Below are 57,671 nucleotides of genomic sequence, written 5' to 3' on the forward strand. Positions count from 1 at the left end.
CGCCACCACCAGCGAGACCCCCGCCGCTGTCTCGCCACCCTCGGCCTCACAATCGGACATCACGATCGATAACACGAGAACGCCGGAGCCCTGGGGATGACCGGAGGGCATAGGTATCGAAGACGATGGCCTCGGCGTTCATTTCGAGATACTCACGGCGGCCATGTACCGCCAGTTTTTTGATCTTTCGGATGTGACCCCCGACGTTCTCTCGGTACTGGTCCCTTGCCTTGAGAAGCTCTGCTCGCTTGGGCGCGATGGTTTCCCACACGTGCGGTGTGACCAATTCGAGCTCTTGCGCCTCACCGAGGGCGGTATCGACGGCTTTAACGAGTCCCTTAAGTGTGGACCACTGCTCGTGGTACATGGTCGTGAGTACCTGGCTCGTCAGCGCGATATTGGTCTTGACGAGGCCTGCGACCTCGCTCAGCTGCAACTGAAGGGCGACCATGGCCAGCGCCGGCCCGACGGCGGCCATCCTCTCCGCCGTGCTGACCTTAGTCAATGGGATGAAGCGGGCTTGATGAAAAAGCTTGCCGTTGAGGAATACTGCCCCGATGTTCGCGCCATCCTTGACGGCAAGCGTTCCGCCGGCGTTCAGTATGGCCCGCGTCGCGTCGGTAATCCGATAGATCCCGTCCACGCTGGCGAAGGCGTTTGCGAGGTTGCCGCCCAGGTTCGCCGCGTTTCCGGTCGAGGCGAGGAGCATCGTGATCTTCTCGCGGTCGGTGACCGGCAGGAGTCTAGAGTCGATCGGCTCAAGCTTGAGGTCGCGCTTGAGCTTTTCCGGGACGTCACCGAAGGCGAAAGCAACCCCTGGTAGCACCTCCGCCAAGACCGTCGATACCGCTGTTGATTCGTTGTCCGAGTCGGGTGTTGATTCGTCCACATCCGGTGAGATAGCGGTATCGCTCTGGCCGTTCTCATCAGGCTCGGAGTCATCCATCGAACCCGAAGTGTCCTGCATGCGTTTCTCCTTATGGGGGGGCGTCGGGGGTACCGGTGTTCGCTCGTGGATGACGACGGCACAGCGTGCCGTCCCTCTCGTGTCGTTCGGGCTAATTGGGCAGCTGGTGTACGTGGCACCGCCCCTCAGGTAGTTCCTTAGCAGCACTGCGGATGACGTGCTCGTGGTGCGTGAAGACGATGACCTGGAACCGGTCCGCCATGCCGTCCAGGACTCGTAGCGCCGCCTCGGTTCGCGGTTCGTCGAACGTCATGAAGATGTCGTCGACGGCGATGGGGAGGGCGTTGCCGACTGTGGCATGGCGCTCGAGAGTGGCCAGGCGCAGCGCCAGGTATAGCTGGTCGCGCGTGCCCTCACTCAGGGCGGTGGGTGCCAGCAGCTTTCCCGTGGACGACTTGGCGCGGATGCTCGGGCGCTCCTCGTCGGACAGTTCGAGCCCGGTGTAGCGGCCGAGGCTCAGACGGGTGAACATCTCGGAGGCCTGCGCCAGGACGGGTTCCTGGTCGCTGCTCCGGTACTCCTCTATGCAGGCCAGGATGGCGATCCTCGCGGCTTCCAGGCGCAGGAACTCTTCGGCGCCCTCGGCGAGTTCGGCACAGATCTGGGCGATGTCGGCCTCGGCGCGGGCGGCCTCGCCACCCCCGTTGAGACCGTCGAGCACCTGCCGTCGCGCCAGACGTTGTTCGAGCCAGGTGGCTTTGGCGTCCCCCAGTCCCTCGATATCACGGTCGAGTTCGGTGAGCTCGTCGGCGAGTTCCTCAGCGGACGTCTTGGCCGCCTGCTCGCGAAGGACGATCAACGCCTGCCCCGCCGGAAGCGTCCGCCGGATGTTCGCGAGAGCGGTGGATTTCTCTCTCAGGGCGGCGGCGCGCTGGACGGCCGCCTCCAGTTCGGCGATCGAGGAGAGGTCGAGGCGTGCGGAGAAGTCCTGCAAGCGGCTTTCCAGCCCGCTCAGTCCAGCCTCCGCGTCGCTCACCCGCTTGACGAGGTCGGCCTTTTGCTTGAGCAGGTTCGTGCGTTGCTTCGCGCCGTCCCGCTGCTCCTCCAGATCCTGCGCCAGCAGCTCGATGGCTTGGCGCCAGCCGGCGACGGCTGTCGGCACACTCCGGCCACAGGCACTGAGCGTGTTCTCCAGCAGCTGCCCGAACTCGGAGATCCGCTGCTCGCCTTGGAGGAGTTTCTGCTCCATCGCCTCCGCAGCATCGACGTCCGTCGCCACGTGGGACAGGCTTTCCAGGTCCGTGAGAGCGGTGTCGAAGTCGCGGTCGGTGGCGAGGCCTGCGCTGCTCAGGAACCGCTGCCATTGCCCATCGTGAACGGCCACGGCATTCTCGGCTGCGGCCTTCACCGATTCCGCTTCCTCGAGGTCGGTGTCCGCGTTGGCCAGGTCGCGCTGTTTGGCTTCTCTATCTCGGGCGATCTGCTGGTGTTCGTCAAGGCGTTCACGTGCCATCTCGACGATCTCGGCGAATATCGCGGAGGCCTGGGCTGTACCCACGGCGACCGGTGCGTCCTCATCGAGGCGCAGCAGGTGCTGGAGCCTGCCCGTGTGGGCGTCGAGGCGTTCGCGCTGGCCTTCGAGCTCGATGCGGACATCCTGGAGTTCTTGCGCGTCGACCTGGAGCCGGCCGAAGGCGTCCAGGACCTTGGTCGCCCCTTCGACATCGGGCGCAGGAGCCGGATACCCCTCCCACAGCGACTCCCAGCGCCGCTGGTCCAGCTCCTGTTCGGCGAGCACGTCCTCCACGGCCGTCTGATGGGCGGGTACCGCCGCTTCCAGGTCGGTGATCTCGCGCGAAAGCTCAGCCCGCTTGTTGACGCTCTCCGCATGCCGCAACATCATGTCGGCGGTGTCGTCGGCCCGCCGGACGGCCTCGCTGAGCGAATCCATGATGCTCGGATCGTCGCGGAACCGCGCGATGAGATCGTCACGCTCGACTCGGCGCGCTTGAAGCTCGTCGTGTGTCGGCGGCGCGTCATCGGTCACGAGCCGCTCGAGGTCGCGCCGGCACTTCGCCAGTTGCCGTTGCACGTCGTCGAGTTCTCTGGCGCGATCATCGAACCGCTGCTTGAGGTCGCGGAAGGCCTGCACGGCTCCGGTGACCTGCTCGTGGTCGGGGAGCCGGAGCTCCAGGACGTCGGCGGGGGCGATCTCGGGCAGTTCGAGCCGGTTCCGCGCCTGGCGGAACCGGCGGTCCAGCTTCTTCTCGTCGGCCTCCGTGTCGGCGAGCTTCCCTGGCAGGTCCGCGGGGATCGACGCGTACGCGTTCCGCAACTGCGAGGCATCCTCGCCCGCTGGGAGGGTGCTCAGCTCCTTACCGAGTCGCTCGTGCTTGTCGCGGCATCGCTTCACCGTGTCGTGCGCGTGATCGAGGTCATCGCGGAACGTCCGGCCCTGGTCCCGGAGCTCCCGTCCCTTCCTACGCAGAGCGTCCGGAATCCGGTAGAGCCCTTCGTCGGCCAGAGTCGCATGCGGGTGAACGTCACGCAGCCGCGACTCGGCTTGGTCCCGCTTGTCTGCGATCTCATCGGACGCCGAGTTCTGCCGATCCAGCTCGTCGACGATCGCCGTGATGCCCTTGGTCAACTGGTCGATCTCGGCGGCATGCGGGAGGAGCGAGTCGTCCTGCACCGTTTCAGAGAGTTGCCGCTCGGTTCCCTTGAGGAGGTCGGCGTTCGTCGAGTGCACGGCCTTGTGCTCGCTTCGCCGTTGGAGCAGTTCCGGGAGCTGAGCGCGGATATCGTCGGGGGCCACGGGCCCTTGGGCACTGATCTCCTCGATCTGTTCTTCGAGATCACGGCACTGATCCAGCGCGGGCAGGTTCTGCTGGAGTCGATGCTTGGCATCCCGCAACCGCTGCGCGGCCCGCCACTCGGCCTCGGTCTCGGCGAGGCGTCGCTCCGCCTCGGCGGCGGACTGTTCGGCCTCCCGGTACTGCTCGGGGCGGAGGGTCGCCTCGCGGGACCTCTGCCAGAGACCCTTCAGCCGGTCCAGCGCAGCATTGATCGCGGGCTTCTTTCCCTGCTTCAGGAACAGCTCGCGCTGGCGGAGCTCGATCTTGTCCAGGACGACGTTGAGGCGCATCCCAGACCGTGCGGCGGCGAGCAGTTGGGCCATGTCGCCCTGGCCGGAGGCGAGCAGTTCCCCGCCCTTGCGGAGTTCGGCGCTGTTGAGGGCGAACTCGGTGGTGAAGGTCTTGCGGTCGACACCGCCGAGGAAGGGGGCGAGCGCGTCTTCGCTGAGCGGGTTGCCGTCACCGTCCACGAGGTCGTCCTTGCGCTTCTTCCGGCGGACGATCTCCAAGGCCACCCCGTCGGCCGCTGAGAGCCGGGCACCGAGCCGTGTCCGGTTCCCGTGCAGGAAGGCGTAGCGGGAGTTGTGGTGAATGCCGTACAACAGCTGATCGAAAGCGCTGAGCGCCGTGGACTTGCCGGCTTCGTTGGGGCCGTAGACCAGATGGACGCCGGCCCTGCCCAGACCGTCCAGGCTGTGGCCGTTGAAGGCGCCGTAGGCGATCAGGTCGAGACGTTCTATGCGCATTCCGGTCACCGCGCTTCCTGCAGCAGGGACTCCACGAGTTGGTAAGCCTCGTCGGCCAGATTCCCGACCCACTCCGGGTCGTTCGGGGCGATGCCCTCCGGGCCTCGGATCTGGGCCGGGATCCTTCCGATGAGCGGGTGGCTCGAGAGCCTGGCCATCAGACCGTCTGGATCAGCGCCGAGCGCGGAGAGGGTGCGGCGAAGGTCGGTCAGGATCCCGGAGGTGCCCTCGGTCGAGTCGCCGCTGTCTTCACCGGACGTGTGGATCTTGATCTTCTCCAGCCACAGGTTCGGGTGGTGGCCGGCCGCCGCCCGGAGTTCGTTGAGGATCCTTTCGTGGTCACGCCACAGCGCGGCGTGCGCCGACGTCGCACCGGTGAGGGTCACCCGGACGGCGGTCAGCCGTTCCTCCGGGATCTCCTGGAAGCGCTGCTCGACGAGGCTGAGTACCTGGTCGATGTCGTCGCGGCCCGTGACGTCGACGTCGAGACTCTCCCAGCGGGCGGTGTCCAGGTCATGGTGCTCGACCGATTCGACCCGGAGGTCGGTGTCCACGGTGACGACGATGCAGCCCTTCGGTCCCGTCTCACGGGCGTGCCGTCCCTGGATGTTGCCGGGGTAGACGATCCACGGTTCCCGGCTGACGATCTGCTGGGTGTGGACGTGACCGAGCGCCCAATAGTCGTAGTCCCGCGCCTGGAGGTCCGCAACGGTGCAGGGCGCGTATCGCTTGTGGTCGGAGTAGCCGCCCTCGAGACCGGTGTGCAGCAAGCCGACGTTGAACAGGCCACCGTCACGCGCTGGATATCCGGCGGCCAGGTTGTCGCTCAAGTCCCATCGGGCGAAGCCTTGGCCGTGAACTGCAAGCCCCGCCTGTTCGTTCCGGACGGTCTCGGGCTTCCCCGTCGCGAAGACGTGCACATTGTCGGGGAGCTTGAGCGTGCGCATCGTGCGGTTCTGCGCGTCGTGATTGCCGGAGACCATGTAGACGGGGATGCCGGCCTGCCCGAGGAGTGCCATCTGCCGACTGAAGTAGAGGCCGGTCTGGTAGTCCTTCCACTCCCCGTCGTACACGTCGCCGGCCAGCAACACGGCGTCCACTGACAGGTCGGTCGCGAGCCGGACGAGGTTGCCGAGGGCTCTCCGAGTCGCCAGCCTCAGGTCGTCCTCCGGAGCTCCTTCGTAGCGGGACAGGCCCCGCAGTGGACTGTCGATGTGAAGATCGGCGGCATGCAGGATCTTCATGCTCTCCCTTTTCAGGTGGGGTCGGCGACCGATGCGGGGATGGCCCTGGAACTCCAGTGACCTGCGAAACGGTAGCCGCGTGTTGCGACTTGTCTGCTTAAAGAGACGAAACAGCGTCATGTGGTGACCGGGTTGGGCCATGAAGCGGCGTCTCGCATCACGAACCGCCTTTTCCTTGGCCCGGTCCTTGATCAGGCGACCTGGGCTCGCGCAGCCTCGGAGAACAGGGGGTTGGTCATCGCGACGACCTTCGGGCGGAAACTCCCCTTGGCGCACACGAGACCGGTCGCCTTCTCGCCGGGCGCAAGGCTCGTGGTGTCGATCTGGCCCTCGTACTCGCCGAGGGCGGAGCTGCTGTCGTGCTTGGTGTTCTTGGTGTCGGTGATGGAGAAGTAGAGCGGGTTGACTTCGAGCTGCTTCTTGGTCTGGTTGGTGACGATGACCTTGACGCAGGACAGGGCGCCGCCGTCGCTCAGGACGCTCTTGCTCGCGCGCGCCCGCTTGGCGGTGAGCTTGATCGGGAAGGCCTTGCCCTTGGACGCGGCGCCGCTCTTGCCCGCCGACTTGCCCGGGTCGGCCGACTGGACGGCGACCGGGTCCTCTTCGAGGTTGCAGCCGGCGGTGAGGACGGCGACCGCAGCGAGGCCAAGGATGATCTTGCGCATGGGGTGCTCCTTTGTGTCCGGGCACGTTCTGCATGGCGCCCTGGGGATGGGATTCGTGATGGAGGGGCGCCGCCGCCCGCTTAGGGGTAGGGCTGGTCAAGCGGACGGCGGCGCGTCTTCGGGGGAGCGGAGGCTGCGGCGGGCCTCCGCATGGGCTGGTCAGCCCTCGGCGACCGCGAGGAGCTCGTAGCACTCCTCGGCGTCGATGACCGTGATGTCGTGACCGGAGTCGCGGAGCCGCTCGGCCTTGGCGAGCTTGCCGGTCTTCTTCGCCCCAGGGGCGAGTTGGTGAGGCTCGATGCCGCCGACCACCAGCAGGTCGACGAACTTGGTGACGTGGGGGACGGTCCAGGCTCCGAAGGCGGCGATCCGTTCGGCGGCCGCCGTCCTCGTCATCCCTGGCAGTGATCCGGTGAAGCAGACGGTGAGTCCGTAGAACGGGTTGTCCGGGTCGGCGTTGGGCTCGGCGTCCGGGTACGGCTCGCGCCGTGAGGCTCCCCGGTACTTGCACCCCCGGCGGACGCCGCCGCGGTAGGAGCCCATCTGGATCCGGTGGACGGCCAGGAGGTCGTCAAGGGTGGCCGTTCCCTGCCGTCTCAGCGCGGCGAGCATCACCTGGGCCGCCGCCCGCGCGTCGTCGTCGGCGTCGTGGTGGTGCGGCAGTTCGATGCCCAGGGCGTCGGCGAGTACCGGGAGCTTGTAGGCGAGCAGGCCGGTCCAGGTCCGCCTTGCGACGACGAGCGTGCAGGCGAACCGGAGGTCCGGGACGCGGAGGCCGCTCGCCTGGCTCGTGTCGGCGAGGACGCCGATGTCGAAGGCCGCGTTGTGCGCCACGAAAGGGGTGCCGCCGGCGAACTGGACGATGTGCTCCAGCGTCTCCGGCCAGCCGGGGGCGTCTCTGACGCGGTCCGCCGTGATGCCGTGGATTCCGACGTTGTAGGCGTCGAAGTGGTCGTGTCCGTGCGGGGGTCTGATCAGCGATGACCACTCCTCGACGATCCGCCCTCCCTTCACCTTGACCAGTCCGACCGAGCACGGGCTTGCCCGCCGGGCGTTCGCCGTCTCGAAGTCGATCGCCACCCAACTCGTCATCCTCGCTCCTAGCGTCCAGCCGTTGAAAGCATGACCATGAGAGCATGACGTGAAAGCACTGTCAAATAGCTTCACGTCATTGGATGGTGTACAGTGGCGATGCTCCCGAAAGCTGACGAGGAAGTTCTGATGGCATCGCAGAGCGAGCAACTGACCGCCGCCGAGATCTCTCGGCTGGCCGGGGTGACGCGGGCGACCGTGAGCAACTGGCGCCGGCGCCACCCCGACTTTCCGCAGCCCAGCGGGGGGACGGAGGCCAGCCCCAGCTACAACCGGGCGCAGATCGAGGCGTGGCTCGACGCGCGAGGCCGCCTTCCCGCGCGCTCGTCCAGGGACGACCTGCGGGCGCACCTGCACGGGCGCCCGCCGCGTGAAGCCGAGGCCGTGGCCCTTTTCACGGCACACCTGGCCGGACTGGACACCAAGAAGCGCGCTGAAGCCGCGGCCCTGGACGACAACGCACTGATCGCGCTGTACGCGGAAGCGCTCTCGTCGACCGGAGCCGGTCAATCGGGCCTTGCGGACGTCCCCGCGCAGCTCCTGCGCTCGGCGGCGAAGGTGGCGCACGAGGAAGGCCCGCTTGCCGTCTTTGACGTCCTCGACGATCAGACCGAAGGACCGGTCGGCATCCGCGGGACGCATCCGACGTCGGAGGCGCTCGCCGACCTGATGGCCGGGCTGGCGACGTCCGAAGGCCAGCGTGTCCGCAGCGTTCTCGACCCGGCCTGCGGGGGCGGGCGCCTCCTCGCCGCGGCCGCGGCCGCCCTCAAGCCCGGCGCGAGCGTGAACGGCCAGGAGTATCGCCCTGTCACAGCGGCCCAAGCGAAGACCCGGCTGGCCGAGACGGCGCCCAAGGCTTCGGTAGACGTCAGGACCGGGGACAGCCTGCGCAACGACGCCTTCCCCGGGCTGCTTGTGGACGCCGTCGTGTGCAACCCGCCCTACGGTGACCGCGACTGGGGGCACGACGAACTCGCGCTCGACACGCGATGGGCCTACGGCGTGCCACCGCGCTCGGAGCCAGAACTCGCCTGGATCCAGCACGCATTGGCGCATCTGGCCGAGGGTGGCCGCGCCGTGCTGCTGCTCCCGCCAGCGACCGCGTCACGGTCGTCCGGCCGCCGCATCCGCTCCGAACTGCTGCGACAGGGGGCACTATGCGGGATCATCGCGCTCCCGCCGGGCCTCGCCGTACCGCACCACATCGGGCTTCACCTGTGGATACTGCGACGCCCCGAAGCCAGCCGCTCCGGCCCGGACCAGGTCCTGCTGATGGATGCCTCCGACGAGGCCGCCACCCCGGAGGAGCCGTCCATCCAAGGCAAGGCACCGGACACGGACAAGCTCCGTAAGACGATCCTCAGCACGTGGGAGGCGTTCATCGCGCCGACCGAGTTCACCGAGATCCCGGGGACCGCCCGTGCCGTGGCGACGATCGACCTCCTGGACGATCTCGTCGATCTCTCACCGGCACGGCACGTCCGCACGGCGCCGATAGTCACTCCCGACGCCGCCCTGCGCGACGTCCTGAAGCTCGCCGAGCGCCTCAAGGCCGACGTGGCCGCGCTGGCCGAGGCGAGCGAGATCGGGCCGCTGGCCTCGGCCGGGGAAGCGAGCCGCACCTGGCGCAGCGCCACGATCGCCGACCTCGCCCGCGGCGGCGCGCTCGCCGTCCACCGGGGAGTGCGGGCCTCCTCAGCCGATATCCCGCCCACCGACCTCGTGGACCGTCCCGTGCTCCGGGCCCGTGACCTGCTCGACGGCACGCGGGCCGGCGGCGACGCACGCGAGACGCCCTTGGCCGACCCGTTCGTCATCCAGGCGGGAGACGTCCTGGTCACCCAGGTCGTCGGCCCCCAGGGCGTCGCGACCCGGGTCGCCGGCGACGACGACGCCGGATGCCTGCTCGGCAACGGCGTATTCCTGCTCCGGCCCGACCCGGCACGTCTCGATCCGTGGTTCCTCGCCGGATTCGCCAGCGCACCCGACAACGTCAGCCAGGCGACGACCGGCAGCTCCACGCACCAACTCGTGGCGTCCCGCCTGCGCGTCCCTTTGCTCCCGCTGAACGAGCAGACCGCTTATGGCCAGGCGTTTCGGAAAGTCCAAGTCCTCAGGAGCAGTGCGCAAAGCGCTGCGACGTGCGCCAACGAGATGGCGGACCTCATAGCCACCACGCTTAGCAGCGGAGCGCTGTTGCCCCATGGAGCCGAGTTGCCGTGAGGGCCAGCGCCACGCCGCTCCGGTGAACCAGACTTGATAGTCCCTACCCAGGCCCGCAACACCATGAAGGGAACCCCTTGAACCCCAGCAAGCACACCGAACTGGTGAACCACGCCTGGTCGGTCGCCGACCTTCTGCGCGGCGACTTCAAGCAGTCGGAGTACGGCAAGGTCATCCTGCCGTTCACCGTGCTCCGCAGGCTGGAGACCGTCCTGGAGCCAACCCGGGCGGCCGTCCAGGAGACGGTGGAGCGGTTCAAGGACAAGGACATGGACACCGACCGGTTCCTCCGCCGCGCCTCGGGCCAGTCCTTCTACAACACCACCGGCTACACCCTCGAGAAGATCGCCAACGACCCGGAGCACGCGGCGACGAACCTCGCCAAGTACATCGCGGGCTTCTCCCCGAACGCGCGGGAAGTGCTGGAGAAGTACGAGTTCGCTCAGCAGATCAAGCGGCTGGACGGCGCGAACCTGCTCTACAAGGTCGTCGGACGCTTCGCCGACCTGGACGTCCGCCCCGAGGACGTGTCCAACCACCAGATGGGCTACTTCTTCGAGGACCTCATCCGGCGATTTTCCGAGCTCTCCAACGAGACGGCTGGTGAGCACTTCACGCCGCGCGAGGTCATCAAGCTGATGGTCAACCTGCTGGTGGCACCGGACGCCGATGCGCTCAGCGTCCCCGGCGTCGTCCGCAAAGTGCTGGACCCGGCCTGCGGCACCGGCGGGATGCTCAGCACGACCCAGGAGTACATCACTTCCCTCAACCCGGACGCGACCGTCGAGGTCTACGGGCAGGAACTCAACCCCGAGTCGTGGGCCATCTGCCGGTCCGACCTGATGATCAAGGGCCAGGACCCGGACCACATCGCGTTCGGCAACTCGTTCAGCGACGACGGCCACCGCACCGCCAAGTTCGACTACCTGCTGGCGAACCCGCCATTCGGCGTCGAGTGGAAGAAGGTCAAGGAGGAGGTCGAGCACGAGCACGAGACGCTCGGCGAGTCCGGACGCTTCGGGGCCGGGCTCCCGCGCATCAACGACGGCTCGTTCCTCTTCCTCCAGCACATGATCTCGAAGATGAAGCCGCGGGAGGCCGACGGCAGCCGCGTCGCGATCGTCTTCAACGGCTCCCCGCTGTTCACCGGCGCCGCCGAGTCCGGCGAGTCCAAGATCCGCCAGTGGATCATCGAGAACGACTGGCTGGAGGCGATCGTCGCCCTGCCCGACCAGCTGTTCTACAACACCGGCATCTCGACGTACTTCTGGATCGTTACCAACCGCAAGCACGAGGACCACGAGGGCAAGGTCATCCTGCTGGACGCCCGGGACTACTGGCAGAAGATGCGCAAGTCACTCGGCGACAAGCGCAAGGAGATCGGCGACGGCCAGGACGGCCGCCCCAACCACATCGCCGAGATCACTCAGCTCTACAGCGACGCCTTGGAGGTCGCCGACGACCCCGAGCATCCGCTGCACGGCAAGGTGAAGGTCTTCCGCAACCAGGACTTCGGCTACCACCGCATCACCGTCGAACGCCCCCTCAAGCTCCGGTTCGAGTTGACCGATGAAACCCTGGCGGCACTTGAGGCGACGAAGCAGGTCCAGAAACTCGGCTACGCGGAAGCTCTCACCAACGCGGTGCGCCCGCTCCTCGGTACCACCTGGCCGACCAAGGCGGACATGCTGAACGCCCTCATGGGCGCGGTGGTAGATGCCGGCCTCCAGTGGCCGCCCGGCGCGCCGTTCGCCAAGGCCGTCCGCGACGCCATCGGCGTCCGCGACCCCGAAGGCGAGACCCAGTACGTGCGCAAGGGCGTCATCGAACCCGACACCGACCTCCGCGACTACGAGAACGTGCCGCTGGACGAGGACGTCGAGGAGTACCTCAAGCGCGAGGTCCTCCCGCACGTCCCCGACGCCTGGATCGACCATCCCAAAACCAAGATCGGCTACGAGATTCCCTTCACCCGTCACTTCTACGTTTACAAACCCCCACGCTCCCTGTCGGAGATCGACGCAGAGCTCAAGACCCTCGAAGCCGAGATCCAGACCCTCCTCACCGAGGTAACCGAATGACACTGAACCGAACTAGGCTCAAATTTCATCTTCGAAGCTCAGATGCGGGAAGCTGGGGTGATGACCCGGCAGGTGAGGGCGGGGTGCAAGTCATTCGCTCAACAGAGATCACTCTGGACGGGAGAGTTAAGGCTAGCGAAGTAGCCCTACGAAGCCTTAGCGCCTCGGAAGCAGAACGCACGAAGCTGACCCCTGGCGACCTACTGGTTGTCCGTTCCAGTGGAAGCGACTCGCACCTTGGAAAGACCGGCTATGTCGACAAAGAATCAGAAGGCCGCTCCTTCTCAAATTTTCTGCAAAGACTACGCTTCAAAGAGACTCTCGACTCACGTTTCGCCTGGCACTTTCTAAACAGCACGGATTGCAAGCAGCAGATCCGACAACTCGGCTCCACGACGACTGGGCTGCAGAATCTTGGCGCCGCACTAATCGGGGAGATCGAAATACCGTCGTTTTCCCCAGAGGAACAACGACACATCAGCGACTTCCTCGATGCCGAGATCGACCGTATCGATCGATTTCAACAGAGTGCGGATAATCAACGAAAGTTGATTGAAGAACGCGCACGGACATGCTTCCACGCTAATGTAGCCCTCGAAGGAGGACCCGAACTTATCCGACTAGATCTAAGTTCCGTCAATTCGCCATGGAAAATTTTGCCGCTAAACCGGCTCCTGACGCAGCTCACCAACGGATACGTTGGACCTACCCGAGATATACTAACAAATCGCGGCATAAAGTACCTTCAATCTCTACACATCAAGGGGGGGCAAATTGACTTCACCCGACGTCCTTACTATGTGACTCCTGAATGGGCATCGGCACGTCCTCGAATCCGATTGCGCCACCACGATGTTCTCATCGTTCAAACAGGCGCCATCGGGGAAGTCGCTATCGTCGAGGATGATTATATCGGCGCAAGCTGCCACGCCCTCCTCATTGCACGCACGTCACCGGAACTGCTATCAGCCAAATACCTGTGGCATACCCTAAGAAGTGGCTGGGGAAATCAGCTTCTTCTGCGCGAGCAGACAGGCGCCCTACACCCGCATTTGGAGGCCGGCAAGGTCCGCTATGTTCGTCTACCGATCCCTCCTATACCAATTCAAGCACGAGTCGTAGCCAGGACCGAGGAGATCACGAGAGACATACGGTCAATAAATCGTGCTCTTCACCAGCGGAGTAGGTTGCTGACGGAGCGGCGGCAGGCGTTGATTACGGCGGCGGTTACGGGGCAGTTCGATGTGTCCACGGCATCCGGTCGTGGGGTTACGGAGTAGGGCATGATTCCGGTGCATGACGAGAAGGCGTTCGGGGACGCCATTGTCGCAGGGATGCTCAAGGGTGGTTGGCTGGAAGGTGATCCGCGCGACTACCGGCCGGAACTCGGGGTGGACACGCGGCAGCTCTTCACGTTCATCGGGGCGACGCAGGGCGACGAGTGGGAACAGCTCGTCATGCTCTACGGAAACAGCACCGAGGCCGCGCAGGCCGGTTTCGCCAAGCGGCTCGACAAGGCGATCAGCGAGGACGGGGTGCTCACCGTCCTGCGCAAGGGCGTGAAGGACCGGGGTGTCCTGATCCGCGTTGCATACTTCAAGCCGAACCTTGTGCTGGACGACTCCGTGCTGGACGAGTACCGGGCCAACCGGCTGACGGTCGTGCGCGAGCTGAAGTACGCGACCAAGCAGGCCGACAAGGGCAACCGGCTCGACCTGACGTTGTTCGTCAACGGGATTCCGGTTGCGACGGCCGAGTTGAAGAACCCGCTGACCGGGCAGGGCGTCGAGAAGGCCAAGGAGCAGTACCGCAGCGACCGTGACCCGAGCGAGCTGATCTTCCGGCAGCGGGTGGTGGCGAACTTCTGCGTCGATCCCGATCTCGTATTCGTGGCGACACAGTTGCGTGGCAGGAAGACTCGGTTCCTGCCGTTTAACACGGGGTCCGAAGGGCCAGGCCAGCCTGGTGGCGCGGGCAATCCGGCGCCGGTCGAGCCGGGGACGTACGCGACCTCGTATCTGTGGACACGCATCTGGGAGCGGAACACCTGGCTGGATATGCTCCAGCGGTTCGTCCATGAGCAGAAGACCAAGAGCGCTGGCGGGCGCACAAGTAAGACGCTGATCTTCCCGCGCTACCAGCAGTGGGACGTGGTGAAGAAGCTGACCGCGCACGCCGCCCGCTACGGGGCCGGTCACAACTACCTGGTGATGGCGTCGGCCGGTTCGGGCAAGTCGAACACCATCGCATGGCTGGCGCACCGGTTGTCGTCGCTGCATACGCCCGTGAACGCGGCGGAACTGGCTCCGGAGGCGGTGGCGAACGGTGTCGAGCCGGGGACACCGGTCTTCGACAAGGTCATCGTCATCACCGACCGGCGGAACCTGGACGCCCAGTTGCGGGAGACGATCGGCGCGTTCGAGCAGACGGCCGGGCTCGTGGTGAAGATCGACGAGAAGATCGGTGCCAAGTCCGAGCAGCTCGCGAAGGCGCTGTCCCAGTCGTCCGGGAAGATCATCACGGTGACGCTGCAGACGTTCCCGGCGTTGAACGACTTCCTGCAGGGCAACCCGACCGAGATCGCCGGTCACCGCTTCGCGATCATCGTGGACGAGGCGCACTCCTCCCAGTCCGGGGACGCGGCGACGGCGGTCAAGGCCGCACTGCGCGACCTGGGCCTGGACGCCGACTCTGACGACGAAGGCGCCACGACGGTCGAAGCCAAGCTGGAGAAGAAGGCCGAGCAGCGGTCGCAGGCGTCCAACCTCTCCTACTTCGCGTTCACGGCCACGCCCAAGAGCAAGACGCTGGAGCTCTTCGGGACGCTGGGCACCGTAGACGGCAAGCCGAAGTACCGGCCGTTCCACACCTACTCGATGAGGCAGGCGATCGAGGAGGGCTTCATCCTCGACCCGTTGCGCAACTACGTCACTTACGACACGTACTGGAAGCTCGTCAACAAGAACCCGGACGATCGCAAGGTCGACCGGTCCAAGGCGAACGCGCTGCTGGCGCGTTACGTGGAGTTGCACCCCTCAAGCGCCCCGCAGTACGCGAAAATCATTGTTGAGGACTTTCGTGCACACACGCAGGGGCGGCTCGGCGGACGCGCCAAGGCCATGGTGGTGACCTCGTCCCGCAGGAGCGCCGTGCAGATGTCGCGCGCGATCAAGCAGCACATCGAGGACATGGGATACGGCATCGGTGTCCTGGTGGCGTTCTCCGGCTCGCTCACCTACGAGAAGGACGAGGTCACCGAGTCCAAGGAGAACGGCGGCCTGCCCGAGAGCGTCCTTCCCAAGGCATTCGCGTACACGCGGGCCGACGACCTCGGCGCGCAGACAGGCGGTCCCGGAAAGCCCGAGTACCGGATCCTCGTCGTCGCCGAGAAGTACCAGACCGGCTTCGACCAGCCGCTGCTGACGACGATGTATGTCAAGAAGAAGCTGGCGGGGATCTCGGCCGTCCAGACGCTGTCCCGGCTCAACCGCACCGCCGACCGCAAGAGCCAGACGGACCTTGCGGTCGTGGACTTCGTCAACGACGCCGAGGAGATCCAGGACGCGTTCCGTCCGTACTACGAGGAGGCAATGACCCTCCCCTCGGACCCGAACCTCCTCTACTCCGCGCAGAGCCGGGTCATGTCGGCGCAGATTCTCGTCGACGCGGAAATGAACGAGTTCGCGCGCGCCCACCTCGAAGCCGAGGAGAAGGCCGGCGGCTCGGTCGCGCGCTGGGAGAAGCTGCACGCCGAGCTGTACCGGCTGCTCCACCCGGCGGTCGAGCGCTTCACCGCGCTGATCGACAGTGAGGACGAGGACGACCACGAGGCTGCCGAGGACTTCCGCGCGAACCTCAACGACTACGTGCGCAAGTACGGGTTCCTCTCGCAGATCGTCCCGTACCGCGACGCCGAACTGGAGCGCCTCCACCTGTACGGGCGGCACCTGCTCAACCGGCTTCCCAGGCGCGCCGACGGCGGTGTCGACATCGGCGAGGTCGACCTCAGTCACATGCGGGTGGAGAAGACCGGCAAGCACGACCTCAGCCTGGCTCCTGAGGGCGCCACGGTGGTGAAGAGCTTCGGGGAGGGTGCCGGTGGTGCCCAGGAGCCGGAGAAGTCGCCGCTGGCCGAGCTGATCGAGAAGTTCAACGCCAAGTTCGGCACGGACTTCACCGAAGAGGACATCATCCAGCCCTTCGAGGAGGCGATGGCCGAGCCGAAGGTGAAGCAGGCCGCGGTCGCCAACAACGATCAGGAGAACTTCGGGGTCGTCTTCGACAAGGTCTTCGAGGAGAAGATGATGGACCACGTCGACACCATCGCCACCCTCGGCGAGAAGTACTTCGGCTCGGACCCCGAATTCAAGTCGTCCCTCAACAGCCGCGCCCGCCGCGCGGCATGGCAACTCCTGCGCGAGCAGGCTGGCGTCGCCTGATCCTTCGCCTGTCCGGCCGTTCCCCGAGCGAATCGGAGGACGGCTGGACAGTCGATCTCTGCCGCCATAACACTGGCCACACCGGACAAAAGCGAATGCATGCGGAGCAAGGATGCCGATCCGAACCATTGCCACCCGCTACGAACTGATCGAGGAGATCGGCTCCGGGGGCATGGGCACGATCTGGCGCGGCTACGACTCGACCCTGGACCGCGAGGTCGCCGTCAAGGCCATCCGCCCCGACATGCTGCTCTCTCCGGAGCGCATCGCCGACCTGGCCGAACGGTTCCGCCGAGAAGCGCGCGTCACCGCACGCATCCAACACCACGGCGTCCCCCAGGTGTACGACGCGGTGCTGGAGGCCGATTCCGCGGATCGCCTCTATCTGGTGATGCAGTACATCGAGGGCAGGAACCTGCGCTCCTACATCGACCCGGACGACCCGCTGCCGATCGCCTGGGCCGCCGCGACGGGCGCGCAGATCGCCACCGTCCTGTCCCACGCGCACGCGATCCCGGTCGTTCATCGCGACCTGAAGCCCGACAACGTCCTGGTGACCGACGACGGCACCGTCAAGGTCCTCGACTTCGGCATCGCCGCGATCCTCCGTCGCGACATCACCAAGATCACGGCCACGGGCACCCCGATGGGGACCAGCCGCTACATGTCCCCCGAACAGGTCAACGCCGCCCAGGTCACCCCGCAGAGCGACCTGTACGCGCTGGGCTGCGTCCTGCACGAACTCTTGTCGGGCGCGCCAGTCTTCATTGGCGACGGCCAGTACGAACTTTGGAAGCAGCACCTCACCGCCACACCCGACCCGCTACGCGAGCTGCGTCCGGACGTACCGCCGGAACTGGAGAAGCTGGTCCTGGATCTGCTCGCTAAGAAGCCCGAGCAGCGGCCGGCCGACGCCTACGCCGTCTACGAGCGCCTTCTCCCGTTCCTGCCGTCCCCCGGCTCACCGGCGGTCGCCGCAAGCGAGCGACTCGGCGAAATGCCTGACCCGACTCTGCTGTACCGGCAGCCCAACGCCCCGCGCCGGCGCACGCGCCGTCAACCACCCGTCTCGGCACCGCCCAGCGTGCCGCAGGCGCCGACCACACCTCCGACCCAGCTCCGGGCCGCCATCGATGACGCGCTCAAACGGTCCACCCAGCTTCTCGGCTACGAGAGGTTCGCGCAGGCGGCCGACGTCGTCGAGGCGGTTATCGATCCGGCAGCCAAGATGCTGGGCTCCGAAAGCCCGGACCTGCTCAAGCTTCGCTTCCACCGCGCGCTGATCCTGTTCCTCGGTGGGGACTCGCGCACGTCCCTTCCCGAGTTTGATGCCCTGGCCGGCGCCTATGCCCGCACTGCCGGGCCGACCAGCGATCGCGCACTGATATCTCGTCGCTACGCCGCCCTCTGCCGCGCCAACCTCGGCCAGACCACCGTCGCGCTCGACCAGTTCCAGCGCCTCCTCGACGACGTTGCCGCCGCCGACAGCCACGCCAGCGAACTCGCGCTCGACATCCGGCACAGCATTGGCATGCTCCTGCTCTCGGCAGGCGACAAGACCGCCGCAGAAAACGTGTTCGAACACCTCTACCAGGACCACCTGGTCATCAACGGCCCCGACGACGAACGCACTCGCGAGATCGCCGAAATCCTCGTCCGCATCCGCCTCCCCACGACCCCATAGCGCTCCGCTCGCGGTCAGGGGAGGTCGCCCCTCCGCTGGTCTTCAGGTGCGGTCGATGACCGCGAAGACGACCTTGCCGACGTTGTCGGCCAGGGCGCGGATGCCCCAGCAGCGGGCGTACTGGTCGACGATGAACAGGCCCCGGCCCGTCTCGCTGGAGGTGTCGGCCGCCAGCATGTGCGGAAGGCTGCAGGCGGCGTCCTGGACCTCCATCCACAGTGCGTCGTCCTCGGTGCGACTCAACCGCAAGATCACATCGTCGCCCGTTGCGGATACCGCGTGCTGGAGGGCGTTGGTGACCAGCTCGCTGGCCACCAAGCACGGGACGAAGTCGTCCATGCCCCATTGGCCAGTGACCAGCCGCACGAACCGCCGCACCTCCGCGACCACCTTGAGGTCCTGCTTCACCACCATCTCGTTCTCCGCCGCGCCCTGCCCCATGACCTCTCCTCACTGTTTGTGACATACAGCTCACATTGAGCCACTTGCCGAGCTAAGATTTGCTTGCAGCCCTGAAGTGGTAGACAGCAGCAGGCACCGGTAGATCACGTCTGCAAATGGCAGAGCACCCGATAGGTAGGAGCAATGCCCCCACGACGCCAGCGGGTTCGAGAGGCCCCCGCTCTCGTCGCTTTCGGACGCCAGATGCGGCGGATGCGCGAGACCAAGGGCATCAAACAGGAGACCCTCGCCCATGTCACCAAGGTGAGCGGTCCACAGGTGAGTCGGATCGAGGCCGGAAAGAAGCGAGCCACGCGACCGTTCGTGGAGATCGTGGACGACTACCTGGAGGCCAGTGGAGCTCTGATCAGTCTGTGGGAGGACCTGAACAAGGATGGTCACCCCGTCCCGATCTGGTTCGATTGGCCGCAAATAGAGGGCGACGCAATCGAGCTGATCTACTACCAGCTATGCGTGATAGCCGGTATGGCGCAGGCCCCGTCCTATGCGGCGGCGATCCTTGACGGCAATGAAGAGGCCGTTGCAGCCCGACTCGAACGACAGAAGATCATCGACAAGGAGAACGCCCCAACGATCACCTTCCTGGTTGATGAACAGGCGCTCTACCGGCAGGTCGGCACGGCCGAGACGATGAGGGAGCAGTTGGAGCACCTACTTGCACTGAGCGAGCGCCCCAACGTGACAGTTCAAGTCGTGCTCAGCAGCGGCGAACACGGCGGAAACGGCAGCAGCTTCGTGATCGCTACGATGGCCGACATGAGCCAGGTAGCCTATGTGGAAACGGCTATACGAGGGCTCACAACTGATGACCCCGCAGACCTGGCAGCGGCATCGCGCGTCCTGGCCGATCTTCGCAACAGGGCGCTTCCAGGCAACATGTCGCGCGACCTCATTAGGAAGGTGGCCGAAGAACGATGGACCTCAACAAGGCCGAGTGGCGGAAGGCAACCCGGAGCCTGAACAACGGCGGTGAGTGCGTTGAACTTGCCGACGTGGCTGGGGCGGCCGGTGCGTCGGTGGTGGCGGTGCGGGACAGCAAGGACCCGGACGGCCCCGTCCTCCTTTTGACCCGCGCGGCCCTGCGGACGGCCGTCCAGTCCGCCGCCGACATGCACTGACCACCCAGCACCGCCCGCGCCGCCCGCGCCGCCCTGGCTACCGCGCAGCGGCGAGTCGTCCCGTCACCCGACCCGGACAGCCCGCCGCACCCCACCGTCCCCACAGGCAAGACCCACGCCCCGTCCGCCTCCCCCCAGAGGCAGCCCCAGCCGAGCGGACACGTCCGCTGGCAAGTCCAGTCGCGCGTCCGACACTGGCCTCATGCCCCTCGAAAACCTCACTTGGCGCAAGGCAAGCCGAACCCACAGCAACGGCGGCGAGTGCGTCGAGCTGGCGAGTGTGCATGGCTGACCTGGTCGTACTCCGTGCAGCGCTCACCCCGGGCGTCCAGGACCGCAGTCGTTCGGGTCGGACCTTCAGCATCGCCTTCCCCTTGCGGCAATGGCGTCCCGCTCGATTATTGAAGAAGATCAGGCCGTGTCCGGGACGGGATGGGGTCGCGTGAGTAGCGGGATGGGCGGCGCATGCCGGTGGTGCGGCGAATGAGGCCCCGCCTGAACATCGCGTTGAACGTCCTGCTCGTGGTCGTGCTCGCCCTTCTGGGCATCCTGACGAACTACGCGACCGGGGGCGAGGACGCGCCGCTACCGCTGGACCTGCTGCGCAAGATCGCCGTTCCAGGGCTCGGGGTACTGATCGTGGCGTTGATCGTCCTGACGGCGATGTCGGCGCGGCTGGAGAATCCGCCGCGGGCGCCGGAGCGCGAGTGGGATCCGGGTCGCACTCCGTATCCGGGGCTGGAGGCGTTCGCCGAGGACGAGGCGGCGGTGTTCTTCGGACGGGACGAGCCGGTGAGCACGTTGCTCCGTCAGCTGTACCAGCGCGATGGCGAGCGGTTCGTGGTCGTTGCCGGGGCTTCGGGGAGCGGCAAGTCCTCGATGGTGCAGGCGGGGTTGATCCCCAGGTTGCGCGGGCGCCGCTGGCTGGTGCAGCCGGTACTGACGCCGGGGTCCGATCCGGTGGCTGCGTTGGTGACGACGTTCGGCAGCGCTCTGGACGCCGAACGGTTGCGAGGGGCGCCGTCCGCGCTTGCCGAGCTGGTCGCACAGGCGCGGCGGCGGTCAGGGCGGCGCGATGCCCGCGTCCTCATCACCGTCGACCAGTTGGAGGAGTTGTTCACACTTGCCGGATCCGACCAGCGGGACCTGTTCCTGTCGGCGCTGTCGGCGGCGTTACGGGCCGATTCCAGGTTGTGGGTGGTGGCGACGGTCCGCATTGAGTTCCTGCGCTCCTTCCTGGAGACCGGCCATGCCGCACTGTTCGCCCGCCCCATAGCGCTCGGCGCATTGACGCGGGCCGAACTCGCGACGGTGGTCGAGGCACCGGGCACGCTGGCCGGGCTGCGGTTCGAGCCCGGCCTGGTCACCAGGATCGTCGAGGACACCGGGACGGCCGATGCACTGCCGCTGCTGGCCTATCTGCTGCAGGAGCTGTATTTCGCGTCCGGGCGCGGGAAGGTCGCCACGTTCGACGCGTACCGCCGGCTCGGCGGGGTCGCGGGTGCGCTGTCCCGGCAGGCCGACCAGCTCGTCACCGCGCTGCGCGGAGACGAGGGCATCGAGCCGATCCTGGCGGTGCTGTTCAAGTTCGTCACCACGGAAGGGACCGAGGCCACCCGCCGCCGCGTCGTCCTGGACGATCTGAGCGAGGACGAGCGGCGCGTCGTCACCGCATTCGTGGAGGCCCGGCTGCTGGTCACCGACGTGTGGGAGGGAACGCCCATCGCGCAGGTCGCGCATGAGGCGCTGTTCCGCCAGTGGGCGCCGCTGCGTCAGGAGGTGGAGGCACGGGCGGAGCTGCTGCGGCGACGCGCCGAGCTGGAACGATGGGCCGCGGACTGGCGCCAGGCCGGGCACAAGGTCGACTACCTGCTGACCGGCGAGCGACTCCAGCTCGCGCTGCAGTGGCTGGAGGGCCTGGAGTCGGCCGGGCAGGACAGCGGCGAGATCCGCGCGTTCATCGAGGCGTCCAAACGGCGCGACCTGGCGTTCCTGCGACGCGTGTCGGAGGGGATCGGCCAGTACGTCCTGGCCAACGCCGAGCAGTACCCCGAGCTGGCGATCCTGCTGGCCGCGGCAGCGCTGTCGGAGTGCCCGCCGACCCCGGCCGCCACCCGAGCACTCATGGCGGCGCTGGCCTTCAGCCACCTGACCCATGTGCTGGACGGGCACACAGACGCGGTCCGCAACCTCGCCTGGTCGCCCGACGGGGCCCTGATCGCCACCGCGTCCCGCGATGGCACCTGCCGGCTGTGGGACGCGACCACCGGATCCAACACCGCCGTGCTGGAAGGCCACCACGGCATGGTGGAGATGGTCGCCTGGGCACCGGACGCCCGCCGCATCGCCACCGCCTCCCGCGACCACACCGTCCGCGTCTGGGACACCGCCACCGGCCGCACGCTGGCTGTGCTGGCGGGCGCCACCGACGTCGCGCGAACCGTCGCCTGGTCACCGGACGGAAGCCAGATCGCCGCAGGTGCCCGCGACCGGGTGGTGCGCATCTGGCGGGCCGACACCTACGAACTCCTGACCGAGTTGCACGGCCACACCGACAACATCCTCGGTATCGCCTTCTCGCCCAGCGGGAACCTGCTGGCCACCGGATCCCATGACAGGACCGTCCGTATCTGGGATCTCGCCGCCGGCTCGGCCATTGTGCTCCACGGTCACCAGGACTTCGTGGAAGGTGTCGCCTGGTCCCCTGATGGCGCCTTCGTCGCGTCGGCCGGGGGCGACGCGACCATGCGCATCTGGGATATCCGCTCCTCAGCACAGACCGGGCTCATCCGCTGTCACGGCACCCGGGTGTGGAACGTGGCGTGGTCACCCGATGGCACCTACCTGGCCAGTTGCGGCAGCGACAACACCGCCCGCGTCTGGAACCCGCGGACCAGCGAGGAGATCTTCGCCCTCCGCGGCCACACCGACGACGTGTGGGGCGTCGTGTGGTCACCCGACGGCGCGCATCTGGCCACCGGCTCGGCCGACACCACCGCCCGCATCTGGGACGTCACCCCCAAGGGCGCCGAGAGTCTCCAACTGGCCGGCCATCGCGGCCCCGTCCGCGCCGCCGTGGTCACGCCGTCCGGACGGTTGATCGCCACCGCTGGTGACGATGCGACGATCCGGATCTGGGACGCCGCCGACGGCACCCTTCACGCCGTGATCACCGACCACCGGGACACCGTCCACGATCTCGCCTGGGCCAGCGTGGAGGGGCGCACGATGCTGCTCTCATGCTCCAGCGACCGCACGATCGGTCTGTGGAGGCTGGACGAAGCCTCTACTGGTGACATCTCCGGCGACCGAATCCCCAGCAGCGACATTCATGAGGCCGTGGCCTGGCGTCCCGGCTCGGACACCTTCGCGACCGCAGGGCACGACCGCATCATCAGCATCCACCGCCGCGGCGATCACGAATCCACCGAGAGCCTGGACGGTCACCACGACTGGGTCGTCGGCCTCGCCTGGTCCCCCACCGGAACACACCTCGGCTCCACCTCCGACGACCGCACCGCCCGCATCTGGAACGTCCATGACCCCGGCGAAGTCATGACGCTGCACGGCCACGCCAACTGGGTCGACGACATCGCCTGGTCCCCCGACGCACGCCGGGTCGTCACCGGCTCCGCTGACGGTACCGCTCGCGTCTGGGACACCACCACCGGCGAGCAACTGGCCGTCCTCGACGCCCACGAGGCCCGCGTCGCCGGCGTTGCCTGGTCACCCGACGGCTTCGTGATCGCTACGGCGTCCTACGACCGCACCGTTCGTCTGTGGGCGGGCAGGACCTACGCCGAGATCGGCGTCATCGGTGTCCATCGCGGCCCGGTCGTCTCCGTCACCTGGACTCCGGACAGCCAGACCGTCATCTCCGCCTCCTTCGACGGCACCGCCCGGCTCTGGCCCTTCGACGTCGACCTCGACGTCCTGAAATCCAAGGCCGGTACCCGCGTATTCCGCCCGCTGGCGCAAGAAGAGCGCCTCGCCCACCTGCTCCCCGAGCCCGATCAGTAGACCTGCTCGACCACCCGCACGTCCCGATCGACCAGGTACTCGGACGGGTCCAGCCCCATCGCCTCCCGCTCCGGCGACGCCCAGTACCGCTGGTTCGCCTCCTCGAACGTCTCCTCCCCCTCGTACCAGATCACCCACACGAACCGGCTGCGCTCGTGATCAAGCCAGGCACCCCCGATCCCGAACCCCAGCTTCAACCGCAGCGGCACCACCGACTCCCGCCACCTGGCCGCCCACTCCTCGAGCAGGCCCTCCCTGATCGTGTACGTCCTCAACTGAACGGTCTTCGGCACGATTCCCCCTCTTCTATCTGGAATCCGCAACGTCGGCTAACACCCGCCACAACAGACCTCAGGCAACCACGGGCCCACCACATGGGGCATCTCAACCTGCGGTCTGAGCGGGCGTCCTGCTGGCCACGTACCTCAATATCGAGTCCTCTCCCTTCCCAGTGAAGGGCTCATAACTGTCCGGGAGCGGTGTTAAGTTGGCCGCGCTTGTCACCAGCCAGTGCGCAGGAGGAGGGCTCCGATGACCGACAAGAACCCCAAGTCCATCTGCGCCTGCGGAACGGCGGCCCCCTGGCGCAGGGACGGCTCTGGACGAGCGGGGGACGGAGAGCAGCCGGAAGAAAATTCTCGCCGGGCCCCCCGCGAGTCCCGACACTGCGCCGTCGTTCCATGAGAGCAACGTGGCCTCGCCGAACTCACGCTCGGTCAGGCGTCGGGGACCAGAAGCCGCCGCAGGCCACATGATCCGTTCTTGTCCAAGGCAAGGTCAACTTGGTGAACGCGGCGAACGGGCGGTCATGCCGATGACCGCGCCTTGCTGACACTGCGTTACTGTCTGAAGCACAGGGCCGAGCGGAGGGCATCCCCAGAGTCCGATGATGGGAACGATGGCTTCTTTACCTCGCATTGACTTCCCTCTTGCCATCCTGGAAGTTGAACCTTGACGGCCCGTGGAGGTGATGACGTGACCAACGCGCCAGACATCGGTTCGAAGGTAAAGCCCAAGAAGCTTGATCGAATCATGGAGGGACTCCACCGCCACCTGCACACCGATGCGGGCGAAGCGGTCGTCCTTGTGACCACGACGAACAGCGTGCGTCCCACGCTTGACCACTTGGTCCTCACGAATGCCCGAGTGATGGGTACCACCACATCCGAGGCGGGAACATCCAAGGGGATCAAGGCACAGGTATGGGCGCGCGACGTCCAAAGCTTCGACTTCAGGAAGTCTTTCACGGCACCCCATCGCCTTGTCGTCACGACGCATGATGGCGACGAGGTTTCCTTCGGGGACGTCCCAACGGCCGATGTCGACGCCGTTCGTGCTGGTATTGACCAAATGATGGCGTCGCCGCCGTCCGAGGCGATCACAGCCGCTGCGGCCGAGGAGGACATCCGTAGGCAGGAATCTGAGGCACTGAGTGATGCGCGGCCGTCTCTCCCCGACTCCACCATTGTGATCGGCCAGCCCCCCAGCCAGAAGGCCGTCCAGCAGATCATGGATCATGCAGGGCCCGAGGAGTGTCCCTGGCTGGTTATTGGGGCAGGCTCCGGGGGTGTGTTCGCGGCCCTCGACGATCGCGTGATGATCGTTAAAGTGGGTGGACTGACGAGCTTCATGGCTGGCTCACTCGGAGGTGGCCGGATCACCACCTTTCATTTTAATGACATCACCGGCATTGAATACAACGCCGGAATGGTGAATGGCGTCCTAGAAGTACTTACTCCAAGTTATTCAGGCACAGCCAACAAGGATTTTTGGCGCGGTTCGACAAAGGGCCGTAACGCCGACGCTAACGACCCATATACTCTATCAAACACGCTTCCTCTCCTGAAGTCAGCATACCAACAAGCACTTCCTCACTTGAACGAACTACGCCGGCGCATTGGTGATCACAAGAGGCCTCAAGGCGCCGTTTCCGGTCAGCCTCAGCCTAATGCGCCTACCCGAGAGGGGCTTGTTGAGAAGATAGAAAAGCTCGCAGAACTCCACTCCAACGGCGTACTGGATGATGAGGAGTTCCGCAAGGCCAAGGAGGCGCTTCTCAGGCAAGAGTAGGCGATCGCGAGGCATCAAGAATTGTCGATTCCCAATTCATAATTTTGCTGATTGTTAGCTACCGCCATCGATCCGCGCCATACACGCAGACGCCGATCGCCGCAACGAACCTGCTTCAACGGCTCAGGTCATCCGCTCCTGCCACGAGGCCTTGCCTCTCCTGGACCGCCTACGGTTTCCCGGATTTCGCTTGCGGCTGTCGCCGCCCTGGCGATTACAGTGAGTGCTCGTGTGGCGAATCGTCATTTGGACGCTCCGCTTTTTGGTGAGCACAGGGTACGCACGAACTGTAATGGATCACGGGGGATGAGGCGGCACCATGAAGGCCCCTGACCTGCGGAAGTGCGGACTTACGAGGACCGTGAATTACCCCATAACACCCCGAAAAAGGAACTGCTAATGCGGTTTGGGTGCAAGCCCATCCGGGGTTCAAATCCCCGATCCTCCGCCACTCCGACCAGGGACTTCGTCCAAGATTGCGATCTTGAGCGAAGTCCCTGTCGCGTTCCGGGATGTCCGCTTTGTTGGCCCTGGATAGCACGTGGTGAGCACGAGATGTCGTGGAGGCGTCACCGAGCCCAGGTCATAGCCCCGAAGTGGATCAGCAGGATGACTACCCTGCGTGTTCGGTTCGGATTCTGCGCCGGTCCGCCAGCGAGATCACGTTCGGCGGGACCGATGGTTTCGCTTGCTCGTCTGTCGCGTCATCGGCGGACATGCGAGGCACGACGGCCGCGACGGCCTCTGCACCGGCCCTCGACACCTCCGGAAGAACCGAGGTGTAGGTGTCAGCGGTGAACGAGTGGCGCGAGTGCCACAGGCGTCTCACTGATCAGCTTCATGCGGACCTTGCCGAGCAGCGCCAGCGTGGCCGCTCCGTGCCGCAGGTCGTGGAAGCGGATCGGCGGCAGCGGGCCGCCGAGGTTGTCGAACCGCGTGGAGATCCACTGAGGACGGATGGGCCTGCCGTCCGCTCGGGTGAACACACGGCCCGAGTCGACCCAGATGTCCGCTCCGGCGGCGAGCGTCTCCCTGATGGTGATCGTCCCAGCCTCCGTCAGGTCGGTGTCCTGCCGGGACTGCCCCGCGACCTCGGCTCGTCGCAGACCACGGAAGGCAACCAGGTACAAGAGGGCGTAGGGCTGACGACAGCACCGCATGGACCTTCCTCACTCTTGCGGGCGAGATGGGCTGCGTCTGCTTGCGAGTCGGCTTGCCTCCCGTGGGGAACTCCCGTGGCGACAGCGCGCGGGCGTCCAACAGCCGCTGAAGGAGTTCGCTCGGCTTCTCCGCGGCGGGACGCGGCCTATTGATCTGGAGAACGGCGTCGTAGGGTCCCGCGCGTGCTTGTCGCGCAACTCCACGAGCCTGAGGTGCCCGAGCACCGGCGCCCGATCGACCACCTCCTTCAGCAGCCGACTCTTCTCGAGGGCCGAACGCCCGCTCATGCCGATGACAGTGGGTCGCGGCCCCCGTACGTTGGTGTCATGGCGACTTTTTGGACCTTGGGATGCGATGCCTACGATCCGCAGCGGATCGCGGCTTTCTGGGCGCTGGCCCTCGGCTATGTCAAGGAATCTGGCTTCGACGAGCCCGATAACGCGTCCATCGTCGACCCGGATGGCCGGGGCCCCGCCATTAGTTTCCTGAAGGTGCCCGAGGGCAAGTCCAGCAAAAACCGCATGCATATCGATGTTCGGGTGGCTGGCCCAGGCCCCTGGGAGATGGTCGAGCGCGCCCGACTGATCCGGCAGAAAGTCCCCGAGTTGGTCGCCGCCGGCGCGACGATGATCCGCGAGGAGTGGTACGGCGACGTGCTTGGCCACGTCGTCATGCAGGACCCCGAGGGCAACGAGTTCTGCGTCGCTTGATGCCACGGCCACCGCCCGCGTTTCGGTATCCGGATCTGCCGCAGTTCGCGTGCTCCGTCGATGGTGGGCTCTGGCGGCGACTACGGGACTGCGGCGTGTGAGTCCCTACCTGGATATCCTCCGTAGCGTGCTTGGTGGTGATCTCCCGGTTCCTCCCGCGTTCGAAGCGGTTGCGGCCTGGGCCGGTGCCGAGCGGGTGGTGCGTGCCGCCGGATCCGACCTGGCGACCTGGCGGGTTCCCGAGCCGCAGAAGGAGGCTCTGGTCACTTGTGGCGTGCCGCTGATCGATGATCTGGTGGATGCGGTGTCGTTCTCCGCGGAGCCGGCGGTGTACCGGTTGGCGTCATGTAATAACGAGGTAGCGGACGTGGTCTGGGAATATGGCGCCACGCCGGGGAGCGGCGAGGTACTGCAACTGGGATTGCCGGACGGCAGTGCGTGCTTCGTCAACTCGACGATCAACCACTGGCTGTGTTCGCTGCACCTGGTCGGCAGCTGGCTCACCGGCTCAACCGTCATCGGCCACTGGGACGAAGACGGACAGGCCGGAAAGGAGGCACTGGCTGAACTCGCCGACCTGTTGGAACAGATCAGGGCCCTCGACCCGCCCGCCGTCGGGGACGGCGACCACCGGACTCACTTCTGGCCCGCGGTGCTCGACCGATGGCTTTACTAAACAGCGTGGACGTCCTCTTCTGCCGCCGACCGGGGGCCGTCACGCTGCCCGGCGAAGCCGACTCTCTGTCAACGTCACACGGGCTTGCGTGCGCACAGCCACCGAGCGGTGATCGTTGAGGGTGGTGCCCGAACTCGAAACATCCAGGGCCACATCTTCGGCGCACGGATGGTCGTTCTGGCGCACCCGGCCTGGGCGTTTGCGCTGGTTAGCAGGAAATCTTTTGTGCAACCCGGTAACGGGCTTGTCTTGGCAGGATTGGGCTGCCTTGTGGGCCTTATTTTCGGTGGCACCTGGCTGCGGATCGCCCCGTCCTCGGTCTGGCCCGACCGCCTGCGGAGCCGGCTGTTCTCACCCTGACGATCAAGGCGGGATCGGGCGACATCAGCGGAGATCGGGCTGCATCCGCGGCCGGCTTGGATACCGGACGAATGATCAAGACGAGCGGTTGACGCGGTGGCCGTTTCCGGTATCGGGTGCTCCAACGGAACGCACCAAGTGTCCTATAGACGACCGTTTCAGCCCTTTCCCGATCGGGGGAACGATGCGGCATTCACGCATCACCTTCAAGCTCCGTCATCTCACGCCAGTGCCAATGTTCGCGCTGGGCTTGGCGGTTGTGGGAGCGGTACCACCGGCGCAAGCCGCACAGCCGCAGCCCTGGCGGCTGGTGAAGACCAACGACTTCAGCCAGTACGACTCCATGTCGGCGGTCACGGCCGCCGGCCCGCGCAACGCCTGGACGTTCGTCACCGGTGACCAGCACGACCGGATCGTCGCGCAGCACTGGAACGGCAGGGCCTGGCGCGACGTGCCAGTGCCCGCCGGACTGCCCGGGGAGATCCGAGAGGCCAGCGCCACATCCGCTTCCAACACCTGGGCGGTCGGCGACAGCGACAGTGCTTCCAGGGGCTCGTACGCACTGCGCTGGAACGGCCGCAAATGGGTGATCGCGCACCGATGGGCCACCGGCGTCGTCAGCGGCGTGACCGCGACGGGCCGCAACAAGGCATGGGTCTTCAGCGACAATCGCCGCGACGCCGGCGTGGGCACCTGGCACTTCAACGGCCGCCAGTGGACTCAGGTCCAGTTGCCGTACAGCATCGAACGGGCCAGCGCGGTGTCGGCCCGCGACATCTGGGCGATCGGCAACGACGCCTCGGACAGCTTCAAGGTGATCGCACATTACGACGGCACGGCCTGGACCCAGATACCGGCCGGCGCCGCGCTGCCCGACGACGTCCAGGGCGGCGAGGGAGAGCCCTCCCAGCATGTCTTCCTGTCGGACGTGGTCGCAGTGTCGGCCACGCAAGTCTGGGTGACCGGGACGGTCTCGCGTACCGACGACCATGGCACAACGGAACTCCCTGTGGCCGCGCGCTGGGACGGCAACCGGTGGCAGAAGGTGGACGTGCCGGGCAACTGGCGTCCGCGGGTCGCCGCAGCCGACGGTCGCGGCGGGCTGTGGATCTCCGGAGACGGCGAGCCGCGAGAGTCGGGCCGCGACACACCGGTGCTGATGCACCGCTCTTCCAACGGCACGTGGTCAAGTTCGGTCGTCCAGGCCGGGAGCCGTACCGCCTACGTCGACGGCCTCGCCCTGGTTCCGAGGACGACCACACTGTGGGGGGTGGGGCAGCTGCGGCCTGCGGACGAGTCCTCCTCAGACGGAGCCATCTTCCGCCAAGGACGATGAACCGCCGACCCATGAGAACGTGGCAGGGGCGATCTCCCCAGGGAGATCGCCCCTGCCACGTCCAAAGGCGGCCGTCGCCGCCAGCGCCGAACTTCAGGAGCCTGCCGTGGCCCGCTTGAGGAACCGTTTCAGGTGCTCGTCCAGGCTTCCAACCTTGGCGTCCACCGAGTACGCGCTGCCGATCAGTATCCAGCCGCGTCCCCGCAGAAGATCCGGCACCTCCTCCACCGCCCGCCACGGCGACGGTGTCCATGCTTCCTTCTGACCGAGAAGGAGGACCAGCCCGTCGGTGGTGTAGCGGGCTGCGGTGAGGCGGCCACGTCCCGACGGGGTCGCCGACCGCTCCCCGGGAGAGACGGCCACCCGGATCGCGTCCTCGACTCGTCCTGTCACACAGCCGATCATGACCCAGCCCTTGAGGACTGTGGACACCCTCATCTGCCGCCGCCCCGGCGTTCGGCGTTGAGCCTGGGGCATCAGCCGGAGGTGTCGGAGAGTGGCCTGCGCGGTGCCCGCATCGACGATCGCGTACCGCGCAGACCGGTCAGACGATCAACCATGCGCGTCACGCGATCAACTGCGGCGGCGCGGAGGAGGCGAGGCTGGACGGCATGTCCACGCCTCAGTCCTCGCCGCCGTCCGCAGACACTTCGCCGCCCGAGTCCCCGGCACGGTCCGGCGGCTCGACGAACTGGTCACCGATCGTCGCCCTCGCTGCCGGGATCGCGGTGCTCGTCGCCAGCGAGTTCCTGCCGGCGAGCGTGCTGCCCGCGATGGCCGGCGACCTCGGAGTCAGCGAGGGCACCGCCGGTCTGGCGGTCGCGGCGACCGCGGTCGCGGGCGCGGTCACCGCCCCCAGCATCGCGGTGCTGCTGCCGCGGACCGACCGGCGCACGGTCCTGACCGGGCTGCTGGTCGCGGCGGCCGTCTCGAACCTGGCGGTGGCGGTCGCCCCCGGTTTCGCCGTCCTGCTCCTCGGCCGGCTCGTCCTCGGGGTCGCCATCGCCGGGTACTGGTCGTTCGCGTTCGGCGCCGGGACCCGCGCCGTGCCGGGACGCGACAACGTGGTCTCAACGTCCATCGCGCTGGGCGTCACCCTCGCGACGATCGGCGGCGTCCCGTTGGCGTCCCTGCTCGGCGACGCTGTCGGCTGGCGGTTGGTGTTCGGCGTCGCGGCGGCCCTCGGCATCGTCGCTGCTTTGGCCGTGGCCCTGACGTTGCCGCCGGTGCCCCCGCACCCGGCCGCCGGAATGGCGATGCTGCGGGCGGCGCTCGCCAACCGGTGGCTGATGGCCGGGGTGCTGGGCGTGGTCCTGGTCGCGTTCGGCAACTTCGCCGCCTACCCCTTCGTCCGGGTCGCGATCGAGGACGTCGACGCGGGCGCCACAGTATGGCTGCTGCTGGCCTGGGGCGTGGGCGGGTTGGCGGGCAACCTCGCCGCCGGGCGGTTCGCGGGACGGCTGCGCGCTGTGGTCGCCGCGGCCCCGCTTCTGCTGGCCGGCGGCCTGCTGGTCACCGCGACCGCGCCATCCCTGCCGGTGCTGGCCGCGGGGGTCGTCGTGTGGGGCCTGGCCTTCAACATGGTCCCGGTCGCCACCCAGCTATGGGTGACCCGCGTCGAGCCCGAACGCGCCGAGTCGGCCCTGTCGTTGCAGGTCACCGCGTTCCAGGTGGCGATCACGCTGGGGTCGGCGTCAGGAGGCGCGCTCCTGGACGCCCGCGGCGTGCAGGCGGCCTTCCTGCTCGGCACGGGGTTCGCCGCGGCGGCCGGGCTGCTTTTCGCCGCGCTGCGCGTCCCGCGCGGGTGACGGCTCCCGCCAGGCCTGCGGCGCGACGCCGTGGTGGGACGAGAACGCCCGGCTGAAGGCGGCGGTGGAGCCGTACCCGACGGCGGACGCGATGTACTCCACCGGACGCGAGGGGTCCGCGAGCAGCCGGCGCGCCTCCCGCATCCGGATCTCCCGGAGCACCTCCGCGGGTCCGCGGCCGAGTGCGCGGCGGAACCGCTCGCCCAGGGCGGAACGCGACAGATGGACCAGGCGGGCCATCCCCTCGACGGTCCACGGCTCGGCCGGGCGGGCGGTCACGGCGGCCACCACTGCGGTGACGGCCTCGTCGGAAGGTCCGGCGTCGCCGCCCTGGTCCTCCTGCCAGGAGGTGGTCATCGCCGCGCCGATCAGGTTGCCGTAGCTGGCGGCGAACAGGGTCGGCCGGCACGCGCGTTCGAGCGGGCACTGCGTGACGAGCGCCATGACGCCGCCGTGCCGGGTGCCGAAGCCGCGGACCACCAGCGGACTGGGCAGCCGACGGACCGGGACGGCCATGCGCAGGTCCGCCACGACCAGGGCGGACTCCTCGTGCCGCTCCGACGCGGTGAGCCGGTAAGCGGTGCGGGCGTCGATGAGGACGGCGTCCCCCTCGGCGAGCGACTGCGCCTCGAACGCCGCCTCGAGCGTGAGTTCGCCCTCCAGCACCAACGCCCACAGCGGGACCGGCGGTTCGGTGAGCACCGCGCCCGCCGGCAGCTGGACATGGTCCATGCCCGACATCTCCCACGCCGGTTCCGGGGAGGAGGTGCCGACGTCGTCTGCCCGTGAGATATCCACGATGTTCGCCACGTGAGCTGAAGCAGATACAAGACGGCGGCCTATTCCCGCGCGTCCCGGATGGCGTCTCCAGGAGCGATGCAAATCGGATGCGCTCCGCGATACGCCGGGAGGATGTTGTGCGGCAACAGGCGGGACAGGGGGCTTGACGTGGGACGGGCGTATGCGTGTCAGCCTGCTTCCAGTCCGAGGAGGGCGTCTGGCCCGTGACGATGGGTCCCCCAAGTCCGGTCCGGGCGGATGAGCTTCCCGAGCCACGCCTGGCGTTGCCGGCCATGTACCAGCGGGTGCGCTGATACGCCGTACCGGTGTGGCTGATCGCTTGGATGTTCGACGGCTTCTGGACACGGGACGTCGCTCGCGTCCTTGGCCGTCCTGCCAGGGCAGGTCAACCAGCCCTCTACCGGCTCGTCGCCGCGTGACGCCGAATCCCCCACTGTGTCGAACCGCCTGCGGTAGGCCGAGTCTCGACTGGCTACGGGAGTCGACCCCACTCGAACCGCCGTCTGGACGGCCCGCCGCCCTCCACGCGCGGCTCTCACCCACCGAGCCTCGACCGACTACCGCATCCCCTCACATTGGGATCCCGCGACCGTCCGGCACCGCGGTTCCATCTGCCAAGCGCGCCTACTGGCGCAAGCGCGCCCTCCAGAGGCTCGGGCGCGGCCCTGTGCTGGAAGCCGAACCCGTATACGAGATCTCCCGAGCACAAGGCGCTGCTGCCTCGGCGAGAAGGCAGCCTCCCTGACCACGTCCGACGCCGATCGCGCCGACCGGCCGTCACCGGCCGAACACCTGAAAGCGGCTATTTTCGCGCAGCGGGACCTTGCAGTCTGAAACGCCAGAGTCGTAACGTGTTCTAGTGGACGGATACGACATTTGTGACATAGCCAACTGTCAGGATCTACCGTGACCCCGATGATTGCTGTGACCGTTCACCTTCGGACGGCAGTGCCGACCGCTACCATCTGCGAAGTCTCGACCACACACCCGCTCCGCAATTGATCAACGGTTCTCGCATACTCACACGTTTGAGCGATAGGGGAGACTCGAAACATAATGGTCATCGGGCATACGTCGCGAGAAGGGCCGAGCAGGGGATTCCGACACCTGATCGATCTCCTCCTGGGACGCCGTCGGCATGCGGAGGGCAGACCGCGATCCCGGCGCGCCGGGATCGCCACAGACTGCCTTTTCTGCCAGGCGGACGACCCGTCACTCAACAGGATCCTCTGCGAGAACGAATTATTCTATGCGCGCTTTGATAATTTCCCTGCCAATCCCGGGCATATCGAGATAGTCCCCAGAAGGCATGTCGTCTCGTTCTTCGATCTGGACGATCACGAGGTCCTCAGCGCCTACACCTTGATGCGCGCGGCGCGGGATCTCATCGATGAGAAGTACTTTCCCGAGGCGTACACGATCGGTATCAATGATGGCAAGGCGGCCGGGCGGAGCATCGACCATTTGCACATCCATCTGATCCCTCGGCACCATGGCGATGTCGATGACCCCCGCGGGGGCATTCGCCGGGCGGCTCCCAACTCCGACCCCGACGCCTGGCAATGATGCGGGCTATCGCGTACCGACCGCGATGAACCAGCCCGCACGGCCGGCGAAGCGGATGCGGACGTCGGCGAAACCGGCCGCCTCCATGGAGCCGGTGAACGCGTCCGGATCGACGAACGTGAACCAGCGCCGCCCGTCCAGTGATCCGCCCTCCTTCCAGCCCTCGCCATCTCCGATCCGCATGCTTATCGCCGCGATGCCCGCCGGGGCCAGGACGCGGTGGACCTCGGCCAGCGCGCGCGCCATCCCGGCCGATGGGATGTGGAGCAGGCTCCCCGAAGCCCACACCCCGGCCACCGACGCGTCCCGGAGTGGGAGCGCCAAGGCGTTCAGCCGCAGGAAACCGAGCATGCGCCCCTCCCCCCGCGATCGCTCCCGGGCCCATTCGAGCATGGCCGGGGCATAGTCGCCCGCGATCACCGTGCGGCCGAGCGATGCCAGTAGCCGGGCGTCCCTGCCACCGCCGCATCCCAGATCCAGGACGGGCAGAGGGCGAGGAGCGAGCCGCGCGAACTCGACGACCTCCGCACGCAGTCCCGGAAACCTGCCGTAGTCCTCGGAGGCTTCGCCATAGGAGTTCGCATTGGCGTCGTAGCGGCCACAGGTCTCACGGGTGATCTCGCCCACCTCAGACATTCTCGAACCCATCCTCTCCCACCACGAAGCTCAATGAATTGAGAATATGCCAGATGCGTTGCACATTGAGGCCATCGTAGCCATGCGAGACATCGAAGCTGACGCAGCCGACGAACCTGGACCTACCGTTTCTGATCGGGGTGGCGAAGACCGCGCCGCGATGGCGGTAGCGCTGGAACTCCTCCCAACTAAACCCCATCACGGCATCCGCACCCTCCTGTGCCCGGAATGAGGTGAATGCGCCCTCGTCCACCAGATCTCGGGCAAGGCTCGCCACATCGACGCTCACTTCCTGATCGAGCTTCCAACATAGCCCCACAACGCCGACACCCCGCGTCGGACGAATCCTTCGAGTCGCCGGTGACGCGCCGAGGCGGTAAGTGGCCACCCGCGTGAGCTCACCGCGAAGCGGGTGCCGGTAATTGCGTTTCCGCTGCCAGATGTGCAACCCCAGATCGCTCACCGCGATCGCAGGCGTGACGGCCGCGCAAACTTCGATCAGTTGCCCGAATGCGGTGAGGACATGCCTGCGCATGACCAGACGGCGCTCGAGGCAGGCCGTGGTGCGCCGGGACGCAGCGCGAGAACGACGCCTCGATCGACGATCTCCCGGGTGACCCAGTGATCGATCGCGGCAACGGCCTGGCTCCAGGCCGCTCGGTAAAGGTCGGTGACATCGAAGGCGCCAACCTTGAGGTGTTCCAGGTTCTGGCCTCCCTGGATAAGTTGGCGTGCATAGCTGATGTTCCGCTGGAACTGGTCGAACGGGGCAGGAAGCCCGGGATCCTCCTCAGTATCAGGGAGAGGTGCGGGCACCTTCGCGTCCGGGAACATCCTCCGGAAGTCGTCAACGGTGATCCGCTTTGTACGATCCGCGCGGCCGGCCTCGTCGAACTTGAGTCCCTCTTGCTGCAGGACGTCCCGAGGGTCATCGGTCCGCTCCGGATCCGGCCAGCGGAATGCTGGCGAGATCTTGCCGCTAGCCTGCAGAACCCGGTGCGCACCCGGCGCCCCCGACTCGGCCATAAATCCGCCCACCGACTGGGCCGCCATGCCCACCAACTCGGCGAGGTCTCCGTAGGTCGTCCAAGATCCGGGCGCCACCTGGGCCAGCGCCTCGCGCACCCGCTTCCAGCGAGGATCGATATAGGTCCTGGTCTCGTTCGCCTGGCGCCGGGAACGGTACTGGCGCCCCAACTCTCGATAAAGCTCGTCGCCCGGAAAGTCCTTGAGGGCCTGGATCCCGGTCTCAGTGATCGCCCAACCGTTTCTCTTAGTCATCCAGCCGATCGACGCCGCCTCCCCGGTACGGAACCCCAGCTGTGCATGCCAGCGAATCTGCCCATGCGCGTTAAGCTCCTCATGCTCTGGATCGATGGTGACCCGGGCTGCGACCGCATCTCGCACCTCGGCGGGCTTCAGCGGTCGCCCCTCCTCCCGCAGGATCTCCATGGCCCCGCGGAAGATCGGCGCGATGTGCTCAGCGAAGGACATCCGGGACTCCTTGACGTCGGGGGCAGCTCTCCGGCGCATCGACATGGCAACACTGGCCCGGCCCGTGAGGCTTCGATACGGACGCGACCACGGACTACTCGACACCTATATTCATACGTTTTCGGGTCCCGCGTGGCGAGGCCGCAGAAGAAGCCGACGGCGATGAGGGGGCCCTGGGCGCTCTCCCGCTCCATTGTGGTGGCACAGGCCAGCCTTGATCGCGCTGTGGTTTCCCCACGCGTCGCGGGAAGCTACGACGAGCGCAGTTGCTCAGAACGCCTCTGGCATCGAGAGGTAACGTCCGCGTCTGCCGACGCCAGGGGCTCGGATGTTTGAGGCCTGGCGAGCCGCCGCACCGTGTATCCCTGAATCCGCACCACCCGCTGCCGTCCCAGGAGGCGGTCTCATGCTGCCGATCCGACAGTCTGTCGAGCCGCCTGCGGTAGGGCAAGTGGCGGCTGGCCACAGAAGTCGGCCCGATAATTACGGTGAGTGCTCAGATGACGGGTCTACCCTTCTCGGGTTCCTTGACGGTTGGTGAGCACAGGGTGCGCACGGACTGTAATGGATCACGGCGGCTGAAGGTGCATCATGTGGGTGCTGACCTGCGGGAACGTGAATTCGCTGGGATGGCGAATCATCACATAGCACGCCAAAAAGGGAACTGCTAATGCGGTTTGGGTGCAAGCCCATCCGGGGTTCAAATCCCCGATCCTCCGCTCCTCTGACCAGGGACTTCGTCCAAGATTGCGATCTTGAACGGAGTCCCTGTCGCGTTCCAGGTGTCCGTTTTTCCCCGGCCCGGCGTGCACGGGATGCCGGTGAAGTGCTCTTGCCCGCGGACGATGCGGGGGCCGGCCGTCCCGGCCATGGTTACCCTGCGTGTTGGCCGCCCCGGTTGCCGTGCTCCGCGAATGAGATCACGTTGGTGTCGTCGGATGGTCTCGGCTGCGGTCACGAGGAACAACGGCAGCCACCGCTTCGGCCGCTGCCCAGGACACCTCGGAGCCGAGAGCCTTTCTGATCACTTTCATGTTGACGTTGCCGAGCAGGGCGAGCGTTGCGGCTCCGTGCCGGAGGTCGTGGAAGCGGGTCGGCGGCAAGGGCTAACTCCGGTCGCCGCCTGGACGGTTCGGACGGAGATCCGGTGATGACGGGCGATCCTGTCGATGGAGCAGCCCTCGGTGGTGCGGTTGTCCTGGACGAGTCCGTTCTTCTTGATCAGGTCCTCTGACCGTGTGGAGATCCACTGGGGACGCAGCCCCGCGCCCTGGAGGTCGGTGTCCGCCCAGGCCAGCCTCGCGACCTCGGTCGTGGGAGCATGAGTCGTCCAGCGGTCAGGACCTGTGGCATAGGTGGTCGCAGTTTCGGTAGCGCCTGCAGGACTTGAGCCGCCCGCTACGATCGCGTGCTCATGCCGATGGCAGGGCGCACTCGGCCGTGAGGACGTTGTGCGGGGCTGTCATGTCGAGTACGGACTGCGAGGCTGAACGTCCTGGAGCCATGCGGGACGCCTCCCCCAAGAGTCCGTCGGCGTGCTGCCCCATTCGCAGGCCGGTCCGAGGTGACCGATCTCCAGAGTCGAGTTATCAGGATCAGCGGCGTACAGTTCCAGATCTTCGGCGTAGCGGACGAGCAACTGCGTCCAGGACGGAGCCAGCACGTCCCATGAGGCGCATTCGACGTCAACCCGAACCACTTGTCCGGGCGTTCCCCCAGGGGCCGGATCAAAGTCGAGCAGCCACTGCACGTCGCCGTTCATGTCGCCGACGACCACTGCGCCGGGCGAACCGATGATCGGCCGTACCGGCCCGTTCAGCCAGAGCATCTTCGTGTCGACCAGGTATGCCCAGACTTGAGGATCGTCCCAGTCCGGCTCCGGATGATAGTTGTCGCGCCACATCCGGGTCATTTCGATGATCTCGTTAGTGTCGCAGAGGCAAGTCAGCGGTACCGGGCTGGGCTCAGGGGGCAGCAGTGTCGCGCCGGGGCCGGTTCCGTTGTGAATTCGCAGACTAGCGCGGAAATCCTGGGGCAGTGGTATGGCCAAGTCGGCCTCCACCGCATCGATTGCCTGTACCGTGGCCTGCGCATTGAACTGCCGTAGGGAAGCCGGCAGGACGCGACTCAGGCCGGTCTCGATCCGCGCCCACGCCTCGGCAACGCGCTTGTCGGTGTCGACTCCAGTGTCAGTCACGACGCAGACTCTAGACATCGCCACCGCAGCCGCACTACCTCATCTGCCGCTGGCCGCTCGCTGTTGCCGACGAGCGGTGTGAGCCAGGGACCGGAAACCGGGTGCCACCACGATTCGATGGTGCACGCAAATGCGCAAATGATGGTTCTGGTCTGCCGGAAATGGGCGGTACCGCTAGGAGCGTCCGACTGACTGAGGCCGCATCGGCTCGGGCCTGGATGCGTGGCGCGTCCCGTGATAGAGAGCGAGTATGGCGCTGCCTCGCCCGTTCAACACCGAGATCTATGTCCACCCGGACATTGCCGGCCTTGAAATCGCCCGGCTGGCCGCTCGCCTACCTGATTGGGCGGGACGGCAATCCACTGAACCGGCCGACCGGTCCGCCGCCGAGGCGGCAGTCCGCGGGTTGTATGAACTGGTCGGCGCGCCGCAGCCTCAGCTGGTGTGGATCGACTCACCCCGCGGGGATCCCGATTGGAACTGGAGTGAGTTCGGCGCGCCAGAGCCCCAGGCGATCGCGGCCGCCCACGGTGTGCCGGATCCGGGCGAGTTCCTCCTGACCCTGCTCAGCGGTCAGGAAGGAAAGAAGGGCGGATGGTTCTTCCGAAAACGACGCCGGGAGGCGTGGAATCACAGGCTGGCGCTGTGGAAAGAACTCATCCAGTCCTGCGGTGGCTGGTGGCCCTTCGAGAAAGTATGCCTGGTGTGCGAGCGTCCCACCCAGGTCCGTCTCGCCACCTCGCCAAGGCTCGGGGAAGACCCCTTGGTCCTGCACTGCCGCACAGGTCCGGCGCTACGCTACCGCGACGGTTTCCATCTGTATGCGCTGCACGGAAGGGTCGTCCCCGACGACGCCATCACCGTGGAGTGGACAGGGAAAAGTCGACCGTCCGGTTCACCGGAGAACCTGGCGGAACTGATCGATGACAGCAGTGCCGAGGCCGTCGCTCAACTCGTCGGCAAGGACTTGCGTGGGGCCGACCTGCGGGGCGTCCGGTTCCCCGAGGGCACCGATCTCAGAGGCGCCGACCTCAGCGGAGCCGATCTGCGCCATGCCGATCTCTCCTGGGCCGAACCGGCCCGGACCGCGAGCGCGGGAGCCCAGTTCACCGGCGCCAAACTCATCGGCGCGGATCTACGCGACGCCGACTTCGGCATCGTCGGCGATTTCATCGGTGCCGACCTCACCGATGCCGACCTGACCGGTGCCTATCTCAGCGGCGCCCCCGAGGTCGGCGCCTGGTGCTTCAATGGCGCCAGGCTCGTACGGGCCAAGTTCATCGGCGCCCACCTGGTGGGAGCCGTTTTCACCGGCGCCGACCTCACCGGGACGGATTTCACTGGCGCCCTCCTGCAATACAATTCCGGATCGATTTACCCACGCCGCGTGCTGGCACAATTCGCTCAGTGCACCTGGGACTCCACGACGAGATGGCCGAACGCCGAGTTGGCCGAGGCCGTCCGCAGGGAATCCGACTCCATCGACCAAGACACCTTTCGAGTACACGAAGAGCCACCAATCCCATCCGCACACCAGGAACCCCTGCCGCAACCACACCCACTTCCGGAGGGTGACCCTTTCTTCGACTTCGGTCGCTAATTGGCAGTCGCTCGACTATGAATGAGTTCCTGCGCGGCGTTCAGTCGACCTATTGCCCACGGAGGCGATATCATCTGAAGCGGATTCGCCAGCGGCTTGTCCACCGTCATGGCGTCGTTCGATGAGGTTCTCGTCGGTGTTTCTGGTGTGGGGCGGTCTGGTGGCCCGTCTGTCGCGGCGGGTAGGCGGGCACGGTCACTGACGGCCGCTGAACGCCTTGACGCGGGTAGGGGTTGGGTCAACGACGCTGACGCGCTGGCAGCGCCACCGCGCAGGGACGATCGGACGATCGTCGGGATGTTGGGTCTTGACGGATCTTCGGAGCCTGCTCAGACTCCTTCATGGGAGCGCTCCCACGTCAGCCTCACTCGTCCCGCATGGCCTGATACGTCAGCGGTTCTCATGGGTGCGCCTCCTCCACCACCCCGAGAGTCTGGAGTACCGGATGAGACGAGGCATCGGGATCCTCGCCGCCGCCACGACGAGCATCGTCGCGCTTCTCGCCCAGCCGGCGCAGGCGTTGGGGCACGACGATCCGCTGGCCGGGAAGGCCAGGTTCTATGTCGAGCCCACGACCAACGCCGGGCGACAGGCTGACGTCTGGGCGGCCGCGGGGCGCGAAGCCGACGCGGCGCACATGCGGGCCCTGTCCAAGGTCTCGCAGGCGATCTGGTTCACCGGCGGCACCCCCGCCGAGGTGCGGACGGCGGTGCGGCAGACGATGGTCAGGGCCGCCAAGCAGCACGCCGTTCCGGTGCTGGTCGCGTACTACGTACCGGGCCGGGACTGCTCGCAGTACTCGGCGGGTGGCGCGCCGAGCGAGGCGGCCTACCGCGCCTGGATCGACGCCTTCGCCAAGGGGATCGGCGGCGGCCGGTCCGTGGTGATCGTCGAGCCCGACGGGCTGGCGCTGCTGCCCAGCGAGCCGTGGTGCAACGAGGGCGGTGGAGGGACCACCGGAACGCCGGAGGACCCGGCCCGGGTCGACGAACGCTTCCGCGAGATCAACTACGCCATCGGCGCCCTGCAGCGGCTGCCGCGCACCGGCGTCTATGTGGACTCCGGCCACTCCGACTGGCAGCCGCTCAACGACTACGACGCCGGATACGGCGAACCGCGCGCCCAGCTCGGCATGGCCGGCCGCCTGCTCAAGGGCGGCATCGCCAAGGCCGACGGCTTCGCGCTGAACGTCTCCAACTACCGCAGCACCGACGAGTTGGTCTCGTACGGCATCAGACTGTCCAAGTGCCTGCGCTTCCGCCAGAAGACGGGCGCGACCACTTGCTCCGACACCGACCTGGCCACCGTCCCCGACGATCCGCGCGGGCTCACACACTTCGTCCTGGACACCAGCCGCAACGGCCAGGGACCCTGGACGCCGCCGGCGGACAAATACACCGACCCCCAGGTCTGGTGCAACCCGCCGGGCCGCGGCCTGGGCGCCCGGCCCTCGACCCGCACCGGCGATCCCCTGGTCGACGCCTTCCTCTGGATCAAGCGTCCCGGCGAATCCGACGGCCATTGCACCCGCGGCACCGCCGGGCCGGAGGACCCCGAGTACGGCGTGGTCGATCCGGCGGCCGGTGCCTGGTGGCCCGAGTACGCCTTGGGCCTCGCCCAGCAGGCCGCACCTCCCCTCCGCTGACCCAGTACCAGTCCGCAGACGTGAGGATGCGCAGGCCGGGGCCGCATACCGTGACGCGCGCATCGCCGGGGAGTTCCTGCCCGTCCGGACGCGCGACCCGGTATTCTCGTCGTCGGTCAGTTTCCGCGCCGCGCGGAAATGCCGCTGGGAACTAGGCGTCGATCTTGAAGTAGCGGGTGGCCTCGTCCAGGGTGAAGCGGGCCCGGAGTTTGCACGCAGAGTTCTGATTGGCGAACATACCAGTTTTCCAGAGCGCTTGATCGCGAGGAACGGTCGCCTGCCAATCCACGGCGACGACCCATTCACGGCGATCCTGTCCGTCTTCTGGCAGGTCATGGCGGTAGCCGCCGGCCAGGTCAAGGTCGGCCATCTTTTGCGGGACACCACCAACAAACAGTTCGGCATCCTCATAGGGTTGGGCTTCCTGTGAGACCGTGCCGACACCGACGTATCCCACCTTGGGAATGTACACGAACACTCTCGCGCCCGGTTTGAGGGCACGCAGAGTTCGAGAGAACCAATCCCCGCCGCCGGCGGATACGAAGCCGTAGCGACGGGCATCCGACCAGTCCCGGATACCTTCCTCTTCGCCGAAGGAGACGTACCAGTCCTGCCCGTTCCAAGGCTCCTTCTTGTTCTGGCTCTTGGGCCCCGTCGCCGGAGCGGCCATTCTCGCCTCGTCCATCAGCCAGGTCCGCGCCAGGTATTTGTGGCCCTGATCTTCGAAGTAGCGGAAGAACAGCACGTTGACCGGTACCTGGTACTCCGAAGCCAAGTACGTCACGATCCGTTCAGTCGCAGCGTCGATGTCACTGGCCATCACGGTCAGGGTATGGGCGGTGTTCAAGGCATCTGGAGGGCCGGAGTCGAAGCATTCGGCGAAAGCCTGGTCCAGTTCGGTGGCCTCGCCTCGGGCCTGCATGTACTGGGTGTAGATCGCGCGGACCTCCTCGTTGGTAAGGCCCTGTACCCAGGAGCCGTAGTCCATCACCTGCGCGACGACCTCGCGGGGTGTGCGGTCTCGCTTGAGTTCCAGTACGTGCAGCGTGCCTTCCGCGTCGATTCCCAGCAGGTCGATGAAGGTGCCGTAGGCCGTGGGAACCTGGCGGCCGATGAGCAATAGCGGTAGGCCGAGTATGCTCGGGTCGGCTTCGATCAGCGCTTCAAGGCGCGACTCCAACGGCATCGACGCCATGGGGACCTTTACCGGCTCGTCGTCGACACGCCACAATCCGATTTCCAGCGGCACCGCAACCTCCTCGTCGTCTCGTGAGCCTGTGAATCCGGATCGCACGTGCCAGCACGGCGGGACGATATGGTCGATCTTGCCAGGGCCGCGAGCACCTTTCGGCGGCCGGCGGCCGTTCTCACTATGTCACGGACACTCATGGCCGAAGTCGGTGCGGTCGAAGGACATGCCTCAAAGGCATCCGCGGTCATATCCCGAGGCTCAGCGCCTGGGCCTGGACCCGCTACGTAGCGGCAGAGGTCGCGGAACTCGATGAGGTTTCACAGCCTGAGCCGTACGTTCGATGTCCTCTGAGGTCACTTTGCCTCGGTGCACTCCCCTCCCGTCGATGACCTTATTCGGCCAGCGGGCGATCCGGTCAGATGCGGTCGACCACCATGGAGGCGAGTGGAGGGAGCCGCGTGAACCCTGGTGATGACGTCGATCGCCTCGTCCACTATCTGTGCGTCGATCCCGCGACCGCGAAATACGGGCCATTTCGGTTGAGCCCCGGTGGGCTGGAGGGCACTGACCTGATCGCCGGCCGGCTGCGCCGCTACCGGCTGGTGGACGGCCAGGGCCGCCCCGCCGACCTGCACGTCTACGCGGGCCTCGTCGGTGTCGGCGGGCTCCTATGGGAGCAGGAGGTGCGCGTCCTGCTCCGGCTCGGCGCGTCCGCCCTGCCCGCCCTGCCGCAGTTCCTGGACGGGGGCTACGAGGAGCCGGAGTCCACCGCCAAGGCCGGGGTCGGCACCAAGGGCATCGCGCTCGTGGCCACCCGCGGCTCTGACCACACCCTCGCGGACGCGGGCGCGGCCGACGCCATGCGCGCCGATCCGATGTTCGCGGTCATGCAGTTCATGCGGCTCGCCGAGGCCCTAATGGAACTGCACGACCTCGGGGTTCAGCACCGCTGCCTCGGGCCGTCCTCGATCCTGGCCGACCTGTCCGGGGACCGGCCAAGCTTGTGGATCGCCCGCTTCGAGATGAGCTCGCTGATCGGCAACCTGCTGCGCCGCACCCTGGACTCGGACGTCGACCTCCCTGAGCTGCGGGCCTTGTTCGTGGGGGACGGCACCGAGCCGGACCTGCGGATGCTGGCGTGCCAGCCACCCGAGCGACTGAGCTTCCTCTACCCGGACGGGGACCCCGCTCCGATGCTGGAGGAGTTCACCTCCGACGTGTTCAGCCTGGCCGCCACCGTGTGGGACTGGTTCTGCGATCCCGCGCTGCTGACCGCCGAGCCGCTGCCCGAGCCCGTCCGGGCCCGCCACGCCGAGCTGAACAGGCGGATGGTGGACGCGCTGGACTCCCGCCTCCCCGGCAGGCTGGCGAAGCTGCTCGCCGCGATGCTGGACCCGGACCCGCGTGCCCGCCCCACGGCGGCGGACGTCCACCTGCGGCTCTGGGAGGACCTCGACGCCCTCCGGCGCTCGCTGGCCGACGGCTACCAGGACAAGCCGTTCCTCATCGTGGACAACCCCAAGGAGGCCGCGACCAACCTCAAGCAGTGGCGCTGGATCACGCACGGCGCCGACACCGACCAGGGCCGCGAGGAGATCGCCGCCTTCATGGCGGACGAGCTCGCCAACGCCCAGCTCCTGCATTCGCCGCTGGGCGCCGCGCCGTTCGTACGCGGCGGTGACCCGCAGGACAAGCGCAACTCCCATACGGTGCTGCTCGGCCGGCAGGCCGCGTGGTTCTGCCAACCGTACCGGCGCAAGACCTGGGGCGGGTTCGGCGATCCGCTCGACGAGGCGCTGATCATCAAGTACGTCGCGCAGCGGGAGTCGGGCGCCGCCCGGCGGGCCCTGGACGACCTCGTCCAGTCGGCGGTGCTCATCGACGTCCCGGCCGTCGACATCGTCGCCATCAACGTCGCGGACGCGGTGATGGACGCCGCGCTGGCCGGGCGGCCGTCCTGGAGGCCGCTGCGCGACCAGCTCTCCCCCGCCTCGTCCGAGGCGGCCGAGGACCAGGAGTACGGCAACGCGCTCGACCTGCTGCTGCGCTACCAGGGTGTCGAGCTGCAGGCGCGGACGTACGCCTTCGCCAAGGGTGAGACGAACGGCGGCCAGGTCACCGTGGATTGGGAGCCGGAGCGAGAGAAGAAGCTCATCTACAACGACTCGCTGCTCACCAAGTTCGCCGACTCGCCGTGGCTGCGGCCCTCGCTGGGCGACTTCTTCCAGCACCTGGAGGACGACGAGGGCGAGGCGCTCGTGGAGATCGGTGAGGATATCGACGGCCGGGCCAGCTTTCCGCCCGAACGGTCCGTCTGGACGATCGTTCAGGAGCGCGCCGGCGACGACCGGGTCATCCTCCGCCGTTCCGCGCAGGGCACCGGGCACATGCCCGAACGAGGGTGGATCCGGCCGCTCAGCGACACGGGGACGCGCACGGCGCTGACCCGGCAGGCGCTCGCCCGGCTGGACCTCGTCCGGGCGCGCGGGCTGCTGGCCCAGCTGCGCGACCCGCGGTCCATCAAGACGCTGCCGCATCGCTGGCGTACGGCGGGCGCCCGGCTGGAGGGCGAGGACGGGCCCGCGATCGTCCGGGACATGCTCAGTTACCGGCCGTTCTACGCCGTCCAGGGCCCGCCGGGCACCGGGAAGACGACGGTCGTCGCCGAGGCCGTCGCGGCGTACCTGAAGGCGGAGCCCGCGTCCCGGGTGCTGGTCTCCGCGCAGTCCGGCTTCGCGCTGGACAACCTCGCGCAGCGCATCCTGACCCGGATGGGCGAGCTCGACCAGGACGGCCGGCCGACCGAGCGGATGGACGTCCCCGCGCTGCGGATCACCTCGCACAGCGGCACCCCGCCGAACACCCAGATCCGCCCGTGGACGCGGGAGATGCTGGCGGTGCGCCTCGCCCGCCGGGTCCGCGAGCGGGTGGACGAGGTCCTCGGCGGGCGGCTGCGCAACCGGGAGCTGCAAGACGTGCTCGTCCGGTGGCGGGGCCTGCTCGACGAGCGCAGCGGCGAGAACGTCCTGCCGGAGCTCGGCGACCGCCTGGAACGCGCGGCCAACCTGGTGTTCGCGACCTGCGCGACCGCCACCGAGGAGGCCGTGATGCCGGGCGGCACCCGCAGCCGGTTCGAATGGGTGATCGTGGAGGAGGCCGCCAAGGCGTGGCCCACCGAGCTGGCCATGCCGCTGGCCTGCGGCACCGCGTGGACGCTCATCGGGGACCACCGGCAGCTCGGCGCGCACCGCCGCAGCGACTTCGAGCGGTTCCTGGCGGACTGTGCGGGCGACCCCTCACCGGAGCTGGCCGCGCTGGGCGAGCAGCGCGGCCTCTACCTGGACGCCTTCGACACGTTCCGCCGCCTGTTCCGCGTGCTGGAGAACCCGGCCACGACGGTGAAGGAGCAGGAGCGCCTGCCGCTCCGGCGGCTCGTCACCCAGTTCCGGATGCGCAAGCCCATCGCCGAGGTGGTGAGCCGGGTGTTCTATCCGGCCTCGGACCGGATCATGCCCGACGGCCTGCCGCCAGGCCGGCTGCGCACCGGGCGCTCGGTGCCGCCGCTGCCGATCCGGGTCCCGTACACGCTGGCCGGGGAGTCGGTGGTCTGGCTCGACACCGACGGCGTCCCGGACTGCAGCGACATGCCGCGCTGGACGAACGCGGGCGAGGCGCGGCTGGCGGCCGCACTGGTGGAGCGGCTCGATCCGCCCCCGGTGCCGAACCAGCACGGCTACGGAACGCATCCGCTGGCGGTGCTCACCCCCTACCGGCAGCAAACCAAGCTGCTGAAGCAGTACGACGTGCTGCGCGACCACGTCTCGACGATCCACGCGTTCCAGGGCCGGGAGGCCGACATCGTGATCGTGTCGCTCGTCCGGGACCAGCGGCACGGCCCGCCGGGGGTGCCGTGGAGCAGCCTCGGGCATCTCACCCAGCAGAACCTGATCAACGTGATGATGTCCCGGGCACGCGGGCTGCTCGTCATCATCGGCAACCACCGGCACTTCGCCGAGGTCGACCGGAACGCCTACCGGACGGCCGGCGACGAGGAGCAGAACCCGTTCTGGGGGCGGCTGTGCACCGCCGTCCGGCTCTACGGGACGGTCCTGCCCGCGGCCGAGGCGGTGACCTCGTGAGCGGCGAGATCACCACTCTCTACCTGCCCTGCGAGGTCGGGCAGGTGCGGGTCAGGCTGGGGTACAGCGACACGCTGTCGCCGCTGGAGGAGACGGCGCTGCGGGTGATCGCCGCGGCGGCGCTGCCGGACGGGACCGGTGAGCGGCCGCGGCCGGTGGACGTCCCGTCCCTGACCAAGCTGCTCGGCCTCGGCCACCGGGTCGTCGTCGACCTGGTGCACGACCTGTGGCGGGCCGGCTACCTCACCGTGGACTTCACGAGCGGCGCGATCGCCCTCAGCGGGGAGACGCAGGACCGGCTGGACTCCGGGCGTCTCGCCGAGATGGCCGGCCTGGAGAGCGAGGAACGCCGCGTCGAGCTGATGATGGAGCGGCTCACCGGCTACGTCATGCCGAGACGCGGCGCCCGGGCACCCGGCGACCCCCGGTACGCGGTGCGGCACACCGCCGCCCGGCTGACGCTGGCGGACGCCGGCCAGACCGAGATCCACGCCGCCGTCCAGAACTGGCTGCGCAACCGCAACCGCGCCGACGCGGACGACGAACTCGCGGCCTCCGCGCCGGGTGCGCCGCGCGAGCGCGGCGGACCGGCGCGGCGGGACCGCGAGCGCCGGATCCTGTCGGTCCGCAGCTCGGCACGGGACCGCCGGACCGGCGGCGGCAAGCGGTGGTATCCGATCAACGTCCGCGCGGAGCTGAACACCGCCAGCGACCGGCTGATCATCACGGTCGTCGACCCGCGGTTCCCGGCCGACCGGCGGGAGCTGGCCTCCGAGCGGCTGACCCGGCTGGCCGAGGAGTTCCCCCGCGAGTCGTTCGTCGCCCGGCTGCGGGAGGCCGCCGAGGAGAAGCTGGTCGAGCCGCCGGGGCTGGAGGAGCTGATCGACCGGCTCGCCGAGCGGGCGGCCGGCTGCGGGGCGGTGCCCGCGGCGCGGCGCCGCGACGAGCACCTGGGCCTGGCGGACGAGGCCCGGCGCGTCGCCGCGGTGATCGCCGCGCGGGAGGCCCGGGAGGTGGACGTGGAGCCCGTCCACGGCGGTCGGGACCATCTGGCCGTGGTCGGCCAGCTGATCGACGAGGCGGAGACGCAGCTGGTCATCGTCTGCCCGTGGGTCACGCGCGCGGCCCTGCAGCAGGTGACGCCGCAGCTGCGCCGGGCCATGGACCGCGGCGTCCAGGTGGTGGTCGTCTGGGGCATCGCGCACCAGGCCGCCCTCCCGGAGGACGCGCAGAACGCGCTCGACAGCCTCACCAGGTACTCCAGGACGACGCCGATGCTGCGACCCCAGGTGTCCGCGCGCACCCACGCGAAGCTGGTGATCTGCGACGACCGGGCCGCGCTGGTGACGTCCCGCAACGTGCTGTCGGCCACCGGCGCGCAGCCCGAGACCGGGCTGCTCCTGCGGACGCCCGGGGGCGGTGGCGGCGAGGCCGTCCGGGACCTGCTCGGCTGGGTGCGCACGAACGTGCCGGGCCCGATCAGCCGCAGCATCTTCCACCGCGCGGACAGGTTCCCGGGCGGCGGCACGCCCGCCGCGGTGACCGCCGCCGAGGACGAGCCGGTACCGGAGGAGCCGCCGGAGGGCGAGGAGAACCCGGCCGCCGTCCAGGCATGGCAGCTCGCGTGGGTCGCCAAGACCGAGCAGCTGCGGATCCGACCGTCCGGCCGTCCCCGGCCGTCGGCACGGACGGTACTGGACGGCGAGCACCGGGAACTGCTCTGGCTCGCCCTGAACTCCGCGCGCCGCCGGGTCGTCATCGCGTCCGCCCAGCTCAGCGACGAGGTCGTCAACGCCCGCCTGATCGACGCGGTACGCGGCCTGCTCGACCGGGGCGTCGCGGTGACCATCGGCTACGACGAGCGCGGCGGCGCCGAGCGCGGGCAGACGGCGCTCGACGCGCTCACCGAGCTGGCCACCGCCCACCCCGGCCTCTTCACGCTGCACTCGGGTACGGGCCACGCCAAGGTGCTGGTCTGGGACGACGACGTGGTCGTCGGCAGCTTCAACTACCTGTCGTACGGGGGGTTCGGCAGTCTCGGCGGCCGGCACCTGCAGCGCTCGGAACTGAGCGTCCGGGTGACCGGCGCGGCGCTCGCCGATCAGGTGGCGGAGCTGTGCGGCGAGCCGCCCGGAGTGGCCGCGGCGCCCGGCACGGACGGGGCGGCCGCGGCACCGGCGCTCTCGGCGGACGCCCCGGCGCGTGTCACGACCGAGGCGCGGGTGGGCCGGGACATCGCGGGGCACAGCGAGAGCGCGGTCCACGCGGCCCGCCGCGTCCTCGACCGGGTCGCCGGCGAGCAGCGGCCGGGCGAGATCGTGCGCGCCGAGCTGGAGCGGTCGGACGACCCCTGGTCCGTACTGCCCGTCCTCACCGAGCTGGGGGAAGGCCCGGAGATCAGGTCGGCGCTCGCCTTCTGCCTCACCGGGCACGCGGACGGCGTCGCCCCGGAGGAGGCCCACCGCCACCGCCGCCGCCTGGTGCGGAGCCTGTGGTGCGCCGGCGCGTTCGTCGAGGCCGCGGTGCTGAGCCGTCTCGTCTCCGACGCCGGTCGCGGCGAAGCCGCCGACGCGGCGGGTCCGCGGGCGGCGATCACCGAGGCGGTGGGCCGTCGCGGGCTGCCGGGTGGCCCCGGCGCGCTCTACACCGCCGCCGCGGCCGACGACCTGACCGCCGCCGAGCGGCGGGTGCTGCTCGCCGTCGCGGTCGGCGAGCTGCTGCTGTCCCGCGACTCCATGGCCGCGGACGTGGCCGAGTACCTGGCGTCCGACGACGGCGGGCCGTGGGCGGAGCTGGCCGGGGCCGCCGACGCCTACACGGCCAGGACGGTCGGCGCGTCCACCGCCGAGCTGATGGCCCGGGCGGCGGGGCAGCTGGAGCGCACCGCCGAGCTGGCGGACGGCTGGTCCCGGCTCGATCTCGCGCTGCTGGAGGCCCAGCCCGTGCCGGTCAACATCGACGGGGCGAAGAAGACCCATGCCGCCCTGTTCAATGACACCGGCCCGTTCGGCCAGATCGGTGACGCCGTCAACCGCCGGGACCTCACCGCGCTGGCAAGGCTCGCCGAGGAGCTGCTCCCCGCCCGGGAGCGCCCCGAAGACCTGGTCGGACGCGTCATCGACACGACCTGGCGAGAGGTCGCGCCCCGCAACGAGCTGCTGACCGGCAAGACCTACCGCGGCAAGTACGTCAAGCGGCTCGCGGAGGTGGTCTCCGCCGCCAGGGCGCTGCTCACCGCCGCAGGCCGGGCGGAGCGGCCGGACGGCGACGAGCCGCATCCCGAGCTGGTCGCCGCCGCGGCAGCCCTCGCCGAGACCTACCGGCGCCTGCGGCCCGGCCTCGCGGAGGCCCCGCCGGACGACGAGGCGGCGCTCCGCGCGGTCCTCGCCGACCTGGACTCGCTGATCGCCGGTCGGGAGGCCCCGTCGCGTGCCGCCGGAGCCGGTGCGGACGGGGAGGCCGACACGGAGGCGGGCCTCGCCACGGCCTTGCGCGGCTGGCAGGGCCGGTGGCGCTACCCCGCGCTGGCCGCCGCCCTGCATGAGGCGGACGTCCCGGACGACCTGCCCGGCCTGCTGCTCGCGGGGCTCGTCGATCCGCTGGCACCGGAGGACACCGCCGTCCAGCTGATCGAGGACGGGCGGTACGCGGTGGCCGACGCCCTCCGCGAGCAGGCGGAGCTCTCACCCGAGGCCGCTGCGCGGATCGTCCGGCGGCTCCGGACGGAGCGGACGACGGCGAAGGCGCGGGTGCGGCACACCGCCGAGGCGCTGCTCCGCCGCGCCAGGCGGGCGGGTGCCGTTCTCCGGGCCGACCTGCACGCGCTCGCCGAGCTAGCGGACGAGCACCGGCCCGCCGCCGAGTCGGTCCTGGGCGACCTGGCGCGGCAGGTGCGGGACGCGGAGCGGGCCCGGGCAGACGAGATCACCCGTGCGGCCCGGGAGCGGGTCGCCGCACTCGGCGAGCCGGCGCGGGACCTGGCGGCCGACTGGCTGAAGTCCGTGGAGGCGTGCGCGGAGGCCCGCGAGTTCGACACCGCGGCGACACTGCTGGAGCAGGACCCGACGCAGCAGCCCCCGCCGGGCCCGCGGACGGTGCCGCAGCTCGCGGAGGTGTGGCCGTTCGACGAGTCCTCGGCCGCCGCCGTGCTGGGCTGGTACTTCGAAGGCAGATCGGACGCCCCGCGCGGCTTCCCCGAGTGGTGCCCGCCCGCGGGTGACGCCGACGCCTGGCAGCTGCTCGCCGCCCTGCGCGACCACATCGCGCGGCCGTCGGAGGACACCGCCGCACGGCTGTGCTGCGCCCTGCAGCAGCTCGTCGGCGCCGACCGGCTGCCGTTCCCCGTCGACCCCGCGGGGAACGGCTTCCTGAGCCGCGTCTGCCTGCCCGACGACCGCAGGTTCCCGCCGCTTCCGCTCCTCGGCCGGGGCGGGGTGCGGACCTGGATCGCCGGGCCCGCCGATCCGCCGCCCGAGCCGCCGGAGGACGGCCCGGTCGTCTGGCTGGTGACGGGCGTCACCTCCCCGGCCGATCCGCCGGTCGGCACCCTGGTCGTCGACCTCCCGTTCCTGCTCCGTCTGGCCGCCCCGGGCACGGCCGGCAGCGCGGACCGGCTCGTCAACGTGCTGCGCAGGCTGGGCGCCCAGCTCGATCCCGCCGACCTGCTCGCGGGAACCCCGGCGCAGGTCGACGAGCCGCGGCTGGGCTGGGTGCTGCACCTGCTCGGGGTGACCGGCGACGCCGTGGTCGCCGACGCCGTCCACCACGACAGCGGCGGCCGCTCCGAGGTGCTGGTCCCGCTGCTGGATGCCCTGGTGACGCCCGCCGTCCCGGGCCGCGGCCGCTACCAGGACCTCGACGTCGCGGCGCTGAACGGCGTGCGGGAGGACGACGGGTGGCGGGTCGCCGCCCGCGAACGGCTCCTGGCGCCGCACGCGGGCGACCTGCCGGCCCTCATGCTGCTGCGCGTCGCCGCCGCCTTCGACGATCCCGTCTTCACCCTCAAGGACCTGCGCGGCGGGATCGAGGTGGCAGGGCGTCCCGAGCACGCGGCGCTGATCCCGGACCTCACCGACCTCCCCGCCGCGGCGTCCCGGCTGTGCCGCAGCGGCCTGTTCCAGGAAACGCCCGGCGGCCTGCTCCGGCTGCCCTCCGGGCTGCGGGACCTCCTCGCCGAGGAGCGTCCCGGCTACGTGCCGCTGGCAGAGGCGCGGACCGCCATCGAGGCGGAGTACCGCGCTCTGCTCGACGCCAACGCCCTGTTCCGGGCGGAGTTGGGCGAGTCGGTGGTCCGGGTGATCGGGCACTGGGTGGCCAACTGGAAGGCCGCCGTGCGCAGCGCGCTGAAGCGCGACGACACGGCCCGCGCCCTCGAGATCCTGGACGGCTTGGAGCCGATCTCCGCGATGTACCAGCGGGCCGCCGAACCGCAGCGGCTGCTCCGCCTCGCCGAGCTGCTCGATGACCACCTCGGCCAGGTCCAGCTGCTGAACCCGGGCGTGGACTGCAAGCTGGCGGGCGGCGAGGATCTGTGCGTGGAGGCCAACCCCTGGCTGCTCGGCCACGCCTTCCTGAACCTCTTCGACAACGCCCGCCTCTCGATCGAGAGGACGGGGCGGGAGTTCGGTGTCCTGCGGGTCACCATGACCGTCGTGGAGCGGGCGGACGGGCCGCCGTCCTGCCGGATCGACATCGAGGACAGCGGCGTGGGCATCGCCGAGGACGCGCGCCGCCGGCTTGCGGAGGGACGGCAGTTCAGCGGTTGGGGCGGCCGCGGCACCGGCGTGCGGACGTCCAGGGAATGGCTGGCGCACTACGGAGGCGAGCTTGAGTTCCTGCCCGATGTGAGCGAGCTCGGTGGTGCGCACGCCAGGGTCGTGCTGCCGGTCCGGTGGCCGTCCTGATCAGCCTCCAGGGCGCGCCGGACCGCGCGTCATCGGATCTCGAAGGACGGCCAGGCCTTGCAGAAGCGAGCCACCTCGGCGGTCGCCCGCTCCAGCGGCCCCACCTTCACGAGCCCGATCACGGTGGCGTAGTCGTCCTTGCACCTCTCCAGCTGTCGGCCGGCATCGTTGTTCTGGTGCTCGCGGCGGAAGAAGCGGTACGCGGTCTCCAGCCTGGTCTCCAGCCGGTGCCGCCGCTCCGCGTCGCCCTCACCGACCAGCAGCTGGGCGGCGATCTCCAACGCGTTCCACCAGTCGGACTCCTTCTTGTTCACGATGGCGACGAGGCGGAACTCGGCCTTGCGCTCCTGGTTCCTGTAGTCGCTGCTCTCCATGGCGTTCGCGGTGACCAGCGCGGCGAGGATGTCGGTCTTCTGGCGCAGGTACTTCAGCACATGGAGGCCGCGCTGGTCGTCGAGGGTGCTGGTGAGATGCAGATCGACCAGCGCGCCCTGGACGCCGTCCAGGCTCTCCGGCCGCTCCGCCAGCAGCGTCCGCCACTCCCTCAGGCCGGTGACCGGCAGGAGCCTGTAGTAGGTGGACAACTGCTCGCAGATCTCGCGCATGATGTCGGGGTTGTCCTCGACGACGAGCAGCAGCGGCTTGCTGCCGCGCCCGGACGGCCGGACGGGGTGCACCTCGGGGTCGTCTGGGAACAGGGCCGCGAACCGGGCCAGCTCGGTGAGCGACGCCCGCTCCGCCTCTGGCAGCCGCTCGATCCGCTGGAGCAGCCGCGTGCGCGCTTTCCGTACCGGCGCCCAGGTCTTCGACCGGAACATCGCCTCGTCGACCGGGCCGCGCCAAAGCGCGAGCAGCGCGTCGACCGGCTCTTCGGCTTCGACGCCGGCGACGAATTCCAGGGCGTCCACTCTGCAGCGCGCGAAGTCCAGGCTGTAAGTGCCCTTCCCGCGCGGGCCGGCGACAATGGGCACTTCGGATCCGCGCAATGTCCCCACGTGCTGCCGCACCGCATTGTCGCTCGGGGGCCCGGAAGCGGTGGCGATCACCTTCAGGAGCTCGCGGACCGGCACCGCGTCACCCGCCGGCGCGAGGGCGAGCAGGATCGCGGCCGCCTTGCCCTGCGGGGCCTTCAGGGCGGTACCGTTCCGCCGCAGCGTCAATTCGCCGAGTATGAGGAGTTCTATTGGTTCCACTTCGACCCCGCTCACACTGAATACGTTAGATGAAACTTCTGGCGGTGCGCCGACTTCCGAGGAGTTTGTGAGCCCGGGGTGAGAGGCCACGGTGAGACGGGCCTCCTGGGCCCGTTCGAATCTCATCCCAATCTCACGGCCGGACTCTGTAGACCTGCGCTTCGCCGGTGCAGATTGACCGGTAACCCGATCCAACTCGGGATCGGGTGAGTCAAGGAGCAGGTCATGAGCAGCCCGTTCGAGCGCCTGGAGCGCGACCGCGGCCCCGTCGACGACAACGTCTTCGTGGTCATGCCGTACGGCCGCAAGGAGTTCGTTGACGACCAGGGCGAGACGGTTGTCTTCGACTTCGACGAGCAGTATGACGACCACTACGCCCCGCTCATCCGTTCGCTCGGCATGACGCCGGTCCGGGGCGACTCGCTCTACAGCGGCGAGACGGTGCTGGAGAGCGTCTGGCGCGGCCTCCAGGAGGGCGCGATCGTCCTGGCCGACCTCACCGGGTCCCACCGCAACGTCATGATCGAGTTCGCCTGGGCGTACATGCTCGGCAAGAAGATCGTCCCGGTCACGCAGTGCAAGGACGACATGCCGTCCGACCTCCCGGGCCTGCGGTACGTCTCGTACACGCCGCTCTGGAAGGACATGACGCGGATGGAGGACGAGCTGAAGAACCGCCTCGAGATCCTGCGCGGCGAGACGGCGGCCGAGCGCAAGCTCGTCCCGATGGAGACCGGCAGCGTCCGCCCGGCCACCGCCCGGGTCGTCAGCCGCACCCGCGAGCACGTCGTCGTCGAGGCCGACCAGGGCCGGCTCGGCGTGCTCGGCGCCGCCGACGTCGAGTGGGGCCGGATCGTCGGGGACATGACCCACCTGTTCAGCGTCGGCCAGGTGCTGCACGGCGCGTTCGAGACGGTCGACGGCTACACCAGGTACACGCTGCTGGCGGGCCAGGCCAACCCCTGGCACTCGCTTGCGAACGAGTTCCCCGAGGGGCACACGTTCACCGGCCGGGTCGTCAACATCGTCGAGGGGCTCGGCGCGTTCGTCCTCGTCGCCCACGGGGTGAAGGGGCTCGTCCCGGAGAAGTTGCTGCCGCCCGTCGACATCGGGACGGATCTGCGGGTGGGCGTCGTCCGGCTGGACGTCGCCGGCCGCAAGATCCAGCTCCGCCCGGTCGGCGCCGCCGACCGGCAGCCGGGGAGCGGCGCCCGCCGGCCCCGCCGCGACGCCGCGGCGGGTCGCCCGCGGGTCGGCGAGCGGCACGACGCCGAGGTGGTCAAGACCGTCCCCGAGGACGGCAGGTCGGGCGGCTACGCGCTGGTGCGCCTGGTCGGCGGGCCGACCGCGATGCTGCACTGCACGCAGATGTCCGCGGAGGTACGGGCGGATCTGAACCTGGGCGAGGTGGAGCTCGGTGAGCTCCTGCAGGTCGAGGTGGTCCGCGTCAATGACGAGGGCCGGCTCTGGGTCCGGGACATCCCCGACCTGATCGAGGACACGGCGGCGGAAGAGATTCCGGACGCGGCCTGACTCGCCCGTCCACCGCCTGGGGGCATGCCACAACGGCATGCCCCCAGGCCTGTCCTCGTGCCTGCTCGGTCGGCTTCCTGCAGCTCGCTTAGCATGACCGATGGGGTGCCCTGCATGAAGTTGCAGAAGGAGAGGCGCAACCCCGGGAGGGAACGATGCTGTTGCGGCGGGAGGTTCTTGAGGGAATCACGGGTGGGCGGATTGATCGGGTGTTCCGGGTGTGGGGCAAGCCTCCGGTCCGGGCGGGGAGCACCCAGCGGACCTGGGCGGGGATCATCGTCATCGACTCGGTTACGGCCGTCGCCCCCGAGGAGATCACGGAGGAGGACGCCCTCCGTTCGGGTTTTGACGGTCGTGCGGCGCTGCTCACTGCCCTGTCCAAGAGCCGCAAGGAGGGCGGCTACCACCGCGTCATGCTCCATCTGGGCGGACCCGACCCCCGAGCCGAGCTGGCCGCGAACGACGACCTGACCGACCAGGAATTGGCCGACCTCAAAGCTTCCCTGGACGGCATCGACGCGCGCAGCCGCCGCGGCCCCTGGACCCGCGAGGTCCTCCGCCTCATCGAGGAGAACCCCGGACTGCGCGCCATGGACCTGGCCGAACAACTGGGCCGCGACAGACTTCCTTTCAAGGCCGACGTCCGCCGCCTCAAAGCCCTCGGCCTCACCGAAAGCCTGGAGACCGGTTACCGCCTCTCCCCGCGCGGCAAGGCCCTCATGACCTACCTGCGGTCCCTGAGTGGATGATCTGGTCGGGCGCTGCCCGGCGGTGTCATGGTTCGGCTGGGACGTCGCTGAGGTCGAGCCGGTACCAGTCCGCGGAAGTGAGGACGTGGAGGTCGGGGCCGCGGCCGATGACGCGCGCTTCCTTGGGAAGTTCGCGCCCGTTCGGGAGTACGACTCGGTACTCTCCGGTGCTCCGCATTTGGTCGTCGGTCAGCCGGCCTGCGATCAGGCGGTCGCGGTCAGGGCCGTGTCCGCTGTAGAGGGCGATGCGTGAGCCGTCGGTGATGAGCGCACATGTGCGGCCTCGCCGTCGCCGTCCCAGCCGGTGAGGGTCCCGTCGTGGACGCGGACGATGGGGAAGTGCGTGTAGTAGCACGTCCAGGCGGTGTCCGCGTCGACGTTGAGCGCATAGCAGTCGCCGATCGCGCCCCACGGGTTGTCCGGAGGGTGGGGGAACCGCCAGTCGTTCTCCAGGTCCGGGGAGAAGCGTGCGAGCCCGCAGGAGCCGATCGGTGCCGGGCCGTCGGGCCCGCCCCAGCCGTAGTTGCCGTAGACGCCTTCGTCGAAGTAGCCCACCCAGACGTGGCCGGTGCCGGTGGTGAAGACGTGCTCGATGCCGTCCCCGAGGGTTTCGGCGGCCAGTGCGGTCCCGTCGGCGGAGTAGATGATCGCATTGCGGTCCGGACCGTCCTGGCGCCATCGGGCCCTGGCGCCCACGGCCATGACCCGGCCGTCCTGCAGCGGCTGGACGGACGGGTGCGCGAGCGGGAAGTCGTCGATCGTGATCACGTTGGTCAGCGCCGGCGAGTGCAGCGTCACGCGAGCGGTCACCGGGCGAGGGGTCCGAGGGTCCGGGAAGACGGCCCAGCCCGGCTGCGTCGTCGTCGACCTCATGGCCTGGACGTCGGCGGCAGCCGACCACAGTGCAATGAGCTCACCACTGCGGACCAGTTGGCACCGCCGAATATCTCGTCACCGTCCCAGACCTACTCGCCGCTGCTGGAGCCGCGGCGGACCGGAATCATGGATCGGCGGTGGACTGGGCGGGCTCGGGGTTTTGCCGGGCCCGCCCAGCCCAGGCCGCGCGGGATCTTGTCAGTGCTGGAGGGTCAGGAGGCCTGGGCGGTAGGGGAGGAGGCCGTAGTCGCCGCCGGAGTTGGGGCTGCGTCCCTGGTAGAGCAGTTGCAGGTTGCAGGGGTCGACGGTGAAGGTCTGGTCGGCGCTGGTGCGGATCAGTTCGCCGTGGCTGATGTCGTTGGTCCAGGTGGCGCCGCTGTTGGCCTTGCCGGCGAAGGGATTGCTCTCGCTTGCGGCCTGCGGGGTCCACGAGCCGTTCAGGCTGGTGGCCGTGAAGGAGCGGAAGTAGCGGCCCTGCGAGCCGATCGCC

At 68.2% G+C, this 57,671-nt stretch carries 38 protein-coding genes (1 of these 38 running past the window's edge); 20 read left to right on the plus strand and 18 right to left on the minus strand.

Going from position 1 to position 57,671, the window contains the following annotated elements; all coding sequences use genetic code 11:
• Nucleotides 1–46: 46 nt before the first annotated feature.
• From ABWI07_RS28675 to ABWI07_RS28695, 5 genes are all read right to left on the minus strand, one after another.
• Nucleotides 47–967: a hypothetical protein gene (locus ABWI07_RS28675; RefSeq protein ID WP_353820359.1), complete on the minus strand. Its 921-nt coding sequence runs from the start codon at nt 965–967 to the stop codon at nt 47–49.
• 91 nt (nt 968–1,058) lie between these two features.
• The gene (locus tag ABWI07_RS28680; protein ID WP_353820449.1) at nt 1,059–4,508 is read right to left on the minus strand and encodes an AAA family ATPase; all 3,450 of its coding nucleotides are present in this window, start codon (nt 4,506–4,508) and stop codon (nt 1,059–1,061) included.
• 5 nt (nt 4,509–4,513) lie between these two features.
• Nucleotides 4,514–5,872, minus strand: a complete 1,359-nt coding sequence (locus ABWI07_RS28685; protein WP_353820360.1) for a metallophosphoesterase family protein — start codon at nt 5,870–5,872, stop codon at nt 4,514–4,516.
• A gap of 71 nt (nt 5,873–5,943) precedes the next feature.
• Entirely contained in the window at nt 5,944–6,417 is a 474-nt protein-coding gene (locus ABWI07_RS28690; protein WP_353820361.1) for a DUF4352 domain-containing protein, read from the minus strand.
• Nucleotides 6,418–6,576: 159 nt separating this feature from the next.
• The gene (locus ABWI07_RS28695) at nt 6,577–7,509 is read right to left on the minus strand and encodes an exonuclease domain-containing protein (protein ID WP_353820362.1); all 933 of its coding nucleotides are present in this window, start codon (nt 7,507–7,509) and stop codon (nt 6,577–6,579) included.
• Between the two features lie 129 nt (nt 7,510–7,638).
• Here ABWI07_RS28695 and ABWI07_RS28700 point away from each other — a divergent pair, with 129 nt between their 5' ends.
• The 5 genes from ABWI07_RS28700 (at nt 7,639) to ABWI07_RS28720 (ending at nt 17,936) form a co-directional block, all read left to right on the plus strand.
• Nucleotides 7,639–9,732 (plus strand): N-6 DNA methylase, encoded by a 2,094-nt coding sequence (locus ABWI07_RS28700; protein ID WP_353820363.1) that lies wholly within the window; start codon nt 7,639–7,641, stop codon nt 9,730–9,732.
• Between the two features lie 77 nt (nt 9,733–9,809).
• A complete protein-coding gene (locus ABWI07_RS28705) occupies nt 9,810–11,813 on the plus strand; it encodes a type I restriction-modification system subunit M (protein WP_353820364.1) in 2,004 nt (667 codons plus the stop codon).
• Complete coding sequence (locus ABWI07_RS28710) at nt 11,810–13,093, plus strand: restriction endonuclease subunit S (protein WP_353820365.1); 1,284 nt, start codon at nt 11,810–11,812, stop codon at nt 13,091–13,093. The genes ABWI07_RS28705 and ABWI07_RS28710 overlap by 4 nt, the downstream gene beginning before the upstream one ends.
• Nucleotides 13,094–13,096: 3 nt before the next feature.
• Nucleotides 13,097–16,252 carry a type I restriction endonuclease subunit R gene (locus tag ABWI07_RS28715; protein WP_353820367.1) on the plus strand — a complete coding sequence of 1,052 codons (3,156 nt, stop codon included), beginning with the start codon at nt 13,097–13,099 and terminating at the stop codon, nt 16,250–16,252.
• Nucleotides 16,253–16,364: 112 nt separating this feature from the next.
• Nucleotides 16,365–17,936, plus strand: coding sequence for a serine/threonine-protein kinase (locus ABWI07_RS28720; protein ID WP_353820368.1), 1,572 nt, complete (start codon nt 16,365–16,367; stop codon nt 17,934–17,936).
• Between the two features lie 42 nt (nt 17,937–17,978).
• On the opposite strand, the gene ABWI07_RS28725 is transcribed toward ABWI07_RS28720, so the two are convergent.
• Entirely contained in the window at nt 17,979–18,377 is a 399-nt protein-coding gene (locus ABWI07_RS28725) for an ATP-binding protein (RefSeq protein WP_353820369.1), read from the minus strand.
• Nucleotides 18,378–18,521: 144 nt separating this feature from the next.
• Here ABWI07_RS28725 and ABWI07_RS28730 point away from each other — a divergent pair, with 144 nt between their 5' ends.
• From ABWI07_RS28730 to ABWI07_RS28740, 3 genes are all read left to right on the plus strand, one after another.
• A complete protein-coding gene (locus ABWI07_RS28730; protein WP_353820370.1) occupies nt 18,522–19,358 on the plus strand; it encodes a helix-turn-helix domain-containing protein in 837 nt (278 codons plus the stop codon).
• On the plus strand, nt 19,313–19,516 hold the full coding sequence (locus ABWI07_RS28735; protein WP_353820371.1) for a DUF397 domain-containing protein: 204 nt from the start codon (nt 19,313–19,315) through the stop codon (nt 19,514–19,516). The genes ABWI07_RS28730 and ABWI07_RS28735 overlap by 46 nt, the downstream gene beginning before the upstream one ends.
• Nucleotides 19,517–19,999: 483 nt before the next feature.
• A complete protein-coding gene (locus tag ABWI07_RS28740) occupies nt 20,000–23,536 on the plus strand; it encodes an nSTAND1 domain-containing NTPase (protein WP_353820372.1) in 3,537 nt (1,178 codons plus the stop codon).
• On the opposite strand, the gene ABWI07_RS28745 is transcribed toward ABWI07_RS28740, so the two are convergent.
• Nucleotides 23,530–23,829 (minus strand): NIPSNAP family protein, encoded by a 300-nt coding sequence (locus tag ABWI07_RS28745; protein ID WP_185030248.1) that lies wholly within the window; start codon nt 23,827–23,829, stop codon nt 23,530–23,532. The genes ABWI07_RS28740 and ABWI07_RS28745 overlap by 7 nt on opposite strands.
• Before the next feature lie 682 nt (nt 23,830–24,511).
• On the opposite strand from ABWI07_RS28745, the gene ABWI07_RS28750 reads away from it, so the two are divergent.
• Nucleotides 24,512–25,606: an SHOCT domain-containing protein gene (locus ABWI07_RS28750; protein ID WP_353820373.1), complete on the plus strand. Its 1,095-nt coding sequence runs from the start codon at nt 24,512–24,514 to the stop codon at nt 25,604–25,606.
• 788 nt (nt 25,607–26,394) lie between these two features.
• Here the strand turns inward: ABWI07_RS28750 and ABWI07_RS28755 are convergent.
• The gene (locus ABWI07_RS28755; protein ID WP_353820374.1) at nt 26,395–26,766 is read right to left on the minus strand and encodes a site-specific integrase; all 372 of its coding nucleotides are present in this window, start codon (nt 26,764–26,766) and stop codon (nt 26,395–26,397) included.
• Nucleotides 26,767–27,093: 327 nt separating this feature from the next.
• Between ABWI07_RS28755 and ABWI07_RS28760 the strand changes: the two genes are divergently transcribed.
• The 3 genes from ABWI07_RS28760 (at nt 27,094) to ABWI07_RS28770 (ending at nt 29,849) form a co-directional block, all read left to right on the plus strand.
• Nucleotides 27,094–27,477, plus strand: a complete 384-nt coding sequence (locus ABWI07_RS28760) for a VOC family protein (protein ID WP_149260559.1) — start codon at nt 27,094–27,096, stop codon at nt 27,475–27,477.
• 127 nt (nt 27,478–27,604) lie between these two features.
• Nucleotides 27,605–28,153 (plus strand): SUKH-4 family immunity protein, encoded by a 549-nt coding sequence (locus ABWI07_RS28765; protein WP_353820375.1) that lies wholly within the window; start codon nt 27,605–27,607, stop codon nt 28,151–28,153.
• Nucleotides 28,154–28,823: 670 nt separating this feature from the next.
• Nucleotides 28,824–29,849: a hypothetical protein gene (locus ABWI07_RS28770; RefSeq protein ID WP_149260561.1), complete on the plus strand. Its 1,026-nt coding sequence runs from the start codon at nt 28,824–28,826 to the stop codon at nt 29,847–29,849.
• 93 nt (nt 29,850–29,942) lie between these two features.
• On the opposite strand, the gene ABWI07_RS28775 is transcribed toward ABWI07_RS28770, so the two are convergent.
• A complete protein-coding gene (locus ABWI07_RS28775) occupies nt 29,943–30,242 on the minus strand; it encodes a hypothetical protein (protein ID WP_149260562.1) in 300 nt (99 codons plus the stop codon).
• Nucleotides 30,243–30,460: 218 nt separating this feature from the next.
• Between ABWI07_RS28775 and ABWI07_RS28780 the strand changes: the two genes are divergently transcribed.
• On the plus strand, nt 30,461–31,657 hold the full coding sequence (locus ABWI07_RS28780; protein WP_149260563.1) for an MFS transporter: 1,197 nt from the start codon (nt 30,461–30,463) through the stop codon (nt 31,655–31,657).
• Here the strand turns inward: ABWI07_RS28780 and ABWI07_RS28785 are convergent.
• Complete coding sequence (locus ABWI07_RS28785; protein ID WP_353820376.1) at nt 31,544–32,389, minus strand: helix-turn-helix domain-containing protein; 846 nt, start codon at nt 32,387–32,389, stop codon at nt 31,544–31,546. The two genes, ABWI07_RS28780 and ABWI07_RS28785, sit on opposite strands and share 114 nt — an antisense overlap.
• A 1,125-nt stretch (nt 32,390–33,514) precedes the next feature.
• Between ABWI07_RS28785 and ABWI07_RS28790 the strand changes: the two genes are divergently transcribed.
• Nucleotides 33,515–34,024 carry an HIT family protein gene (locus ABWI07_RS28790; protein WP_353820377.1) on the plus strand — a complete coding sequence of 170 codons (510 nt, stop codon included), beginning with the start codon at nt 33,515–33,517 and terminating at the stop codon, nt 34,022–34,024.
• 6 nt (nt 34,025–34,030) lie between these two features.
• On the opposite strand, the gene ABWI07_RS28795 is transcribed toward ABWI07_RS28790, so the two are convergent.
• The 4 genes from ABWI07_RS28795 to ABWI07_RS28810 form a co-directional block, all read right to left on the minus strand.
• Nucleotides 34,031–34,651: a class I SAM-dependent methyltransferase gene (locus ABWI07_RS28795; RefSeq protein WP_353820378.1), complete on the minus strand. Its 621-nt coding sequence runs from the start codon at nt 34,649–34,651 to the stop codon at nt 34,031–34,033.
• 1 nt (nt 34,652) lies between these two features.
• The gene (locus ABWI07_RS28800; RefSeq protein ID WP_353820379.1) at nt 34,653–35,195 is read right to left on the minus strand and encodes a hypothetical protein; all 543 of its coding nucleotides are present in this window, start codon (nt 35,193–35,195) and stop codon (nt 34,653–34,655) included.
• On the minus strand, nt 35,159–36,154 hold the full coding sequence (locus ABWI07_RS28805; protein ID WP_353820381.1) for an MGMT family protein: 996 nt from the start codon (nt 36,152–36,154) through the stop codon (nt 35,159–35,161). The genes ABWI07_RS28800 and ABWI07_RS28805 overlap by 37 nt, the downstream gene beginning before the upstream one ends.
• A 1,462-nt stretch (nt 36,155–37,616) precedes the next feature.
• Nucleotides 37,617–38,351, minus strand: a complete 735-nt coding sequence (locus ABWI07_RS28810; RefSeq protein WP_353820382.1) for an SMI1/KNR4 family protein — start codon at nt 38,349–38,351, stop codon at nt 37,617–37,619.
• Nucleotides 38,352–38,601: 250 nt separating this feature from the next.
• On the opposite strand from ABWI07_RS28810, the gene ABWI07_RS28815 reads away from it, so the two are divergent.
• The gene (locus ABWI07_RS28815) at nt 38,602–39,951 is read left to right on the plus strand and encodes a pentapeptide repeat-containing protein (protein ID WP_353820383.1); all 1,350 of its coding nucleotides are present in this window, start codon (nt 38,602–38,604) and stop codon (nt 39,949–39,951) included.
• A 445-nt stretch (nt 39,952–40,396) separates the two neighbouring features.
• Nucleotides 40,397–41,596 carry a glycoside hydrolase family 6 protein gene (locus tag ABWI07_RS28820; RefSeq protein WP_353820384.1) on the plus strand — a complete coding sequence of 400 codons (1,200 nt, stop codon included), beginning with the start codon at nt 40,397–40,399 and terminating at the stop codon, nt 41,594–41,596.
• Nucleotides 41,597–41,747: 151 nt separating this feature from the next.
• Here ABWI07_RS28820 and ABWI07_RS28825 read toward each other — a convergent pair whose 3' ends face one another.
• Nucleotides 41,748–42,845, minus strand: a complete 1,098-nt coding sequence (locus tag ABWI07_RS28825; RefSeq protein WP_353820385.1) for an endonuclease NucS domain-containing protein — start codon at nt 42,843–42,845, stop codon at nt 41,748–41,750.
• Between the two features lie 401 nt (nt 42,846–43,246).
• Here ABWI07_RS28825 and ABWI07_RS28830 point away from each other — a divergent pair, with 401 nt between their 5' ends.
• Both ABWI07_RS28830 and ABWI07_RS28835 read left to right on the plus strand, forming a co-directional pair.
• On the plus strand, nt 43,247–46,927 hold the full coding sequence (locus ABWI07_RS28830; protein WP_149260567.1) for an AAA domain-containing protein: 3,681 nt from the start codon (nt 43,247–43,249) through the stop codon (nt 46,925–46,927).
• Entirely contained in the window at nt 46,924–52,830 is a 5,907-nt protein-coding gene (locus ABWI07_RS28835; RefSeq protein ID WP_353820386.1) for an ATP-binding protein, read from the plus strand. Before ABWI07_RS28830 ends, ABWI07_RS28835 begins: the two co-directional genes overlap by 4 nt.
• A 29-nt stretch (nt 52,831–52,859) precedes the next feature.
• Here ABWI07_RS28835 and ABWI07_RS28840 read toward each other — a convergent pair whose 3' ends face one another.
• The gene (locus tag ABWI07_RS28840; RefSeq protein WP_149260569.1) at nt 52,860–53,990 is read right to left on the minus strand and encodes a response regulator; all 1,131 of its coding nucleotides are present in this window, start codon (nt 53,988–53,990) and stop codon (nt 52,860–52,862) included.
• 258 nt (nt 53,991–54,248) lie between these two features.
• On the opposite strand from ABWI07_RS28840, the gene ABWI07_RS28845 reads away from it, so the two are divergent.
• Together ABWI07_RS28845 and ABWI07_RS28850 are read left to right on the plus strand one after the other, a co-directional pair.
• Nucleotides 54,249–55,556 (plus strand): hypothetical protein, encoded by a 1,308-nt coding sequence (locus ABWI07_RS28845; RefSeq protein ID WP_149260570.1) that lies wholly within the window; start codon nt 54,249–54,251, stop codon nt 55,554–55,556.
• 209 nt (nt 55,557–55,765) lie between these two features.
• Nucleotides 55,766–56,305 carry an ASCH domain-containing protein gene (locus ABWI07_RS28850; RefSeq protein WP_353820387.1) on the plus strand — a complete coding sequence of 180 codons (540 nt, stop codon included), beginning with the start codon at nt 55,766–55,768 and terminating at the stop codon, nt 56,303–56,305.
• A gap of 204 nt (nt 56,306–56,509) precedes the next feature.
• Here the strand turns inward: ABWI07_RS28850 and ABWI07_RS28855 are convergent, their stop codons facing one another.
• The gene (locus ABWI07_RS28855; protein WP_353820388.1) at nt 56,510–57,115 is read right to left on the minus strand and encodes a hypothetical protein; all 606 of its coding nucleotides are present in this window, start codon (nt 57,113–57,115) and stop codon (nt 56,510–56,512) included.
• 264 nt (nt 57,116–57,379) lie between these two features.
• Nucleotides 57,380–57,671 carry the 3' end of a non-reducing end alpha-L-arabinofuranosidase family hydrolase gene (locus tag ABWI07_RS28860; protein ID WP_353820389.1) on the minus strand. 1,133 nt of this gene lie beyond the right edge of the window, so the window shows 292 of its 1,425 coding nt (coding positions 1,134–1,425); its start codon lies off the right edge, out of view — the gene reads right to left on this strand; its stop codon occupies nt 57,380–57,382.

Source organism: Actinomadura sp. NPDC000600 (assembly GCF_040492135.1).
Lineage (GTDB): Bacteria > Actinomycetota > Actinomycetes > Streptosporangiales > Streptosporangiaceae > Spirillospora.

Bases quoted from the DNA above. Each gene is read 5' to 3' on its own strand.
- ABWI07_RS28845 (WP_149260570.1), top strand. From the start codon at position 54,249: ATGAGCAGCCCGTTCGAGCGCCTGGAGCGCGACCGCGGCCCCGTCGAC.
- ABWI07_RS28690 (WP_353820361.1), bottom strand. From the start codon at position 6,417: ATGCGCAAGATCATCCTTGGCCTCGCTGCGGTCGCCGTCCTCACCGCC.
- ABWI07_RS28710 (WP_353820365.1), top strand. From the start codon at position 11,810: ATGACACTGAACCGAACTAGGCTCAAATTTCATCTTCGAAGCTCAGAT.
- ABWI07_RS28815 (WP_353820383.1), top strand. From the start codon at position 38,602: ATGGCGCTGCCTCGCCCGTTCAACACCGAGATCTATGTCCACCCGGAC.
- ABWI07_RS28755 (WP_353820374.1), bottom strand. From the start codon at position 26,766: ATGCGGTGCTGTCGTCAGCCCTACGCCCTCTTGTACCTGGTTGCCTTC.
- ABWI07_RS28805 (WP_353820381.1), bottom strand. From the start codon at position 36,154: ATGTCCTTCGCTGAGCACATCGCGCCGATCTTCCGCGGGGCCATGGAG.
- ABWI07_RS28760 (WP_149260559.1), top strand. From the start codon at position 27,094: ATGGCGACTTTTTGGACCTTGGGATGCGATGCCTACGATCCGCAGCGG.
- ABWI07_RS28700 (WP_353820363.1), top strand. From the start codon at position 7,639: ATGGCATCGCAGAGCGAGCAACTGACCGCCGCCGAGATCTCTCGGCTG.
- ABWI07_RS28780 (WP_149260563.1), top strand. From the start codon at position 30,461: ATGTCCACGCCTCAGTCCTCGCCGCCGTCCGCAGACACTTCGCCGCCC.
- ABWI07_RS28800 (WP_353820379.1), bottom strand. From the start codon at position 35,195: ATGCGCAGGCATGTCCTCACCGCATTCGGGCAACTGATCGAAGTTTGC.
- ABWI07_RS28785 (WP_353820376.1), bottom strand. From the start codon at position 32,389: ATGGACCATGTCCAGCTGCCGGCGGGCGCGGTGCTCACCGAACCGCCG.
- ABWI07_RS28715 (WP_353820367.1), top strand. From the start codon at position 13,097: ATGATTCCGGTGCATGACGAGAAGGCGTTCGGGGACGCCATTGTCGCA.
- ABWI07_RS28725 (WP_353820369.1), bottom strand. From the start codon at position 18,377: ATGGGGCAGGGCGCGGCGGAGAACGAGATGGTGGTGAAGCAGGACCTC.
- ABWI07_RS28675 (WP_353820359.1), bottom strand. From the start codon at position 967: ATGCAGGACACTTCGGGTTCGATGGATGACTCCGAGCCTGATGAGAAC.
- ABWI07_RS28720 (WP_353820368.1), top strand. From the start codon at position 16,365: ATGCCGATCCGAACCATTGCCACCCGCTACGAACTGATCGAGGAGATC.
- ABWI07_RS28680 (WP_353820449.1), bottom strand. From the start codon at position 4,508: ATGCGCATAGAACGTCTCGACCTGATCGCCTACGGCGCCTTCAACGGC.
- ABWI07_RS28695 (WP_353820362.1), bottom strand. From the start codon at position 7,509: ATGACGAGTTGGGTGGCGATCGACTTCGAGACGGCGAACGCCCGGCGG.
- ABWI07_RS28735 (WP_353820371.1), top strand. From the start codon at position 19,313: ATGGACCTCAACAAGGCCGAGTGGCGGAAGGCAACCCGGAGCCTGAAC.
- ABWI07_RS28730 (WP_353820370.1), top strand. From the start codon at position 18,522: ATGCCCCCACGACGCCAGCGGGTTCGAGAGGCCCCCGCTCTCGTCGCT.
- ABWI07_RS28790 (WP_353820377.1), top strand. From the start codon at position 33,515: ATGGTCATCGGGCATACGTCGCGAGAAGGGCCGAGCAGGGGATTCCGA.
- ABWI07_RS28685 (WP_353820360.1), bottom strand. From the start codon at position 5,872: ATGACGCTGTTTCGTCTCTTTAAGCAGACAAGTCGCAACACGCGGCTA.
- ABWI07_RS28740 (WP_353820372.1), top strand. From the start codon at position 20,000: ATGAGGCCCCGCCTGAACATCGCGTTGAACGTCCTGCTCGTGGTCGTG.
- ABWI07_RS28820 (WP_353820384.1), top strand. From the start codon at position 40,397: ATGAGACGAGGCATCGGGATCCTCGCCGCCGCCACGACGAGCATCGTC.